The sequence below is a fragment of the Amycolatopsis sp. NPDC043885 genome (assembly GCF_056435685.1).
This window is the reverse complement of record NZ_JBWKEA010000001.1, coordinates 1,826,204-1,883,874: the sequence shown is the minus strand read 5'-3', so window position 1 is coordinate 1,883,874 and position 57,671 is coordinate 1,826,204. Positions and strand designations below refer to the sequence as shown.

General features: G+C 69.4%; 52 protein-coding genes (1 of these 52 cut by a window edge). 20 read left to right on the top strand and 32 right to left on the bottom strand.

Annotated elements, in window-relative coordinates; genetic code table 11:
* From AC069I_RS09440 to AC069I_RS09420, 5 genes are all read right to left on the bottom strand, one after another.
* A protein-coding gene (locus tag AC069I_RS09440; RefSeq protein WP_478265127.1) for a serine/threonine-protein kinase crosses the window boundary here: on the bottom strand, positions 1–1,626 show its 5' portion. It extends 213 nt beyond the left edge of the window; the window shows 1,626 of its 1,839 coding nt (coding positions 1–1,626); the start codon lies at positions 1,624–1,626; the stop codon falls past the left edge of the window.
* 9 nt (positions 1,627–1,635) lie between these two features.
* Entirely contained in the window at positions 1,636–3,492 is a 1,857-nt protein-coding gene (locus tag AC069I_RS09435) for a serine/threonine-protein kinase (RefSeq protein ID WP_478265126.1), read from the bottom strand.
* Positions 3,493–3,603: 111 nt separating this feature from the next.
* A complete protein-coding gene (locus AC069I_RS09430) occupies positions 3,604–4,479 on the bottom strand; it encodes a metal ABC transporter permease (RefSeq protein WP_478229284.1) in 876 nt (291 codons plus the stop codon).
* A 99-nt stretch (positions 4,480–4,578) separates the two neighbouring features.
* Positions 4,579–5,412 (bottom strand): metal ABC transporter ATP-binding protein, encoded by an 834-nt coding sequence (locus AC069I_RS09425; RefSeq protein ID WP_340685392.1) that lies wholly within the window; start codon positions 5,410–5,412, stop codon positions 4,579–4,581.
* A complete protein-coding gene (locus AC069I_RS09420) occupies positions 5,412–6,344 on the bottom strand; it encodes a metal ABC transporter solute-binding protein, Zn/Mn family (RefSeq protein WP_340685391.1) in 933 nt (310 codons plus the stop codon). The genes AC069I_RS09425 and AC069I_RS09420 overlap by 1 nt, the downstream gene beginning before the upstream one ends.
* Positions 6,345–6,544: 200 nt before the next feature.
* Between AC069I_RS09420 and AC069I_RS09415 the strand changes: the two genes are divergently transcribed.
* The 4 genes from AC069I_RS09415 to AC069I_RS09400 all read left to right on the top strand — a co-directional run bounded on the left by AC069I_RS09415 (position 6,545) and on the right by AC069I_RS09400 (position 10,306).
* Positions 6,545–7,645, top strand: a complete 1,101-nt coding sequence (locus AC069I_RS09415; RefSeq protein WP_478229283.1) for a LacI family DNA-binding transcriptional regulator — start codon at positions 6,545–6,547, stop codon at positions 7,643–7,645.
* Positions 7,646–7,696: 51 nt separating this feature from the next.
* On the top strand, positions 7,697–8,191 hold the full coding sequence (locus tag AC069I_RS09410; protein ID WP_340685390.1) for a beta-class carbonic anhydrase: 495 nt from the start codon (positions 7,697–7,699) through the stop codon (positions 8,189–8,191).
* A 188-nt stretch (positions 8,192–8,379) separates the two neighbouring features.
* The gene (locus AC069I_RS09405; protein ID WP_478229282.1) at positions 8,380–9,255 is read left to right on the top strand and encodes an HhH-GPD family protein; all 876 of its coding nucleotides are present in this window, start codon (positions 8,380–8,382) and stop codon (positions 9,253–9,255) included.
* Between the two features lie 88 nt (positions 9,256–9,343).
* The gene (locus AC069I_RS09400; RefSeq protein ID WP_478229281.1) at positions 9,344–10,306 is read left to right on the top strand and encodes a peptidoglycan recognition protein family protein; all 963 of its coding nucleotides are present in this window, start codon (positions 9,344–9,346) and stop codon (positions 10,304–10,306) included.
* Here the strand turns inward: AC069I_RS09400 and AC069I_RS09395 are convergent.
* On the bottom strand, positions 10,251–11,405 hold the full coding sequence (locus AC069I_RS09395; protein WP_478229280.1) for an MFS transporter: 1,155 nt from the start codon (positions 11,403–11,405) through the stop codon (positions 10,251–10,253). The genes AC069I_RS09400 and AC069I_RS09395 overlap by 56 nt on opposite strands.
* A 168-nt stretch (positions 11,406–11,573) precedes the next feature.
* On the opposite strand from AC069I_RS09395, the gene AC069I_RS09390 reads away from it, so the two are divergent.
* Complete coding sequence (locus AC069I_RS09390; protein WP_478229279.1) at positions 11,574–13,016, top strand: M1 family metallopeptidase; 1,443 nt, start codon at positions 11,574–11,576, stop codon at positions 13,014–13,016.
* Between the two features lie 205 nt (positions 13,017–13,221).
* Here the strand turns inward: AC069I_RS09390 and AC069I_RS09385 are convergent, their stop codons facing one another.
* The 3 genes from AC069I_RS09385 to AC069I_RS09375 are packed head-to-tail and all read right to left on the bottom strand — an operon-like array spanning position 13,222 to position 16,189.
* Positions 13,222–14,190: a LysR family transcriptional regulator gene (locus tag AC069I_RS09385; protein ID WP_478229278.1), complete on the bottom strand. Its 969-nt coding sequence runs from the start codon at positions 14,188–14,190 to the stop codon at positions 13,222–13,224.
* Positions 14,187–15,500: a purine-cytosine permease family protein gene (locus AC069I_RS09380; RefSeq protein ID WP_478229277.1), complete on the bottom strand. Its 1,314-nt coding sequence runs from the start codon at positions 15,498–15,500 to the stop codon at positions 14,187–14,189. Before AC069I_RS09380 ends, AC069I_RS09385 begins: the two co-directional genes overlap by 4 nt.
* Positions 15,501–15,502: 2 nt before the next feature.
* On the bottom strand, positions 15,503–16,189 hold the full coding sequence (locus AC069I_RS09375) for a tRNA-dependent cyclodipeptide synthase (protein ID WP_478229276.1): 687 nt from the start codon (positions 16,187–16,189) through the stop codon (positions 15,503–15,505).
* Between the two features lie 186 nt (positions 16,190–16,375).
* Between AC069I_RS09375 and AC069I_RS09370 the strand changes: the two genes are divergently transcribed.
* The 3 genes from AC069I_RS09370 to AC069I_RS09360 all read left to right on the top strand — a co-directional run bounded on the left by AC069I_RS09370 (position 16,376) and on the right by AC069I_RS09360 (position 18,192).
* Positions 16,376–17,302: a LysR family transcriptional regulator gene (locus AC069I_RS09370; RefSeq protein WP_478265125.1), complete on the top strand. Its 927-nt coding sequence runs from the start codon at positions 16,376–16,378 to the stop codon at positions 17,300–17,302.
* A 92-nt stretch (positions 17,303–17,394) separates the two neighbouring features.
* On the top strand, positions 17,395–17,745 hold the full coding sequence (locus AC069I_RS09365; protein WP_478229274.1) for a rhodanese-like domain-containing protein: 351 nt from the start codon (positions 17,395–17,397) through the stop codon (positions 17,743–17,745).
* 12 nt (positions 17,746–17,757) lie between these two features.
* The gene (locus tag AC069I_RS09360) at positions 17,758–18,192 is read left to right on the top strand and encodes a thioredoxin family protein (RefSeq protein ID WP_478229273.1); all 435 of its coding nucleotides are present in this window, start codon (positions 17,758–17,760) and stop codon (positions 18,190–18,192) included.
* Here the strand turns inward: AC069I_RS09360 and AC069I_RS09355 are convergent.
* Positions 18,174–18,971: an alpha/beta fold hydrolase gene (locus AC069I_RS09355; protein WP_478265124.1), complete on the bottom strand. Its 798-nt coding sequence runs from the start codon at positions 18,969–18,971 to the stop codon at positions 18,174–18,176. The two genes, AC069I_RS09360 and AC069I_RS09355, sit on opposite strands and share 19 nt — an antisense overlap.
* On the opposite strand from AC069I_RS09355, the gene AC069I_RS09350 reads away from it, so the two are divergent.
* Positions 18,970–20,409 (top strand): M1 family metallopeptidase, encoded by a 1,440-nt coding sequence (locus AC069I_RS09350; protein ID WP_478229271.1) that lies wholly within the window; start codon positions 18,970–18,972, stop codon positions 20,407–20,409. The genes AC069I_RS09355 and AC069I_RS09350 overlap by 2 nt on opposite strands.
* A 349-nt stretch (positions 20,410–20,758) precedes the next feature.
* Here AC069I_RS09350 and AC069I_RS09345 read toward each other — a convergent pair whose 3' ends face one another.
* Positions 20,759–21,949 (bottom strand): FAD-dependent monooxygenase, encoded by a 1,191-nt coding sequence (locus tag AC069I_RS09345; RefSeq protein ID WP_478229270.1) that lies wholly within the window; start codon positions 21,947–21,949, stop codon positions 20,759–20,761.
* A gap of 60 nt (positions 21,950–22,009) precedes the next feature.
* On the opposite strand from AC069I_RS09345, the gene AC069I_RS09340 reads away from it, so the two are divergent.
* Positions 22,010–22,318: an antibiotic biosynthesis monooxygenase family protein gene (locus AC069I_RS09340; protein WP_016337748.1), complete on the top strand. Its 309-nt coding sequence runs from the start codon at positions 22,010–22,012 to the stop codon at positions 22,316–22,318.
* On the top strand, positions 22,311–23,123 hold the full coding sequence (locus AC069I_RS09335) for an SIR2 family NAD-dependent protein deacylase (protein WP_478265123.1): 813 nt from the start codon (positions 22,311–22,313) through the stop codon (positions 23,121–23,123). The genes AC069I_RS09340 and AC069I_RS09335 overlap by 8 nt, the downstream gene beginning before the upstream one ends.
* Here AC069I_RS09335 and AC069I_RS09330 read toward each other — a convergent pair.
* Both AC069I_RS09330 and AC069I_RS09325 read right to left on the bottom strand, forming a co-directional pair.
* On the bottom strand, positions 23,116–23,952 hold the full coding sequence (locus tag AC069I_RS09330; protein WP_478265122.1) for a hypothetical protein: 837 nt from the start codon (positions 23,950–23,952) through the stop codon (positions 23,116–23,118). The two genes, AC069I_RS09335 and AC069I_RS09330, sit on opposite strands and share 8 nt — an antisense overlap.
* Positions 23,953–23,977: 25 nt before the next feature.
* Positions 23,978–24,994: an endonuclease/exonuclease/phosphatase family protein gene (locus AC069I_RS09325; RefSeq protein ID WP_478234156.1), complete on the bottom strand. Its 1,017-nt coding sequence runs from the start codon at positions 24,992–24,994 to the stop codon at positions 23,978–23,980.
* A 137-nt stretch (positions 24,995–25,131) separates the two neighbouring features.
* On the opposite strand from AC069I_RS09325, the gene AC069I_RS09320 reads away from it, so the two are divergent.
* Positions 25,132–26,109, top strand: coding sequence for an ATP-binding cassette domain-containing protein (locus AC069I_RS09320; protein ID WP_478229266.1), 978 nt, complete (start codon positions 25,132–25,134; stop codon positions 26,107–26,109).
* Positions 26,106–26,906, top strand: a complete 801-nt coding sequence (locus tag AC069I_RS09315) for an ABC transporter permease (protein WP_478229265.1) — start codon at positions 26,106–26,108, stop codon at positions 26,904–26,906. The genes AC069I_RS09320 and AC069I_RS09315 overlap by 4 nt, the downstream gene beginning before the upstream one ends.
* A 61-nt stretch (positions 26,907–26,967) precedes the next feature.
* On the opposite strand, the gene AC069I_RS09310 is transcribed toward AC069I_RS09315, so the two are convergent.
* A complete protein-coding gene (locus AC069I_RS09310; protein ID WP_478229264.1) occupies positions 26,968–30,153 on the bottom strand; it encodes an AfsR/SARP family transcriptional regulator in 3,186 nt (1,061 codons plus the stop codon).
* Between the two features lie 150 nt (positions 30,154–30,303).
* Here AC069I_RS09310 and AC069I_RS09305 point away from each other — a divergent pair, with 150 nt between their 5' ends.
* Complete coding sequence (locus AC069I_RS09305) at positions 30,304–31,719, top strand: M1 family metallopeptidase (RefSeq protein WP_478265121.1); 1,416 nt, start codon at positions 30,304–30,306, stop codon at positions 31,717–31,719.
* A gap of 26 nt (positions 31,720–31,745) precedes the next feature.
* Entirely contained in the window at positions 31,746–32,381 is a 636-nt protein-coding gene (gene pcp / locus AC069I_RS09300; RefSeq protein WP_063275546.1) for a pyroglutamyl-peptidase I, read from the top strand.
* On the opposite strand, the gene AC069I_RS09295 is transcribed toward pcp, so the two are convergent.
* On the bottom strand, positions 32,382–34,145 hold the full coding sequence (locus tag AC069I_RS09295) for an Hsp70 family protein (protein ID WP_478265120.1): 1,764 nt from the start codon (positions 34,143–34,145) through the stop codon (positions 32,382–32,384).
* A 279-nt stretch (positions 34,146–34,424) separates the two neighbouring features.
* The gene (locus AC069I_RS09290; protein WP_478229261.1) at positions 34,425–36,983 is read right to left on the bottom strand and encodes an ATP-dependent Clp protease ATP-binding subunit; all 2,559 of its coding nucleotides are present in this window, start codon (positions 36,981–36,983) and stop codon (positions 34,425–34,427) included.
* A 406-nt stretch (positions 36,984–37,389) separates the two neighbouring features.
* Here AC069I_RS09290 and AC069I_RS09285 point away from each other — a divergent pair, with 406 nt between their 5' ends.
* Positions 37,390–38,148: a (2Fe-2S)-binding protein gene (locus tag AC069I_RS09285; protein WP_478265173.1), complete on the top strand. Its 759-nt coding sequence runs from the start codon at positions 37,390–37,392 to the stop codon at positions 38,146–38,148.
* Here AC069I_RS09285 and AC069I_RS09280 read toward each other — a convergent pair.
* The gene (locus tag AC069I_RS09280) at positions 38,145–38,726 is read right to left on the bottom strand and encodes a TIGR03086 family metal-binding protein (RefSeq protein WP_478265119.1); all 582 of its coding nucleotides are present in this window, start codon (positions 38,724–38,726) and stop codon (positions 38,145–38,147) included. The genes AC069I_RS09285 and AC069I_RS09280 overlap by 4 nt on opposite strands.
* Before the next feature lie 78 nt (positions 38,727–38,804).
* On the opposite strand from AC069I_RS09280, the gene AC069I_RS09275 reads away from it, so the two are divergent.
* Positions 38,805–39,644: an AraC family transcriptional regulator gene (locus tag AC069I_RS09275; RefSeq protein ID WP_478265118.1), complete on the top strand. Its 840-nt coding sequence runs from the start codon at positions 38,805–38,807 to the stop codon at positions 39,642–39,644.
* A gap of 6 nt (positions 39,645–39,650) precedes the next feature.
* Here AC069I_RS09275 and AC069I_RS09270 read toward each other — a convergent pair whose 3' ends face one another.
* Positions 39,651–40,004 carry a histone-like nucleoid-structuring protein Lsr2 gene (locus AC069I_RS09270; RefSeq protein WP_005165380.1) on the bottom strand — a complete coding sequence of 118 codons (354 nt, stop codon included), beginning with the start codon at positions 40,002–40,004 and terminating at the stop codon, positions 39,651–39,653.
* Positions 40,005–40,155: 151 nt separating this feature from the next.
* Positions 40,156–41,667 carry a lysine--tRNA ligase gene (lysS, locus tag AC069I_RS09265; protein ID WP_478234163.1) on the bottom strand — a complete coding sequence of 504 codons (1,512 nt, stop codon included), beginning with the start codon at positions 41,665–41,667 and terminating at the stop codon, positions 40,156–40,158.
* Positions 41,668–41,763: 96 nt separating this feature from the next.
* Between lysS and AC069I_RS09260 the strand changes: the two genes are divergently transcribed.
* Both AC069I_RS09260 and AC069I_RS09255 read left to right on the top strand, forming a co-directional pair.
* Complete coding sequence (locus AC069I_RS09260; RefSeq protein WP_478229257.1) at positions 41,764–42,537, top strand: class I SAM-dependent methyltransferase; 774 nt, start codon at positions 41,764–41,766, stop codon at positions 42,535–42,537.
* Positions 42,534–43,301, top strand: a complete 768-nt coding sequence (locus AC069I_RS09255; protein ID WP_478265117.1) for a class I SAM-dependent methyltransferase — start codon at positions 42,534–42,536, stop codon at positions 43,299–43,301. Before AC069I_RS09260 ends, AC069I_RS09255 begins: the two co-directional genes overlap by 4 nt.
* A gap of 46 nt (positions 43,302–43,347) precedes the next feature.
* Here the strand turns inward: AC069I_RS09255 and AC069I_RS09250 are convergent, their stop codons facing one another.
* The 7 genes from AC069I_RS09250 to AC069I_RS09220 all read right to left on the bottom strand — a co-directional run bounded on the left by AC069I_RS09250 (position 43,348) and on the right by AC069I_RS09220 (position 50,446).
* Entirely contained in the window at positions 43,348–44,127 is a 780-nt protein-coding gene (locus AC069I_RS09250) for a type III pantothenate kinase (RefSeq protein ID WP_340685363.1), read from the bottom strand.
* Positions 44,128–44,131: 4 nt separating this feature from the next.
* A complete protein-coding gene (gene panD, locus AC069I_RS09245) occupies positions 44,132–44,626 on the bottom strand; it encodes an aspartate 1-decarboxylase (RefSeq protein WP_016337767.1) in 495 nt (164 codons plus the stop codon).
* 12 nt (positions 44,627–44,638) lie between these two features.
* Positions 44,639–45,547 (bottom strand): pantoate--beta-alanine ligase, encoded by a 909-nt coding sequence (panC, locus tag AC069I_RS09240; RefSeq protein ID WP_478265116.1) that lies wholly within the window; start codon positions 45,545–45,547, stop codon positions 44,639–44,641.
* Positions 45,544–46,470 carry a Rossmann-like and DUF2520 domain-containing protein gene (locus tag AC069I_RS09235; RefSeq protein WP_478229322.1) on the bottom strand — a complete coding sequence of 309 codons (927 nt, stop codon included), beginning with the start codon at positions 46,468–46,470 and terminating at the stop codon, positions 45,544–45,546. Before AC069I_RS09235 ends, panC begins: the two co-directional genes overlap by 4 nt.
* Before the next feature lie 135 nt (positions 46,471–46,605).
* Positions 46,606–47,775, bottom strand: a complete 1,170-nt coding sequence (locus AC069I_RS09230; protein ID WP_478265115.1) for a PrsW family intramembrane metalloprotease — start codon at positions 47,773–47,775, stop codon at positions 46,606–46,608.
* Between the two features lie 142 nt (positions 47,776–47,917).
* Complete coding sequence (locus AC069I_RS09225) at positions 47,918–49,915, bottom strand: DUF6779 domain-containing protein (RefSeq protein WP_478265114.1); 1,998 nt, start codon at positions 49,913–49,915, stop codon at positions 47,918–47,920.
* A gap of 69 nt (positions 49,916–49,984) precedes the next feature.
* Positions 49,985–50,446: a DUF3180 domain-containing protein gene (locus AC069I_RS09220; RefSeq protein WP_478229252.1), complete on the bottom strand. Its 462-nt coding sequence runs from the start codon at positions 50,444–50,446 to the stop codon at positions 49,985–49,987.
* Positions 50,447–50,506: 60 nt separating this feature from the next.
* Between AC069I_RS09220 and AC069I_RS09215 the strand changes: the two genes are divergently transcribed.
* Complete coding sequence (locus AC069I_RS09215; RefSeq protein WP_478265113.1) at positions 50,507–51,448, top strand: MerR family transcriptional regulator; 942 nt, start codon at positions 50,507–50,509, stop codon at positions 51,446–51,448.
* 102 nt (positions 51,449–51,550) lie between these two features.
* Here the strand turns inward: AC069I_RS09215 and folK are convergent, their stop codons facing one another.
* The 6 genes from folK to AC069I_RS09185 form a co-directional block, all read right to left on the bottom strand.
* Positions 51,551–52,042: a 2-amino-4-hydroxy-6-hydroxymethyldihydropteridine diphosphokinase gene (folK, locus tag AC069I_RS09210; protein ID WP_478229250.1), complete on the bottom strand. Its 492-nt coding sequence runs from the start codon at positions 52,040–52,042 to the stop codon at positions 51,551–51,553.
* Between the two features lie 109 nt (positions 52,043–52,151).
* Positions 52,152–52,565: a dihydroneopterin aldolase gene (gene folB / locus AC069I_RS09205; protein WP_478229249.1), complete on the bottom strand. Its 414-nt coding sequence runs from the start codon at positions 52,563–52,565 to the stop codon at positions 52,152–52,154.
* Positions 52,558–53,400 (bottom strand): dihydropteroate synthase, encoded by an 843-nt coding sequence (folP, locus tag AC069I_RS09200; RefSeq protein ID WP_478229248.1) that lies wholly within the window; start codon positions 53,398–53,400, stop codon positions 52,558–52,560. The genes folB and folP overlap by 8 nt, the downstream gene beginning before the upstream one ends.
* A complete protein-coding gene (folE, locus tag AC069I_RS09195; protein ID WP_478229247.1) occupies positions 53,397–54,011 on the bottom strand; it encodes a GTP cyclohydrolase I FolE in 615 nt (204 codons plus the stop codon). The genes folP and folE overlap by 4 nt, the downstream gene beginning before the upstream one ends.
* Positions 53,980–56,385 carry an ATP-dependent zinc metalloprotease FtsH gene (gene ftsH, locus AC069I_RS09190; protein WP_478229246.1) on the bottom strand — a complete coding sequence of 802 codons (2,406 nt, stop codon included), beginning with the start codon at positions 56,383–56,385 and terminating at the stop codon, positions 53,980–53,982. The genes folE and ftsH overlap by 32 nt, the downstream gene beginning before the upstream one ends.
* A 189-nt stretch (positions 56,386–56,574) precedes the next feature.
* Complete coding sequence (locus AC069I_RS09185) at positions 56,575–57,408, bottom strand: ESX secretion-associated protein EspG (protein WP_478229245.1); 834 nt, start codon at positions 57,406–57,408, stop codon at positions 56,575–56,577.
* Positions 57,409–57,671: the final 263 nt, after the last annotated feature.

Here is a 57,671-nt window from a genome sequence, read left to right as displayed (position 1 = left end):
GTCGACGTAGAGACTCCGCTGGACTTTGACGTCCAGGCTTTCGCCGTCGCCCATCCACCTGCAGTTCCGCAGGCTGATCAGGCGGACCGGTGCTCCGTTCATGTTCGCCGCGACCACGGCGGCATCCGGGAGGACGCAGGGGTCCAGCGGGAGCAAGCCCGCCGGATCGTCCGCACGATCGACCTCGTGGGTACGCAGGCGGGCGAGCACGACGGTGAGCGCGCTGTCGGCGACGGCGCATTCGTCACCCACGTCGGTGTCGTTGTAGAGCATCACGTAGAGCTCCGGGACACCGGTCACCGGGATGAGGGCGTGGCAGCCTCCGCTGAAGGAGGCGCGCAGCAGCGGCAGCCCTTCGGCGGTGCGGTTCGTCGCGCCGATACCACCGTTGACCACGGGTTCCCCGAGCCGGACGTCGAAGCGGAGGCCGTTGGAGCCACTGTAGGTGCACCTGTCCGGGGACAACGGGTTCGAGTCCGGCTCGAGTGTGCCGAGGTCCTCGGTGAACCGGCCGGCGAGCACCGTGCACGCGTCGACGCGGCGGAGCCGCTCCAAGGTCAACGCCTCCGCCACCGGTATGGTGGCGGGCCCGATGTCCTGTGGTGAAGTCGCGTCCTGGATGACGACGACCAGCGTTCCGATCAGCGCGGCCACCGCCGCCAGCGCCCCCGCGATCACCAGCCCGGTACGGCTTTTCCGTTCCGGCTCGGGCCGGGCCGGTGGCCGCCACGCCGGAATCGGCAAGGAGAGCGCCGCACGTACTTCGGCGTCCTGCCGCTGAATGCGGGCGTGCACGACGTCCGGCCAGGGCGCGATCCCCGGCGGCACGGGGCCGAAGAAGTCCAGGATCTGCTCGGGTGTGGGCCGTCGAGCCGGGTCCTTGGCGAGGCACCCTTCGACGAGCGGCCGGATTTCCGCCGACACGGCTGACAGATCAGGTTCGGCGTGGACCACGTTGTAGAGCGTCTGAGGCGCCGAAGTGCCACTGAAAGGTCCGCGTCCGGTGGACGCCATGACCAGGATGGCACCGAGCGAGAACACGTCGGAGGCTGTGCCGATGAGGCCGCTTCCGGCCTGTTCCGGCGACATGAACGCGGGTGAACCGATGATGCAGCCGGTGCCGGTGAGGTGCTGGGCCTCTTCGACGGCACGGGCGATGCCGAAGTCGATGACGCGGGGGCCGTCGGCGGCGAGGATGATGTTGCCGGGCTTGAGATCCCGGTGGATCAGCCCGGCACGGTGCAGCTCGGTGAGGGCCGCGGCCAGTCCGGAGGCGAGCGGGCGCACCGCTGCCATCGGGAGCGGGCCGAACTCGTCGACGGCTTCGCGCAGATCGGGACCGGTGACGAAAACCGAGGCGAGCCAAGGGGTTTCGGCTTCGGGATCGGCGTCCATGACGGCGGCGGTGTACGCGCCGGAGACCATGCGCGAGGTGGTGACCTCGCGGCGGAACCGTTCACGAAAGCGGGGATCGTGGGCGAACTGGGCATGGATCTGTTTGACGGCCACGAGCCGTCCGTCGGGTGCGAGCCCGAGAACGACCCGGCCCATGCCGCCTTCCCCGAGGGCGGCGATGATCCGGTGGGGCCCGACCTGCCGGGGTTCGCCGGGATTCAACGGCTTCACTGGTCTGTCCTAGGGTTTCGGGAGCGCGGGCAGAAGCGCCCTGACGAGCTCCTCGGCCTTGGCGCAGGCCTGCTGTATGGTCTTGGTGCCCTGGGGCTCGTACGTCACTTTGACGTTTTCGCCGACGTTCTCGCTCATCGCCCGGTGCTGCCAGGTCAGCACGCAGCCGCGGACACCCGCCGGCGGGTTTTCCTCCCGATACACCGTGGTGCCCCCGACCTCCACCGGCAGGAAGCCTCCTGCCTTGACCTGCTCCGGCCCGTGAGGCGGATATCCGTGCTCCACGAGCAGCTCGAAGGTGCCGTCGCCCTGGTGGACACAGTGGTGCAGGTCCTCGAGAGCGGTGGCCCGTACCGGGCCGATCGACCGGTCGACCTTGTCGGGCGGGAGCAGCGCGCAGGGATCCAGCCCGATCAGTGAGCCCGGCGGCAGGTCGCGTGCGTGACCGCCGGCGCGGATGCGCCGCACCGCCTCACCGAGCCCGGCCTTCGCCACCACGCACTCCTCGTCCGACGAGACCATGGCGCCGACCTTGGTGAAGAGCACGACGTTCTGGAGGCCGGCGACGGGCACGGCCGCCGAGCACGAACCACCGACGGCTTTGGTGTTCATCGGCAGCCCTTCCAGTTCCCCGGCCGGTACCCCGTCGAGCAGCCGTGGCCCGACGGCGAGGGTCAGCGCGTTGTAAAGACAGTCCAGCCGCCGTCCGGGCGACGTCGCGGCGAGGGTGCCGAGCACGGGCGCCGTCCAGCCAGCCAGTACTTCGCACAGGTCCACGCGGCGCAGGTTGTCCGGGCCGAGCGGGTCCGGGTTGACCGGCGTGGTCGGTGGCACCCCGGACTGCGGCGCCGACGCGACCGCGGGTGCCGCGTCCGGCCGGGTCAGCAGCTTGACCACCACCACCCCGGAGACGGCCAGCAGCACCACGGCCGCCGCGGCGAGCCCCGCGCGGAGGCGGCGCCGGGACCGCTTGGGCGGGACCGGGTTCAGCAGCCCCCACACCTCGGCCTGCTGCGTCTCGGTCAGCTGCGGCACCGGAGGAGGCCAGGGCGAGGAAGCCGGCGCGACGGGACCGAGCTGCCGCATGACCCATGGCGGGGTCGGCCGGTCCTCGGGATCCTTCGCCAGGCAGGGCTCGACGATCGTTCGCAGGTCCTCCGGCAGCCGGCTCAGGTCCGGCCGGGCGTGCACGACGTTGTAGAGGGTGTGCGGGGTGGACGATCCGGTGAACGGGCTCTGCCCGGTCGCCGCCATCACCAGCAACGCCCCGAAGGAGAACATGTCGCCTGCCGGAGTCGGCGGCTTCCCCTCCGCCTGCTCCGGCGACATGAACGCGGGTGAGCCGATGATCGATCCGGTGTGGGTGAGTTCCGAGTCGCCCTCGATCGCGCGCGCGATGCCGAAATCGATCACCCGTGGGCCGTCGGCGGCGAGGATGACGTTGCCCGGCTTGAGATCGCGGTGGACCAGACCGGCCCGGTGAATCTCCCCCAGCGCCAGCGCCAGCCCGGCGGCCAGGTACCGCAGCGACGGCGGAGGCAGCGGCCCGCCGGCGGCCACCGCCTCCGACAACGACGGGCCCGGTACGAACACCGACGCCAGCCAGGGTGTCGGGGCGTCCGGATCGGCGTCCATCACCGCGGCGGTGAAGGCGCCCGACACCATGCGCGAAGTGATGACCTCGCGGCGGAACCGCTCCCGGAATCCGGGGTCGTTGGCGAAGGCCGGACGCACCTGCTTGAGGGCGACCAGCCGCCCGTCGAACGAACGCCCCAGCAGTACCCGGCCCATTCCACCCTCGCCGAGCACGGCGAACACCCGGTAGCGACCCACCTGAGCGGATTCCCCGGCGTTCAATGCTTGCACCAAAAGCCCCCTTTTCAAGGGCGATGATACAAAAGGCGGGCGCGCGGAATATCCGGTTACGGCCGGATTGACCTCGTCGAATGAAATCGCCGCCGAAAGCGACTCGGGAAACTAGCGCAGAGCCGGCCGTGCCGTCGGCTCGACGCGGACCCGTGAGCTCCGGCCGCGCAGCCACGCGATGAGACGGCAGACGAGGTAGATCACGAACGAGATCGTCGTGACGAACGCGCTCACCGGCTTGCCCGGCGCCAGCGAAAGGACGATCCCGCCGAGCGCGGCGATCTCCGCGAACACGATCGACAGCACGGTCGCCTTCCACGGGCTCGCCGTGACCCGCGCGGCGGCGGCGGCCGGGGTCACCATCAGCGAGACCACCAGCAGGGCGCCGACGATCTGCACCCCGAGCGCGCTCGAAATCCCGACCAGCACCGCGAAGATCAGCGACAGCAGCCGCACCGGGACGCCGCGCGCCGTCGCTACCGCAGGGTCGACCGTGGCGAACAGCAGCGGCCGGTAGATCACCGCGAGCACCACCAGCACGACGACCGAGGCGCCGACGAGCAGGTTCAGGTTGGTCGAGTCGATGGTGATGATCTGCCCGACCAGAATGCCGAACTTGTTGGCGCTGCGGCCTTCGTAGAACGACAGCAGCAGGACGCCCATGCCGAGACCGAAGGCGAGGATCACGCCGATCACGGAGTCGCGTTCGGACTCGCGGCCGCCGAGGAGCCCGATCAGCAGGGCGGCGATGACGGCGCCCGCGAGGCCGCCGAGTTCGACGCCGACTCCCAGCAGCAGCGCGCCCGCCGCGCCGGTGAAGGCCAGTTCGGCCGTGCCGTGCACGGCGAACGACATCCGCCGCATGACGACCAGCGGGCCGAGCACCCCGGCGACAAGGCCGAGAACGGCGGCCGCGAGCAGCGCCGTCTGAACGAAGTCGAGACCGAGGAGTTCACCGGTCAGGGCGAAGTCGAACATCTTGTCCACGGTGTCTATCCAAGAACCCGCGACCGGGATCGCGTCGCCAGGGCGGGTTCCGCGTGTGGTCCGGACCGCACGAATGACCTCACTTCGTCTACCACGGCGCTAACAAGCCTGTTCGTCGATGTGGTGGGGTTCGTCCTCGCACAGCGCGCTCTGCGCACCGGCGACGTGGATCTGCCCGCCGACCTTCAGCACCTCGATGCGGGTGCCGTACAGCTCGGACAGGGTCTCCGAGTTCATCACCTCGTCCGGCTTGCCGACCCGGAACTGGCCGTTCACCAGATACAGCACCCGGTCCACATAGGACAGGATCGGGTTGATCTCGTGGGTGACGAACAGGACGGCCGTCTCGGCGGAGCGCCGCCGCTCGTCGATCAGTTCGCTGACCGCGCGCTGGTGCGCGAGGTCGAGCGAGAGCAGCGGCTCGTCGCAGAGCAGGACTTCGGGGTCACCGACCAGGGACTGCGCGACACGGAGCCGCTGCTGCTCGCCACCGGAAAGCCGCCCCACCGGCTGCTTCGCGTACGCCTGCGCGCCGACGGACTCGATCGCCCGCGCGACGAGCTGACGCCGCTTCGAGATCCCGAAGAGACCGGTGCCCCACCGGTGCCCGTCCAGGCCGAGGCCGACCAGGTCCACGCCGCGCATCGTCAGGCCCTCGTCGAGGGCGCGCTGCTGCGGGATGTAGCCGATCCGCCGGTTCGTCCCGCCGGGGCGCCGCCCCGCGATCTCGACCGTGCCCTCGGGCAGCCCCTGCTGGCCGAGCAGCACCTTGAGCAGGCTGCTCTTCCCGGAGCCGTTCGGCCCGAGGATCGCGAGGAACTCGCCGGGTTCGACGTCGAGGTCGAGCCCGGACCAGAGGGTCCTGGGGCCGAACGCGAGGCTCGCCCCGCGGACACGGACCGCGGGGCGAGCCTCGGCGGGTACGGAGGTCACTACTTCAGTGCTCCGGCCAGCGCGTCCACTTCCTTGGTCATCCATGCAATGTAGTCCGTCACACCCTGGGGCAGCGTTTCGGTGACGTCGATGACCGCGATACCGGCGTTCTTGGCGTCGCCGACGACCTGCTGCGTGACCGGGGTGGTGGTCTGCGCGTTGTTGACCAGCGCCTTGACCTGCTTGCCGGAGATCAGCTGCTTGACCTCGTTGAGCGCGGCGGCGGGCACGTCCTGCTCCGCTTCCACGGCCTCGGCGAAGGCCGGCGGCGTCGCGTCGGTGACCTTCGCGCTGTCGAGCAGGTAGTGCGCGACAGGCTCGGTCGCGACGACCTTCGCGCCCGAGGCGCCCAGCCCCGAGACCTTCTTCAGGAGTTCCTGGGTCTTGCCCTTGAACGCGGTCGCGTTGGCGGTGAAGGCGTCCTTCGAGGCGGGCTGGATCTCGCCGAGCTTCGCGGCGACCTGGTCGGCGACCTTCTCGACGCCGGGCAGGCTGTACCAGACGTGCTCGTTCTCGTTGCCGGTCGCGGCGATGTCGACGGCGACCAGCTTCTGCGCGCCGGTGGCCTGGTCGGCGAGCTTGGAGAAGAAGTCGTCGTAGCCGCCGCCGTTGGACAGCGTCAGCTTCGCGTTCTTCGCGGCGACGGCGTCGCTCGCGGTGGTCTCGTAGGAGTGCGGGTCGGCCGAGGGGTCGTGGATGATCGAGGTGACCTCGACCTTGTCGCCGCCGACGGCGGTCACGACACTGCCCCAGACGTCGGTCGAGGCGACGACCTTGATCTTTTCGCCGCCGCCCGGGTTCGCGGCGGACGCGTTCTGCGAACCGGAGCCCGTCGACGCCTTGTCGCTCGACGCGCAGGCCGTCGCGCCGAGCGCGAGGACGGCCAGGGCCGACACGGCCGCGAAAACACTCTTGGTACGGCGGGAATTCATCTACTGCACTCCTGCGGATGCCCTGGCCAGGTGTCCCCAATGCCGGGTAATGGAAACCGTTGTCAGATTCAACTGTACCCCATCAGGATGACGACGCCTCCGGTCCAGGTCCGAGCTGTACCCAGGGTCACTCTGAATCGAGACCTGCCACACGTCGGGTGATGCTTCTGCAAAACGTTCTGAACCGTTACGGTTTGCGGATGGGCCGTCCTATCCGCACCAGGAGGCAGGCGACACTGGCGTCGTTGGCCGCAGAGCTCGGTGTGTCGAGGACCACCGTCTCGAACGCCTACAACCGACCGGACCAGTTGTCCCCTGAGCTGCGCCGTCGCGTCCTCGAGACCGCACGCCGCCTCGGCTACCCGGGCCCGGACCCGGTGGCCCGTTCACTGCGGACGCGCAAAGCCGGCGCTGTCGGTCTTTTGCTCACCGAGAACCTCTCCTACGCCTTCCGCGACCCCGCCGCCGTCGGCGTGCTCGAAGGGCTGGCGCTGGCCTGCGAGGACGCGGGCGTCGGCCTGCACCTGGTCCCGGCGAGCCCGGGCAGAGAGGACGTCGCGGCCGTGCACCGCGCCGGCGTCGACGGCTTCGTCGTCTACTCGGTGCCCGACGACGACCCGCATCTCGGTGCCGTGCTGGAACGCCCGGTGCCGACGGTGATCGTCGACCAGCCCCGGGTGGACGGGGTCGACCGGGTCGGCCCGGACGACGCGGCCGCGGTCACCGCCATGGCCGAACACCTCATCTCGCTGGGCCACCGGCAGATCGGCGTGCTGTGCATGCGGCTGGCCCGCGAGCGCAACGACGACTTCGTCTCCATCCAGCGGCAGAGCACCGCGCACTTCCACGTCCAGCGCATCCGGCTGGAGGCGCTGGCCGCCGCGTTCTCGGCGGCCGGGGTCGACTGGGCGACGGTGCCGGTGGTCGAGCGCTTCGACCACACCGTGGACGACGGCGCGTCGGCCGCACGCCAGCTGCTCGACGCGTATCCGCAGGTCACGGCCGTGATCTGTACCTCGGACATCCTCGCTCTCGGCGCTCTGGCCGAGGCGGAACGCCGGGGCCTGCGCGTACCGCAGGACCTGACGGTCACCGGGTTCGACGGCATCACCGAGGCCGAGCGCTCCGGCCTCACCACGGTCCACCAGCCGGTGCTCGAGAAGGGCAAGGCGGCGGGCAAGCTGCTGCTCAGCTCGGCCGACCGGGTCGGGCCGAAGGTGATCACCCTGCAGACGGAACTACGGGTCGGCCGCACGTCGGCGCCGCCACGAACGGCGGAAGAACGCTGGTTCGGGCCGTGATCTGCGCCCGCACACGTTGCTCTCCCCCGGCGTGTCGGTTCCAATGAGCGTGTGACCTCAATCGACGTACTGCTCAAGCGCAACCAGGAGCTGGGCGATGTCACTCCTGGTGACCGGTCGTCTCCGAGGCCATCACTCCAGGTGGCGATTCTGACCTGCATGGACGCCCGTATCCGGGTGTTCGAGATCTTCGGCCTGATCCAGGGCGAGTCCCACATCCTGCGTAACGCGGGCGGGGTCGTCACCGACGACATGATCCGCTCGCTCGCGCTCAGCCAGCGGAAGCTCGGCACGCGCGAGGTGCTGATCGTGCAGCACACCGACTGTGGCCTCTCCATGGTCACCGAAGACGATTTCAAGGACGAACTCGAAGCCGCCAGCGGGCTGCGCCCGACATGGTCGGTCGAGGCGTTCCGGGAGGTCGAGGACAGCGTGCGCCGGTCGGTGCAGCGCGTCCGGCGCAGCGACTTCCTGCCGCACACCGACAACGTGCGCGGGTTCGTCTACGACGTGAAGCTGGGGCAGCTGCATGAGGTCGCGCACTGACGGAAACCCGCCGAAGGGGCGCCGATCCCGCTGAACGTCACGTTGAGCAAGGAGACGCCCCTTCATCGTGTTTCCGTGGGCCTCCGGCCCAAAAGAGGATGCGCGACGGGTGAAGTCTCCGTCGGGCGCGGAGCGCCCTTGGGGAGACGCCTTTGGGCCCGATGGGTCGCACCTTTAAGCTTGGCTCGGTGGGCGTCGACGCGGATGTGCTGACCGAGTGGTTCGACGAAGTGGGGCGCGACCTCCCTTGGCGTGAGCCGGAATGCACCGCGTGGGGTGTGCTCGTCAGCGAGATCATGTTGCAGCAGACACCGGTCGCGCGGGTCCAGCCGATCTGGCTCGACTGGATGGCGCGCTGGCCGGTGCCGTCGGCGCTGGCGGCGTCGTCGCAGGGCGAGGTCGTGCGCGCCTGGGGCAAACTCGGCTACCCGCGGCGCGCGTTGCGGCTGCACGCCGCGGCGGCCGTCATCGCCGCCGAACACGGTGACGTCGTTCCGTCCGATGTGGACACTCTGCTCGCGTTGCCTGGCATCGGCGCGTACACCGCGCGCGCCGTCGCGGCCTTCGCCTACGGCAAACGGGCACCGGTGGTGGACACGAACGTCCGGCGCGTGGTGGCCAGGGCCGTGCACGGCGCCGGTGACGCCGGGCCGCCGTCGAATACCCGCGACATGGCCGACGTCGAAGCGCTGCTGCCGCCGGACGACGCGCCCGCCGCGAAACTCTCGGCCGCGCTGATGGAACTCGGCGCGCTCGTCTGCACCGCGCGTTCGCCGCGATGCGCGGACTGCCCGATCTACGACGACTGCGCGTGGCAGCACGCGGGAAGGCCCGCATACGCCGGGCCCGCGAAGCAGGTCCAGAAGTTCGCCGGCACCGACCGCCAAGTGCGCGGGCTGCTGCTCGACGTCCTGCGTGGCAGCGAAGGCCCGGTCGAGAAGGCGCGGCTCGATCTCGTCTGGCACGAATCCGGGCAGCGCGACCGCTGTCTCGACTCCCTGCTGGCGGACGGGCTGCTCGAACAGACCGGGGACGGCCTGTTCGCACTCCCTGGCGAACACTAACGCATTACGACAAAAGTTGGTCAATGGTTGTCATAGGCGCGATGGCGGGTTAGTTTTCCGGCCAACGCGCATGATGGGAGTTTCGCCCGTGGCCGACTTCGACCGACGTACCGCGCTCAAGGGCGGCCTGACGGTAAGCGCCGTCGGGCTACTGGGGACAGCAACGATTTCCGCCGCCGACGCGGCGTCCGGGGTGACAGAACCGAAGATCTACGGCACCGCGGCGTGGAGCGCGCGGCCGCCGAACGGCGCGATCGAGGTGCAGAACCACAAGCCGACGTACATCGTCGTGCACCACACGGTCGAGCCGGGGAACGTCACCGACTACACGCTCGAACACGCCTTCTGGGCGTCGCGCTCCATCCAGAATTTCCATATGGACACCCGTGGCTGGATCGACACCGGCCAGCAGTTCACGAACAGCCGCGGCGGGCACATCACCGAAGGCCGGCATCGCAGCCTGGAGATCCTGCGCGGCGGTACCCAGCACGTGCTGGGCGCGAACGTGGGCAACAACAACAGCACCTGCATCGGGATCGAGAACGAAGGCCTCTACAGCGAAGAGGACGTCACGCCGGCGCTCTGGGACTCGCTGGTGAAGCTGGTCGCGTACATCGCTTCGCAGTACGGGATCTCGCCGGAGTTCATCAAGGGACACCGGGACTTCAACTCGACCGAATGCCCGGGAACCGTGTTGTACAACCGGCTTCCGGAGCTGCGCACCGAGGTCGGCAAGCTGCTGGGATCCGCGTCGCCGAAGGTGGAGCTGCCGGAGTGGCCGCTGCTCAAACCCGGCGACAGCGGGCCGCGGGTACGGATGGCACAGGAACTCCTGCGGGCACGCGGTTTCGCCGTACCCGCCGACGGACTCTTCGGACAGTCCACAAAGGACGCCGTCGCCGCGGTGGCGGCCCGGCACGGGCTGGAACGCGACGCCTGCGGCGCGACCGCGGCGACCGACGAGACCGGCTTCCTCGGCTCCGACGTCTGGCCGCTCATCGTCGGGTCCGGCACCGATCTCCGGGCGCTGAAAGCACGACTCGCCGGCTGAACAGCAGCGGCGACAGGATCACCAAGGCGGCGCACCAAGGGAGCAGACCCGTTCCCAGCGGCAGCAGCAGTCCGCCGATGAGCGCGCCCCCGGCGACGGCGCCGTTCCAGGCCGCGATCGTGAGCGACTGGGCGGCGTCGGCCGTGGGGCCCGCCAGCAAGGCGGTGACGGCCTGGAAAGCGGTCGGCGCGCCGCCGAACCCCAGGCCCCACAGGCCGGCGGCCGCGAGCACCAGACCGTGGACACCGTCGCTGATCCCCAGCAGGACGATGGCGGCGGCGGTCACGGCGGTGCAGGACAGCAGCACGGCGCGCGGACGGCTGTCGAGGGCGGAGCCGACCGCGGCCATCCCGCCCACCGCGGCGCAGCCGAACACCAGCAACGCCGCGCCCAGCAACGTTTCCGCCTCCAGACCGGCGAGCACCGGACCGACGTAGGTGTAGGCCACGTTGTGCCCCAACGAGAACAGCGCCACCGTCGCGAGCATGGGACGCATCCCGGGCAGCCGTGACGCGGCCAGCGGCCGGGTGGGGCCCGCCGGATCCGCGAGCACGGCGGGCACCGCGACGAGCACCCAAACCAGCAACGGCACGGTGATCAGCGCCATCGCGGCGAACGCCCAGCGCCAGTCGGCGAGTTCGCCGAGCGCGGTACCGGCGGGCACGCCCAGCGCGAAGCCGATCGGTGTGCCGGACATGGCCACCGCCAGCGCCCGCCCGGTGAGCCGCGGCGGGGCGAGACGCATCGCGTAGCCGGCCACGAGTGACCACATCACCCCGGTCAGCGCCCCGGAAACAACCCGCGCGGCCAGGATCAGCGGGTACGACGAGGCCACGGCGATCACCAGGTTGGTGACCAGGAAGCCCGCGATCAGCGCCAGCAGCAGGCGTTTGCGCGGCACCCGGAGGGTCGCGCCGGTGAGCGGGACGGCGGTGAGCGCGGTCGTGATCGCGTAGACCGTCACCAGCTGCCCGGTGGCCGACGGGGAAACGCCCAGATCCTCGGACATGCCCAGCAGCAGCCCGGCGGGCAGCACTTCGGTGAGGCAGCCGAGGAAGACCGTCGTCGTCAGCGCGAGCAGCGCCGGGAGAGGCAGCATGCCTCGACGATCTCCTCTCCCTCGCGGCGCGCGATAGTCCCTGGCGGGTATGCCGAGGGGTTATCGGCCGGGGATAACCCGGCGGCATGACCGGCTGGCAGTGCCGCGCGCGGCGCGCACGTACGCACGATGACCGGACATCCTCCCCTTGAGAGAGAAGGCTCGTTCATGACCGTGCGGCTTCGGTGGCAGGAGCCACTGTGCACCGCGTTGCTCGCCACCACGATGATCGGCACCTGCCCGGCTTCGGCGGCGGCCCAGCCGGCACCCGGCAGCGACGGATACGTGCACGTCTCGCCCGACGGGACCGTCCTCGGACCCGATCCTTACTACCCGAAGGACGGCAACGGCGGTTACGACGTCGGCAAGTACTCACTCGCGCTGCGTTACGCGCCGTACTCGATGCTGCTGAGCGGCAGGGCGACGATCACCGCGACGGCGACTCAGGACCTGAGCCGGTTCGACCTCGACCTGCGCGGGCTCACCGTCCGGTCGGTCACCGTCGACGGGTTGGCCGCCACGTTCCGGCGGGCGGGTGAACACGAGCTGGTGATCACCCCGCGGACCCCGGTGGCCGACGGCAGGACATTCACCGTGGTGGTCGATTACGACGGCCGCCCGGAACCGATTCCCACCGCGCGGGGCCGGGTCGGCTGGCTCGCCGCTTACGGCGATTCGGCCGTGGCCACCGGGCAGCCGCGTTCGGCGATGACCTGGTTCCCCGTCAACGGCACCGAAGCCGACAAGGCGGCGCTGCAGGTCTCCGTCACCGTCCAAGACGAATTCTCCGTACTGGGCAACGGTTTCCAGGTCTCCGACGTGCCCGCGGGCCCGGGACGGCACACTGTCACCTGGTCGGAGGAAACCGCCCTCGCGCCGAGCACGGCGATGCTCGGCATCGGGCGCTGGGAGGTCGAGCGGATCGCTCTTCCCGGTGGACGGACGGCGGTCAACGCCTACCACCCGTGCGCCGTGGACAAGCGGCAGATCGGCGGGCGGCTGCCCGAGGTCCTGGAATTCCTCACCGGGAAGTTCGGCGACTACCCGCAATCGGCGGCGGGCGGGCTGTTCCTCGACCGCTCCCTCGGCTACACGCACGGAGCGCAGACCCGGCCGGTGTACGGCCGCACCGCCACCATCGCCGATCTGGTGTACGCCGTCGCGTACCAATGGTGGGGAGCCGGAGTGAGCGGCAAGATGTGGCGCGACGCGCTGATGCCCGAGTCCGTCGCGCGGTACGCCGTCTGGTTGTGGGACGAGACCAAGAACGGTGCCGACCTGGACCGTCGCTACCGGGAGATGGTGGCCGCGGTGCGCGACGACCCGGCTTTCTGGGCGCCCAAGCTCACCGATCCGGGCAAGGGCACCGAATTCGCGCCGACGACCAAGGCGGTGCTGATGGTGCACGCGCTGCGCCGTCACATCGGCGACGAAGCGTTCTTCCAGATCATGGCGGGCTTCCCGATGATCAACCCGCAGGGAAATCAGAACTGGCACGACTTCGAGCTCTACGTCTCCGCGATGACCCAGCGCGACCTCGGCGAGTTCAACCAGGCCTGGCTGGACGGGACGGTGCGGCCGCCGGACGAACTCCTCTTTCCCGGGACGTAGGGCCTCGTACGAACCGTCCGCGTCTTTGGTACCTCCGTGGATTCCGGGCGGGCGATGACACTGGCACCTGACGTCAAGGCTCGTGAGTCTCCGTACCGATGCGGCGAGTTCGCGTGATTGACCGGACGACACGCGTGTCGTCCGGTCAATCACGCGAAACCGCCGTCCGCGCACCGGCAGTACGTACCTAAGCCGTCCTTACCACTCACGAGTCCAGGTACTCGGCGTAGACGGGTGCCATCCTCGCTTCGGCCCAGTACGCTTCGACCACGGCGGAGATCAGCTCCTCCCGCCGCCCCGCCACGAAGGTCTCCTTGTTCCACGCGAGAATGTGCCTGCGCGGCAACACATCCCCGCGCAGCGGCCGGGGCACGATGCCGTGGTTCCCCGGATCGCAGATCGGTTGCGACAGCCCGACCGCGCCCGCCTTGACCACCAACAGCGCCACCTGCTGCGAAGTCACCTGATGGGTGAACGACGGGCTGAAGCCGTGCCGCGCGCAGGTGTCGGCGAAGTACTTGGTGAACGTGGCCGCCGACGAATCGGACACCATCACCCACGATTCGTCCCGCAGGTCGCGCAGGTCGACGACCTTCTCGCGCGCCAGCGGATGGAACTCCGGCAGCAGGACGAAGGTCGGCTCGGTCACCACCACCGCGGTGTCCACGTTCGCGGGGAGTTCGAGCTCGTATCCCGGATAGTCCTTGACCAGCCCCAATTCCGCGCGCCGCTGGGCCAGCAGTGGCAGCAGCCGTTCGGGGTGGTCGTCGTGCACGACCTGCACTTCGGAGACCTCGGGCCACAATCCCGTCACCAGTGAGGGCAGATGCGCCACCAGCGCGCTGGCCACCGCCACCACCCGGACCACGTCGGGCGGGCCGCTGGGGCAGCCGCGCTGCTCGATGTCTTCGAGCAGTTTGTCCAGCTGTGGCAACAAAGCGGCGGTGCGGCGCAAGAGCAGTTCGCCCATCGGCGTCGGGGTCACACCGCCCTCGCACCGGTCGAACAACCGGTAGCCCAGCATGTTCTCCAGCCGTTTGAGTTGCGCGGAAACCGCGGGCTGGGTGACACCGAGAGCGATCGCGGCCCGGGAAAGGCTTCCCGTGTCCGCGATCGCCCTGATCACCCGCAGGTGGTGGACATCCAGCTGTACGACGTCGAACTCCTTTGTCACGAACGGGTTTTCGACCCGCCGGAAGAAGTCATGGCCGTGGAGGACACCGCGGCCGCGGTCCGTCTGCCGAGAAGAATATACAGGAGAAAAGCACCAAGAACGGAGTTCACGGTGGGGATTCCCCACGGCAGCCAGGCCCCCACCGCCGCTCCGGACGCCCAGCAGATCAGCGCGGAAGGAACCCAGGACGGGCAGGTGGACGGCAGCTCCCCGGACGCGCGGGTGGCGTCCAGCTCCGGTTTCCAGCGCCGGACCACGTAGTACTCGGCGATCACCACCCCGGCCACCGGTGGCGTGAGCACGCCGACCCAGGTCAGGAAGGTGGTGAAGTGGTCGAGGACGCCGATCGCGGAGAGCACCGTGCCGAGACCGCCGAGCAGCAGGGTCGCGGTGGTGCGGTCCAGCCGCCGGGACAGCAGCACCTGCACGGTGTTCACCAGCCCGAGCGAGGACGAATACAGGTTCCAGTCGTTGATCTTCAGGATCGCGGTGACCAGGATCAGCGTGCCGAGCACACCGGACGACGAGGTGATGATCCCGACCACGTCGGCGCTTTTCGCCGCGTGCGCGAGCAGGACCCCGATCAGGCCGATGAGGTACTGGCCGAGGGTGACGCTGACCAGGGTCTGCTTCACCACGTCGGACGCGGTCCGGTTGAACCGGGTCATGTCCGGCGTCATGATCGCGCCCATGATGAACGCGCCCGCCACCAGCGTGGTGCCCTGTGCCAGCGACATGGACGGTCCCGGCGGCGGCTCGGCCAGCAGTGCCGGCAGGGAATGGTCGCCGAGCGCCGAGATGATCGAAAACCCCGCCAGCGCGAGGAAAGCGGGCACCGTCAGATACGCCGTCCAGGCCATCGCGTGGAAGCCGAACACGACGATCGCGGTGACCAGCGCGCCGCCCGCGAGCGCCCACACCCACACCGGCGGGCCGCCCATCAGGGCGTGGAGGCCGTGGGCGAACACGTCGTTCTGCACCCCGAACCAGCCTGCCAGGCTCAAGGTCATCAGGAGACCGACCAGCGAGGACCCGCCGGTGCCGAATCCGGTCCAGCGCGCGAGCACCGACGTCGAAAGCCCCTCGCGGGTGCCGGCGATGCCCATCAGGATGGTGATGACCTCCAGCAATACCGAACCGATCGTGATGGCCAGTACCGCTTCCCAGAACGTCATGCCGAAGCCGAGCACCGCGCCGAGCAGGAACTGGTGGAACGAGGACACCTGACCGAACCGCTGCAACGCGACGGAAATCCAGGAGTAGCGGCGGTCGGCGGGCACCCGGCGAAGGGAGAAGTCGTCGTGTTCCACGGTCACTCCACTCGTTCCGGGACGGCTTGTTCGAGGACGACGAAACCTTGGCCGGGCAGCGGCCGCCACGAGAGTTCGCCGCGGTAGAGCCGTTCGAGGAAGGCGACCCGCTGGTGATAGGCGAACACGGAGCTTTCGACCCCGGCCACCGCGACGGTGCCGACGAACATCGGCAACTCGGCGAGGAAGTACCGGACCGCGCTGCGCAACTGGTCGCGCGTGGGATGTTCGCCCTCGGGCAGCCGCCGGTCCAGCACCCAGCCCGTGGCGCCGAGGCACTGCTCGGCGAACTCCGGATCGGTGGCGAACCGGTGGTGTGCCTCGGAAAGCAGGGCGAGGTACGCGCTGTCGGCTTCGAGCGCCGCGGAATCCAGGATCAAAGTGCGTGGATCCGGCGAACAGACCTGCTCCAGCGCGCGGACGATCTTGTTCCGCGTGTAATTTCCTTGCCGCTGCGCCTTCTGCGCGGCGCGGACCGGGTCGTAGCCGAGCGCTTCGAGGGTGAACGCGGACGGGCCGTCGGGGACGAAGAAATGGAAACCGTGAAAGGCCGACATGGCCCAGCGGGCGAGATCGGCGATACGGTCCACGGTGAAATGGCTGTTGAACGGGCTGACACCCAGGCAAACGTGTTCGGCTCGCGCCAGCGGATCAGCGCAATGCTCCGTGAGCGGCAGTGGTCGCGGCAAGACGGCTCCTGATTCGCGTGATATGCGGGGCGTCGACCGAACGTAGCCACGGCCGGATGGCACGGGTATTGCCACCGAATGTTGTCACCGGGTTATGAGAAATCGGGTGTCTCGACTTTCGGAGGTGCCGGGCGCGAACGGGTCGCGGTATACGAAGTCATGGAGATTCAGGTTCGGCATCTTCGCGTGATCTGTGAGATAGCCGCCTCCGGCAGCCTCAACCGTGCCGCGGCCGGACTGGGACTCGGCCAGCCCGCGCTCAGCCACCAGCTGCGCCGGATCGAGCGGATGGTCGGCAGCCCGTTGTTCCACCGCGACCAGCACGGGGTGCGGCCCACCGAACTCGGCGCCCTGATCCTGCGGCGGGCGCGGGCGATCGTGCTCACCTTCGACGAACTGGAGCACGACTTCCACCGTCAGGAACCGGAGACGGGCGAATCGATCAGGATCGGCTGGAACGACAGCGCCATCACGGGTTCGCTGCTCGGCGGACTGCGCGACCTGCGCCCGGGCGAGCCGTTCCGCACACGCGCGGACACCTCGCGCACGCGGCTGCTCGCGCAGGTCGCGAACCGGGGCATCGACCTCGCGCTGATCATGATCTGCGGCGGGCGCGGCCTCCCGGTGCCGCCGGAAGTGCGGACCCTGACCCTGGTGGAGGAGCCGTCGTTCGTGGCGGTCCCCGCGGAACACCCGCTCGCCGCCGAAGAGGAGATCGAGCTCGCCGAGCTGGCCGGGGAGGACTGGATCGTGTCGAGTGGCGGCGACGGCTGCCGGGTGGTGTTCCGCGAAATGTGTCTCGCGCACGGTTTCGACCCCCGGATCACCCACGACGCCGACCTCGACACCACGCGCGAGGATCTGGTCAGCGGCGGATACGGCGTCGGGCTGATCCAGCCGACCCGGCCGTCGGCGGACGGGCTGGCCATCCGGCCGCTCGTGGGCGCGCCGATGTGCGTGCGGCATGTGCTGGCCTGGCGGGAGGACGGCCGGTGCGCGCCCGGCGTCCCGGAACTCGCCGCTTCGGCGAGGGCCGGATATTGGCGGCTCGCCGGGCGGACGGCGCCGTACCGAGCCTGGTTGCACCGCCACGGCAGGCCGGCCGCCGGATAACCCTTCGGCATGCCGAGGCGGCACTAGAGCGTGTCCCACGAGGCGCCCGACGATGGGAATCGTCAATCACGGTCGCCGAAAGAAGGGGCACCATGCTGCCGTTGATCACCCGTACGGAACTGCTCTCCCGGATGGAGTCCGGATCGGTGGTCGTGGTGGACACGATGCCGGTCGCCTATTTCGCGAAGGAACATCTTCCGGAAGCACGCAACATTCCGGGTTTCCCGTACGAACGGGCCGCCGAATTCACCGACCGCCTGGCACCGATGGTGCTTCCGGACAAGGCCGCCGCGATCGTCGTCTATTGCGCGAACACGCCGTGCCGCAACAGTGAATTCGTCGGGCGGCGGCTGCTGGAGCTCGGGTACACGAACGTCCGCAAATACCGCGAAGGCATCGAAGACTGGGTCGCGAACGGGTTGCCGACCTGGTCTTCGTCCTGAAAGGAGATCGTCTTGTCCAAGTGCAAACGGTTCGTCTGCGTGCTGGCCGGTGTGCTGGCGCTCATCACCGGCTTCGGCAGCGGCGTGGCTTCGGCCGCGCCGGCGGCCGAGAACGTGATGACGGTGACTTCGGCCAACTACGCCGAGGTCATGAACATCTCGCGGCAGAAGCTGGTCATCATGGACTTCGGCGCCACCTGGTGCCCGCCGTGCCGCCAGATGAAGCCCGTGATCGAACGGCTCGCCGGTGAATACGGCGGCCGGTTCCTCCTGGGCGAGGTCGACGTCGACCAGAGCCGGGACCTGTCCAGCCGGTACAACATCCGCTACCTCCCGACGCTGGTCGGTGTCCGGAACGCCGCCGAGCTGCCGTCCTCGCGGAACATCGGCTACCCGGGCGAAGCACGGCTGCGCGCCTGGATCGACGCTCAGCTCGCGAAGGGCTGACCGAGGACGTCGGAGAGAAAAGCTTCGACGGCACCGAGGTAGGTCTCCGGTGCTTCGTCGTGCACCACGTGCCCGGCGCCTTGGACGACGATGTGCCGTCCGAGGCCGCCGGGCACGCGTGCGGCCAGCTCGGCCTGCTGGCCGTGCGGCATCGCGGTGCGTTCGCCTTCGATCGCGAGCAGCGGGCATTTCACGCGTTCGACGAACTCCCAGAAGTCGCGCCTGCCCCATTCGGCCGCGATCTCGTACAGGTCCGGGAGGGACGCGATCAGGTGGTAGCCGTCGTCGCGTTCCTCGACGCATTCGATGAAGTAGTCGCCGGTGTCGCCGAAAAATTCGCGAACGTGGGCCAGTGACCGGAACGGGACCGGCCACGATTCGAAGTACCCGCGCCAGGTGTCCACGGTCCGGCCGCGCTGGTCCGGCGCGAAGTCCTCGCAGACCACGGCGCGGACGAGCTCGGGATGGGTGGCCGCGGTGACCCACGCGTGCAGGCCGCCCATCGAATGTCCGATCAGGACCGCGGGTTCGTCGAAGGTCCGCAGCACCGCGGCGACGTCGTCGGCGAACCGCTCGGTGCGCCAGGGCCCGCCACGCGGTCCGCGTCCGTGACCTCGCGCGTCGAGGCCGTGGACACGCCCGTACGGCTGGAGCCTTCGCGCGACCCGCCACCACGTCGTCGCCCTGCCCATCAGCCCGTGCAGAAGGACGATCGGCGGCCCGTCACCGCCGAAAGTGACCAACCCGTCGCGCTGGATCACCACTAAGCTCCCCTCCATGCGCAGCCGTGTCCCCGCCGCCGGTCTGGTACTGGGGGCCGTCTGCGCCCTGATTATCGGCTGCACCGCCGATCCGCCTCCGGCCGCGCCCCCGCCGCCGCCGATGAACCCGGCTCCTGGCGCTTCCGGCGCGGGCGACCCGTACTACCCGATGGACGGGAACGGTGGTTACGACGCGACCGAATACCAGGTGGGTATCACGTACGACCCCGCGAAAGGGCGTCTCGACGGCGACACCACGGTGATCGCGAACGCGACACAGGACCTCGATCGATACAACTTGGACTTACGCGGCCTGACCGTGCAATCCGTCGAAGTGGACGGGAAACCGGCGAAGTTCGCGCGCGAGGGCGAATTCGAACTGGTGGTGACGCCCGCCGAGCCGATCCGGAACGGGACCCCCTTCCGCACGAAGGTCGTCTACGGCGGCGACCCGTCGGCGACACCCAAGGCGGGCGGCAGCGAGAACGGCTGGCAGAAGTCGAAGGACGGCGGCGCGTTCATCGTCGGCGAGCCGCATTCGGCGTCGTTCTGGTATCCCGTCAACGAGACCCCGCGCGACAAGGCGATGTTCACCCTCACCGCGCGTGTGCCGGACGGCTGGACCGTCATCTCGAACGGGCGCGAGATCCAGAAGTCCTCGACGAACGGCTGGACCACGGCGTCCTGGCAGGAGCGCACGCCCGTGGCGTCCTATCTGACCACGGTGGCGATCGACAAGTTCACCGTCGACCGGATGGCGCTTCCGGACGGGACCCCGGTGGTCAACGCGTACGCGCCGGGCGCCGAGGACCGGCGCGACACCGGCAGGCGGCTGCCGGAGATCATCGCTTTCCTGAGCTCGAAGTTCGGGCCGTACCCGGTGGACGCGGCGGGCGGCATCTATCTCGACGAGGACATCCATTTCTCGCTGGAGACCCAGACCAGGCCGACCTACGCGAAATGGGCCGACCTGATCACCGTGGTGCACGAAACCGCGCATCAGTGGTTCGGCGATTCGGTGACCCTGAGATCGTGGTCCGACATCTGCCTCAACGAATGCCTCGCGTCGTACGCGCAATGGCTGTGGCAGGAGTCGCGGGACAACGAGAACCTGGACGACCGCTACCGCGCCGCCCTCGAGATCATGCGCGGCAGCCAGGATTTCTGGACACCGAAACTGGTCGACATGGGCGCCGGGCAGGAGTTCCACGGCGTCTACGACAAGGGGATCCTGGCCATCCACGCGCTGCGGCGGAAGATCGGCGAAGGAGCGTTCGGGCGCCTGCTGAAGGAATGGCCTGCCGCGTACCGGAACGCCAACGCCTCCTGGGCGGATTTCGAGGCGTTCACGATCAGGCTTTCGGAGCAGAACCTGCGGCCGTTCTTCGACGCTTGGTTCCACGGCACGACGATCCCGCCGGACGCCGAGCTGCTGCCGGGCACCCTGCGAGGCTGAAACTCCCGCATTTAGTCCTCTGAATGCAGAGTGCCAGGCCAACGCGGCTGTCCGTGAAGGGCCCCTTCCCTACCCTCAAGGTAGTGAAGGAGGCCTTCACGGCGAGCCGACCTCGCATTGAGTGTCCGTAAGGACCCATTCGGGCGGCGAAATGCCTGATTGATGCCTGTATACGCAGTTCGGTGCGGGGGTCGTGAGTGGTAATGAGGGTTAGAACGCTCATTACCACTCACGACCCCCGCGCAAAGAGGACACCGTCACCGGGCCGGCGTCCCTTATGGACGGTCAAAAGCGCGCCAGGCTACCTACCGCGAGGCCACCACCCCCGCATTTAGTCCTCTGAATGCGGTCAGGCGCCGGGGTAGTCCGGCAGGTCGATGCCGTTCACCACATCCCGCATCTTCCGCGAAGCCAGCGCGGCGAACGGCTTGAGCCGCATCACCCGCATCATCACGTAGCGCATCCGCAGCGCGGTACGCGACTTCGCGAAGATCGACTCCGCGTTCTCCCGCCCCATCTCCTGCGTCTTCTCGACGAACTCGCGCATGACCGCCTCGTAGCGTTTGAGCCCGGTGTCGAGACCGGCGGCGAGCTCCCCGGCGAGGACGTACGCGCCGACGAACGCCAGGCTCGTGCCCTGCCCGGAAAGCGGCGAGGGACAGAAAGCGGCGTCACCCAGCAGCCCGACGCGGCCGCGCGACCAGGACTCCATGATCACCTGGGCGCACGAATCGAAGTAGAAGTCGGACGCCTCGTCCATCCGGTCCAGCAGCCAGGGCGCCTCCCACTCCATCCCGGCCGCGAGCTCGCGCACCAGCGCCTTCTGCGCCTCGACGTCGCGATAGTCGTAGTCGATCTTCTCCGAGGCGAACCCGAAGTAGGCCATCGCCTCGTCGCCGTCGCGGACGGCTCGGATCCCGGCGGACCGGCCGACGTCGTCGTAGCCGACGGCCCAGTTCCGCAGGCCCAGCCGGTTCGGCACGGTGAAGAACGCCAGGTACGAGCCCAGATGCCGGACGAACCGGGACTCTTCGCCGAAGGCCAGCGCCCGCACTCCCGAATGCAGCCCGTCCGCCCCGATGACCATGTCGTACGTCCGCCGGGCACCGACGGCGAAGGTGACGTCGACACCGTCGGCCCGCTCGTCCAGCGCGGTGATCCGGTCACCGAAGACGTACTCCGTCGTCTCCTTGGTCGCCTCGTAGAGCACTTCGGTCAGGTCGCCGCGGAGGATCTCGATCTCGGCGACGACGCCGTCACCGTCGAAGTCGTCGGCGCGGATCGTGGCCTTCGTGCGGTTCTCCCGGTCGACGAGCGTCTCGCCCTTCGTGTCCGTGCAGGCGGCGCGGATACGTTCGTCCAGGCCCATCCGGCGCGCGACCTCCTTGGCCGTTCCGCGCAGGTCGACGGCCTGGCCGCCGGGGCGCAGCGAAGGCGCGCGCTCCACGACGGTCACCTGGAAGCCGTACCGGGCGAGCCAGAAGGCCAGCGCCGGCCCGGCGACGCTCGCCCCGGAGATGAGGATCTTGGTGTCGGCCACCTTGGGAAGGTCCCACGCATCACATCGCGGCGCAAAAGAGTTTCGTCGTAGGCTGGCGGCATGGCTGTCGTGAAGATCAACGCGATCGAGGTCCCCGAAGGCGCAGGCCCCGAGCTGGAGAAGCGGTTCGCCGCGCGGCTGCACGCCGTCGACAACCAGCCCGGCTTCCTCGGCTTCGAGCTGCTCCGCCCGGTCTCCGGCGAGTCGCGCTACTTCGTCTACACCAAGTGGGAGTCCGAAGAGGCGTATCAGGCGTGGGCGTCCGGCCCGGCGCGTGAGGCGCACGCGGGCGAGCGCGCGAAGCCGGTTTCCACCGGCGCGAACCTGCTGGAATTCGAGGTCGTCCAGGCTTCGAAGCCGGGTGAGTGAGCTCGAACGAGCCGCGGAACTGATCGACGGCGCCGGCGCGCTGCTCGTCTGCGCCGGTGCCGGGATGGGTGTCGACTCCGGCCTGCCCGATTTCCGGGGCGACGAAGGTTTCTGGAAGGCGTATCCGCCGTACGAACGGCTGGGCATCAGCTTCGTCGAGCTCGCCGACCCGCGGCATTTCGCCGAAGACCCCGAGCTGGCCTGGGGTTTCTACGGGCACCGGCTCGCGCTGTACCGCGCCACCGTCCCGCACGACGGGTTCCGTCTCCTGCGGTCCTGGGGAGCGCGCAAACCGGGTGGCACGCGCGCGTTCACGTCCAATGTGGACGGACAGTTCCAGAAGGCGGGCTACCCCCACGTCGCCGAGGCGCACGGGTCCATCCACCATCTGCAGTGCCTCGCCAGGTGCACCAAGGAGATCTGGCCCGCGGACGACGTCGCGGTGCCGGTCGGCGAAGACAGCATGCGCGCGCTCGAACCACTGCCGTCCTGTCCGCGCTGTGGCGGCCTCGCCCGGCCCAACATCCTGATGTTCGGCGACTACGACTGGCTCGGTCAGCGCAGCCAGGCCCAGCTCGACGAGCTGAACGCGTGGCGTCGCGCGCATCGCGACCTGGTGGTGGTGGAACTGGGCGCCGGACAGGCCGTGCCGACGGTGCGGCGGTACTCGGAGCTGGCCAGCGCCGCGACCGGCGCGCTGGTCCGGATCAACCCGCGCGAGCCACAGGTCCGGCACGGCCGCGGGGTTTCCCTGGCGAGCAACGGCCTGGAAACACTCGAAGCGCTGGACGCCCTGCTCAGCTAGGGCGGATCCACAGGTCTCGGCCGCCCTTCAGCATCACCCGCCCGTCGTCAAGGGTCACCGCGGCGATGAGCCGGTCGGCGGGGCAGCCGAGCTCACCCCGCTGCCAGCCTCCCTCCGCGACCCACACCACCAGGCACGACCGGTTCGAGGTCTGGGCCCGGTTCCACTCCACGCGGTCGCCGAACAACACCGCTTCGCCCGCCTTGTCGACCGTCCCGCCGAGGATCCGGCCATCCCCGAGGGAAACGATCTCCCAGGCGCCGGGCTCGCCGGCCACGACCAGCGCCCCGGCCGCGGAACCCCCGGCCAGCAGCCATTTCCCGCCCGTCCGGAGCACCGTGGAAAGCCAGAGGTCGCTTCCCCGCACGTGAACCGGCGACACCGTCCAGGTCGCGCCCGCGTCGCCGGAGGCCCACACCCGTACGTCGCCGCCGAGGGCACCGGCCACGAGCACCCGATCGCCGTCGGCCGCGATCGCCGCCGGCGCCCAATGCCCCGGCCTGTCTTGCGGCAACACGATCTCCCGCACGCTGCGACCTTCGTCCCCGGACACCCACGCGATCGGTTCCGACCGGCTCTCACCGGGGAGCTCCCGGAAGCCGATGCCGATCACGTTCCCGCCCGCGCGGGCCAGCGCGACCCCGGTCCTGCCGGGCCCCGGCCGGAACAGCCGCTGGACTTCGGCGACCGGGTCCTGGAGGCCGACGGACCGTGCCTCACCGGGCCGGGCGGCGAAGCCCAGCGCGCTCTTCGCCTCGGCCGGCGGCAACTGCCCCGGGACGCACGCCGCGACCAGCGAAAGCGCGAGCACTCCCCAGAGCTTCTTCATGAGCGGGAAGCCTGCCAGCGGAAGGTCACTTTCCGGGCAGCACGACCTCCGCGTAGACGGCGTCGTGATCGCTGCCCGGCGTTTCCAGCACCTTGAAGTCCGCGATGGCCGTCCGCTTGTCCGCCAGCACGTGGTCGATCGGCACCGGCGGCACCAGCCCGTTCGTCCAGGTCCCCTCCAACGCCTTCCCCAGCTGATCGGCCGCGTCCACGTATCCCCTGGTCAGCAGCTCACGAAAGAGCGCGTGGTCCAGGCCGGCGTTGAAGTCGCCCGCCAGGATCCGGATGTCGTGCTCGGCGTCGGCGTAGGGCAGGTCCTTGGCCTCGTCGACCCATGCGTGCCGGTCCCACATCGGCGCCGCCGGATGGACCGCGACGACCTCGATCCGGACGCCGTCGCCGAGGTCCACGCTCGCGCTGGGCTGCTTGTAGTCCGAATCACCGCTCAGCCTCAGCGGCGTGAGCGGATACCGCGACACCAGCCCGGAACCCGACGCCCACTCGGCCGGGTGCAGCACGTGGTAGGGCAGGACCTGGAACAACCCGGCCCGTTCGAGCCCGGCGATCGCCTCGGGCGTCATCTCGGTCAGGCTCAGGACGTCGACCCGGTGCTCCTTCACGTAGCCGACGATCCGGTCCGGATCGGCCTGTCCGCCGAGCATGTTCGACGCCAGCACGCGCACGTGCTTCCCGTCGAGCGCCTTCTGCTCGTTCGCGAACGCTCGCGGAAGCACCAGAGATCCGATCGTGCAGGTCAGCACCAGCGCGACCACCCCGGTCCACCAGCGGCGGAGCCCCAGCGCGAGGACACCGAGCACCAGCGTCGCGATCCCGGCGTACGGCGTGAGCGCGAGCGCCGCGATCGTGTACGTGTTGCCGTCGTAGCCCACCAGCCGCAACGCCGTCAGCACCGCGAACGGCACGACCGCCGCGACGAGCAGCCCGCTGACCAGCTTCCGCCCGGCACCGTGGGGCACCACGCGTTCTTCGATCACCATGCCGTCGAGTATGCCGATCAAGGACGTCGTGGCGGCCGTCTCCACAACACCTTCACAACCTCCTCACACCGCGTCTACCAGCCCTTATCAGGTCCTGTCAGCCGCTGCCAGCGCGCTGTGCGCGGTCTGCCAGGCGCTGGGTGCACCTTTGTCCGCGGGGCGAGATCCACAGGAGGAAAGCGATGACTCACGCGATCAGGGCCGAGGGCCTGGTCAAACACTATGGGGAGACGAAGGCGCTCGACGGGGTCGATCTGGAGGTCCCCGCGGGCAAGGTGGTCGGGGTGCTGGGGCCGAACGGCGCGGGGAAGACGACCGCCGTCCGGATCCTGGCCACCTTGATCCGGCCGGACCGCGGCCACGCGAGTGTCTTCGGGTACGACGTCGTCAAGAACCCGATGGCGGTCCGGAGCATGATCGGGCTGACCGGGCAGTACGCGTCGGTCGACGAGGACCTTTCCGGTACGGAGAACCTCGTCCTGATCGGCAGGCTCCTGGAGTTCTCGAGGGCGGACGCGAAGAAGCGCGCGGCCGAACTGCTGGAGCGGTTCGAGCTGACCGACGCCGCGGGCCGCGCGATCAAGACCTACTCGGGCGGGATGCGGCGGCGGCTCGACCTCGCCGCGAGCCTGGTCGGCCGTCCCAAGGTGCTGTACCTGGACGAGCCGACCACCGGGCTCGACCCGCACGCCCGCAACGAGGTCTGGGCCGTGGTCCGGACGCTGGTCGCCGACGGCACGACGGTGCTGCTCACCACGCAGTACCTGGAGGAGGCCGACCAGCTGGCCGACACGATCACCGTGTTCGACCACGGGCACGTCGTGGCGAACGGCCGGGCCGACGAGCTCAAGCGCCGGACCGGTGGCCAGACGTTGCAGGTGCGGCCGTCCGCGCTCGCCGACCTCGACGCCGTCGAGCGCATCCTGGCCGGGCTCACCGGCGCCCGGCCGCACCGGGACGACGACACCGGGCTGCTCACCGCGCCCGTCGCCGACCCGGTCCTGCTGTCCACTTTGGTCCGCAAACTGGACGAGGCCGGGATCACCGCGGACGAGCTGGCGCTGCGGCTGCCCAGCCTCGACGAGGTGTTCCTCGCGCTCACCGGCAGGAAGACCGATGAGTCCACAAAGGACACTACTCCGGAAGGGAGCCTGGTATGACGACCATCGCGGTACCCGCGCCACCACGGCGCGTTTCCCCGTCGAGCAGCGTGCGGCACGGGCTTTCCCTTGCCTGGCGCGGCGTACTGAAGATCCGCAAGAACCCGGAGCAGCTGGCCGACGTCACGCTCGCGCCGATCATCTTCCTGGTCATGTTCGTCTACCTGTTCGGTGGCGCGATCATGGGCAGCACCGAGGGCTACCTCCAGATGATCGTGCCCGGCATCATGGTGTTCAACATCCTGCAGGCCAGCATGACCGTCGGCGTCCAGCTGAACACCGACGTCACCAAGGGCGTGTTCGACCGGTTCCGGGCCATGCCGATCGCGCGGTCCGCGCCGCTGATCGGCGCCGTACTGGCCGACATCGTGCGGTACCTGGTGTGCCTGGTCGTGCTGATGGTCGTCGCGACGATCATGGGCTACCGGATCCAGACCGGGCCCGCCGAGTTCGCGCTGGCGATCGTGCTCGTCATCGCGTTCGCGCTGGCGTTCTGCTGGGCGTCGGTGTTCGTCGGGATGCTGGTGAAGAGCCCCGGCGCGGTGCAGGGCCTGATGTTCGTGGTGCTGATGCCGCTGACCTTCGGCAGCAACGTGTTCGTGCAGACGAACACCATGCCCGGCTGGCTGAAGGCCTGGGCCGACATCAGCCCGGTGACGCAGATGTCCGACGTCCTGCGCGGGCTGATGAACGGCGGGCCGGTCGCCGGGCCGCTGACCGGGGCGCTGATCTGGATGGCGGCCGCGCTGGCGGTCTTCTTCCCGCTCGCCACGTGGGCTTACCGGAAGCGCGTCTGACGGGGGTCAGGGGGAACGCGCGTGAAGGGCTCCTCGCCTCTGCCGGGCGAGGAGCCCTTCTTCACGCGCTCGTTTCCTGACAGATCCAGGCGACCAGGTCCGGACGCGACAGACCGGCGTCCTGGACGAGGAGCTCTTCGTAACGCTCCTCGCCGAAATGCTCGCGAAGGTCGTCGATGAGCTGCCGGATACCGGGTTCCCCGAGGTCCAGCCTGCCGCGCAGCAGCTTCGCCGCGCCGAGCAGCCGGACGGCCGTCTCGGGCTTCCCCTGCCGGAACCGGATCAGGCCGCAGACCTCCACGATCCGGCCCAGGTCGGCCATGTCGCCGCGTTCCGCGGTGGATTTCACGACGATCGCGGCACCGCGCGCGGCCTCGGCCGGCTCTCCGGCGGCCAGCGCGATCTCGGTGTCGATGTACCCGCCGAATTCGTCGCCGAAGAGGCCCGGCATCGGCACCGTCGCCATCCGCTCCCGGAACCGGGCGCCGACCGCGCGCGCCTCGTCGATCCGTCCGGCGCGACTGAGCAGATCGGCCTTGCCCACCAGCACCATCACCGCGAGCTGGTCGTTGCCCGTGTCGATCGCGTAGCGCTCCGCGTCGCGCATCTCGCGCATCGCCGTCTCGAGGTCCCCGGCCCGCGCGTACTCCGTCGCGAGCCGCCAGCGCTGCTGGATCACATCGTCCTGCGATCCCAGCTCGAGCGCGAGGGCGAGACCTCGCCGGTACAGCGCGATCGCGGCCTCGTGATCACCCGACATCGAGATGTCGCTCGCCTTCATGCCCACGGCCATCGCGGTGCCCCAGCGGTCGCCCACGGCTGTGAACCCTTCGTACGCCTTGTCCCTGGCCCTGTCCGCGCCCTCGGGGTCTCCGTCGTCGACGAGAAGGAAACTCCGCGCCCACGACCCCGCCGACCTGGCCCACGGATCCGGGCTCGCCAGCGCCCGCTCGACCTCACGGTGCGCCAGTTCCTTGTTCTGGCTGAAGAAGGCCAGCATGGGCAGGCCGATCGCCAGCCCGGCGAACCGGGTGTGCGCGTTCGTCCGCACACAGTCGTCGATGAGTTCCCGCACGGCCTCGGGATCGCCGACGCCCGGCACCATGCCGGTGATCGCACGCATCGCCCGGAACGCGGCCGCGAAGTCGTCCTCCAGGCGTTCTCCGAAGGTGAGCACTTCGTCGACGAAGGCCTCGCCCCGGTCGCTGTCCCCCTTGACCAGCCAGTACCAGAAGGTGCCGCCGAACAGCCGAGTCGCCATTTCCGCGTCGCCGGCGTCGATGGCTTGCCGGAGCGCCGTCACGATGTTGCCGTGCTCCGCGTCGTACCGTGAGATGGCGACGAGCTGATCCGCCGTCCGCAGCATCGGCTCCAGCCGTTCGACGAGCTGGGCGTAATAGCGGTGATAGGCCTTCGTGAGCTGCTCTCGCTCTTGGGCTTCGTCGAGCCGTTCCGCGGCGTACGCCCGGATGGTCTCCAGCATGCGGTACCGCGGCTCGCCGTGGTCTCCGGCGATGGCGTCCACAATGGACTTCTCGACGAGCGAGCCGAGGACGTACAGGACGTCTTCGGCGGGCAGGCCGTCACCGGCGCAGACGCTTTCGACCGCTTCGACCTCGGCGCCTGCCCCGAAGACCGACAGCCGCCTGGCGAGCACGCGTTCGGCGTCGTCGAGCAGGTCCCAGCTCCACTCGACGACGGCACGCAGCGTGCGCTGCCTCGGCAACGCGGTCCGGCTGCCGGAGGTCAGCAGGCGGAACCGGTCGTCGAGCCGCCGCGAGATCTGCCCGACGGTCATCGACCGCAGCCGCGCGGCGGCCAGTTCCAGCGCCAGCGGCATCCCGTCCAGCCTGCGGCAGATCTGCGCGACCTCGTCCACAGTGGACTCGTCGAGCACGAAGTCCGGGCGGACGGCCACCGCCCGGTCGACGAACAGCCGGATCGCGCCCGCCTCGGCGGCTTGGGAAACGGTCGGCGTGCCTTCCGGGACGGACAGCGGGCCGAGCGGGCACAGCGTCTCGCCGTCGATGGCCAGCGCCTCACGGCTCGTCGCGAGGATGCGCAGAGCCGGCACGCGGCGCAACAGGGTGTTCGCCAGCTCCGCGGCCGCGTCGACCAGATGCTCGCAGTTGTCCAGCACCAACACCGATTCACCGGCGCCGAGCGTCTCCACGGCCCTGGCCAGCGCGTCCACCGGGCGGCGCATCGGATCGCCGCCGTGCGAAAGACCGAGATCCCACAGCTCCAGCGCGGCGAAGACCGCGCCGGGCAGGTCACCCGGGTCGCGAACGCCGGCGAGCGGCACGAACCAGACGCGTCCGCGTGCGTGCGCCGGATGCCGCGTCGCGACCTCGGTGGCCAGCCGCGTCTTCCCGGCGCCGCCCGGCCCGACGAGCGTCACCAGCCGCGCACCCGCGAGAAGCTCGGCGACCAGCTTCAACTCGTCGTCACGGCCGACGAAACTGGTGAGCCGGACCGGGAGATGATCGGTGGCCGCGGGCGGCGGGCCGAGCTCACCGCGCAACGCGGCGAGATGGATCTCCCGGAGTTCGGCCGACGGGTCGACGCCGAGCTGATCGGCCAGCGCCGCCCGGACCTCCTCGTAGACGGCGAGGGCGTCGGACTGGCGATCGGCCGCGCACAGTGCCCGGATCCACAGCCCGGCAAGCCGCTCACGCAACGGGTGCCGCGTGGCGGCCTCCTTGAGATCCGCGAGCACGCGGTCGTGCCCGCCCAGCCGGATCTCCGCCTCGAAACGATCTTCGGCGGCTTCCAGGCGCAGGTCCTCCAGCCGGGTCGCCGGCGCCTGCGCGAACGGGGCATCGAGCACGTCGGACAGCGCCTGACCACGCCAGAGGCCGAGCGCCTCGGCGAGAACCGCGGCCGCACCGGCGTCCCGTCCCGCCGACAGTTCCGCGCGGCCCTCCGCGGCCAGCCGTTCGAAACGGAACACGTCGATGTCCTCGCGGGCGACGTCCAGGCGGTAGCCGCCGGGGCCGGAGTCGAGGGCGACGTCGTCGGCACGCAGGACCTTGCGCAGCCGCGAGACCAGGGACTGCAGCGCGTTCGCCGCGTCGGCGGGCGGCTCCGCACCCCAGAGACCGTCGATGAGGGCCGCCGCCGGGACGGCGCGGCCGGGCTCCAGCGCGAGCCTGGCCAAGAGCATGCGGAGGCGGGCACCGCCGATGTCGACCGGGGTGCCGTCTCCGGCCTCCGCTCCGACCGGGCCCAGCAGCGTCACACGCACGACCCCCAGCTTTCCAGAAGCCGCAAACGGATAGCCCCATAGGCGACGGAAGTGGGGATTATCCGGGCACGAAGGATCTTTCCGGGCGGACGGCCGAGGTCACGGCGCTACGTTCGTGACCGAGTCGCAGCCGATCGACTGGGAGCGTGAATGAGGTACCGGAGTACGGCCGTCATCGCCGCCGTTCTGGCCGCGAGTGTCCTCGGCGGCGGGACCGCTCTCGCCGGCACCGGGCGACCCGGCGCCGACGGCGCGGGCGACAGCTACTACCCGCAGGACGGCAACGGCGGCTACGACGTCGCCGACTACAACCTGAAGATCGGCTACGAGCCCGCCACCAGGCAGCTCGCCGGCCTGCAGACGATCACCGGCCGGGCCACCCAGGCGCTGAGCTCGTTCAACCTCGACCTGCACGGGCTGACCGTCGACTCGGTCAAGATCGACGGGCGGAAGGCGGCCTTCACCCGGACCGGTGACCACGAACTCGTGATCACCCCGGCGCGTCCGCTGCGGAATCACGAGCGGTTCACCGCCGAGGTCGCCTACCACGGTGTCCCGCAGCCGATCGAAGATCCGGCGCTGGGCGAGAACGGCTGGCAGTACGCGAAATCCGGCGGCGCGTTCGTCGCGGGCGAGCCGAAATCCGCGACCACCTGGTACCCGGTCAACGACACCCCGCGCGACAAGGCGACCTTCCACCTCGCCGTTACCGTGCCCTCGGAGTGGGGCGTCATCTCGAACGGCCGCGAGCGCGGGAAGTTCGCTTCGGGGAAGAACACCACGTACGTCTGGGCAGAAGAGACCCCGGCCGTGCCGTACATGACGACGGTCGCGATCGACAAATGGGAGTTCGAGCGGACGAAGCTGTCCGACGGCACCCCGGTCGTCAACGCCTACGCCCCCGGCACCCCCGCGTCGACCAAGCAGGCCGAGGCGCGGCTGCCGGAGATCATCGACTTCCTGGCGTCGAAGTTCGGTCGCTACCCGGTGGACGCGGCGGGCGGCATCTTCCTCGCCGAGCCGATCGGGTTCTCGCTGGAGACCCTGAGCAGGCCGATCTACTCGGGTGCGGCGGGCAACATCCCGACGATCGTGCACGAGAACGCCCACCAGTGGTGGGGCGACTCGGTCGCCGTCGACAAGTGGAAGGACGTCTGCCTCAACGAATGCTTCGCCTCGTACGCGGAATGGCTGTGGTCGGAGGCGAAGTCGGGCCAGGACCTCAAGGCGCGTTACCTGACCGCCGTGCAGAAGGCGACGGACCGCTTCTGGGCCGGGAAGCTGTATGACATGGGGCCCGGCAACGAGTTCACGTACGTCTACTCGAAGGGCCCGGTGGCGCTGCACGCGCTGAAGAACTACATCGGCGCGGCGTCGTTCGACCGCGTCCTGAAGACGTGGCCCGCCCTCCACCGCGACGGCAACGCGAGCCTGCCGGAGTTCCGGAAATTCGCCGAACGCGTCGCGCACAAGGACCTCCAGGGCTTCTTCGACGCGTGGTTCTACGGCGACACCAAACCGGCGCCCGAGTTCCTCTACCCGGGGGACCTCAAGCCGGCCGCCTGACCGTCGTCACACGTTAGGGTGAGGGCATGACGTCCGTGCTCCTCACCGGTTTCGAACCGTTCGGCGGTGAGCGGGTGAACCCGTCGTGGCAGGCGGTTTCCCTGCTCACCGGACGGCGGCACGACACCGTCGCCGTCGAACTGCCGTGCGTGTTCTCGCGTTCGCTGGTCACCTTGCGCGACGCGATCGACGAATACCGGCCGGAACTGGTGATCTGCGTCGGGCAGGCGGGCGGACGCCCCGACGTCACCCCGGAACGGGTCGCGATCAACCTGATCGACGCCCGCATCCCGGACAACGCGGGCTCACAGCCCGTCGACGTCCCGGTGATCCCCGGTGGGCCCAACGCGTACTTCACCACGCTGCCGGTGAAGGCGTGCGTCACGGGGATCAAGGACGCGGGACTTCCGGCGTCGGTCTCGCACACCGCCGGGACCTACGTGTGCAACCAGGTCTTCTACGGGCTGATGCACTTGCTGGACAACGACTTTCCCGGGGTGCGCGGCGGTTTCGTGCACGTGCCGTACACGCCGGAGCAGGCCGCGCGGACGACCGCGCCGAGCCTGGCCGTGCACCGCGCCGCCGAGGCGCTGGAGATCATCGTGGAGACCGCGCTGTCGGTGACCGAGGATCTTTCGACCCCGGCGGGCACCCTGCACTGATCAGGGCTTGAGCTGTGCCGTGAAGAACTCGACCATCTCCGCGGTCGTCCGCGCGGAGCCGTCGCTGCGGGTCGAGACGAGCATCGCGCTCAACGGCGCGTCTTCGGTCCCGAAGAGCACGATGCCGCTTCGCGCGCCCACACCCGCCAAGTAGCGCCCCCGGAGACCGTCTGCCGCCCAGGTGCCCTCGGCGGGCTTGCCCTTGGTCATCCGCTGCCGGACGCCGTCCTCCAGGCCGGTCATCGCGATGCCCTGGTAGTAGTTGATCGCGTTCGACCCCTTGCCGTCCTTGAACACGCAGGTGACCGCCGACGCCGCGCCCACCGTGGCGGCCGCGTCCGGCGCGTCCCGGCAGTCGTCCCGCCGCGGGATGACGGCGGCGATCCGGCGGAGACAGTCCGTGAACCCCTGCGCGTCCTTGTCCCCCGGCTGAGCACAGCTGACCGGTTTCGCCGGCGCCGGTCCAGCGACCGGCTCGTCTCCGCCGCCGCCGCTGAGCAGGACGATCGTCGTCACGATCGCCGCGAGAGCGAGCACGATGACGCCGTAGGCCGTGGGCTTCCGCCAGTTCCGGCCCGGTGGGGGCGCGGGCGGTGTCCAGCGCGGCGGCTGCGGGCGCCGCGGCGGCTGTTGCTGCACGGGCTGCTGCCGCACTGGCGGCGCGACCGGCGCGAAGGCGGGCACGGTCAGCTGGGAATCCTCGCCACCGGCCGGCACGTGGAGCAGCCCGAACGCGACCGCCGTCTCCGGCTGGTCCTGCGTCGTCGGCGCGATCCTGAGCTGATTCGCCAGCAGGCTCGCCAGCAACGGCATCCGGCTCGGCCCGCCGACGAGGTAGACGCCACCGAGGCGGTCCGGGGACAGCCCGGCACGGCGGATCGTGGTGGCCAGCAGCTCGGCGCTGCGGAGGAAACTCGGCCGGACGAGCGCCTCGAGCTCCGTCCGCGTCACCCGCACGTCGCCGAACGGCTCCGGCATCGGTATCTCGGTCTGCTGGTGGCGGGACAGGCTTTCCTTGGCGTCACGGACGTCCTGCAGCAACGACCGGCGCGTCCGGCGGTCGCTGACCGACTGCGGGCGCAGGATCCGTTGCCAGCGCGCGGGTTCGGAATGCGAAACCTCGCGGCCGATGTGCACCAGCAGCGCCTGGTCGATGTCGAGACTGCCGAGATCGGGCAGACCGTCCTCGGCCAGCACGGCGAACCCCTGTGCGCTGACACCGACCACCGCGCAGTCGAAGGTGCCCGCCCCGAGGTCGTACACCGCGATCGGACCGGGCGGCCGGTGACCGTTGCCGAGTGAGGCGTAATGCGCGGCGGCGGCGACCGGCTCGGGAATGAGCGTCGTCGTACCGAAACCGGCCTTGAGCGCGGCGTCGCGGAGGATCTGCTTGCGATCCGGGCCCCAGCCCGCGGGATGCGAGATGCGCACCTGCGCGGGCGGACGCTGGAGGAGCAGCTCGGCCTCTTCGCCGACCCGGCGCAGGACCGCGGCGAAGGCGTCGGCGATGGGGAGCGAGACGTCACCGAGCTGGAGGGCACCCTCGTCGATGCGCCGCTTCGGATTCGCCTCGAACCGGCTCGGATCCAGCCGGGCCCGGCGTTCGGCGTCACGACCGACGAAGACCGTGCCGTCCTTGTCTGCGTAGATCGCGGACGACATCGTCACCGACCCGTCGATCTCGACGACCTGCGTCCCCCTGCCGTGGATCGAAAGCACCCCCACCGTGCTGGAGGTACCGAAATCGATCGCCAGAACGTCCACCTGACCCCCTCCCGGACCCGAGGGCATCGTCTCACGCCCCTTGATCACGCGAGTTCCGCCTCTGATCACGCGAGTTACGTGCCTGATCACGCGAGTTCGCCCTCCACGCACGCAGGCGCTCGGTCCGGAAGGTCGAACTCACGTGCTTGGACACGTAACTCGCGTGCTTGGACACGTAACTCACGTGATCAGAGGCGTAACTCGCGTGATTGGAGGGCGAACACGCGAAAGTGCCCGCCGCGGCGAACCCGCGACGGGCACTTCCGGAACCGAGAGGACTTACTCGCCCTCGGTTTCACCGTTCTCTTCGGTCGAGCCGGCACCGATGCTCACCGGCGGGGCGTCCGGGACCGACGAGGGCCGGGCTTCGCCGCGGAAGACGAAGTGCGCCTTGTCGTCCTTCTCGCCCTCTTCGTCGTTCCAGCCTTCGACGTCGACCAGGATGATCTGGCCGGGCTGGACCTCGCCGAACAGGATCTTCTCCGACAGCTGGTCCTCGATCTCGCGCTGGATCGTGCGGCGCAGCGGCCGCGCGCCCAGCACCGGGTCGAAGCCGCGCTTGGCGAGCAGCGACTTGGCCTTGGGCGTGAGCTCGAGCTCCATGTCCTTGGCCTTGAGCTGCGTCTCGACCCGGGCGATCATCAGATCGACCATCTGGATGATCTGTTCCTTGGTCAGCTGGTGGAAGACGATGATGTCGTCGATCCGGTTCAGGAACTCGGGCCGGAAATGCTTCTTCATTTCCTCGTTGACCTTTTGCTTCATCTTCTCGTACCGGTTGGTGCTGTCACCGCCGGACGAGAACCCGAGCGACACGGACTTGGAGATGTCCGAGGTACCCAGGTTCGAGGTGAAGATGAGCACGGTGTTCTTGAAGTCGACCGTACGACCCTGACCGTCGGTGAGACGGCCGTCTTCGAGGACCTGCAGGAGCGTGTTGTAGATCTCCTGGTGGGCCTTCTCGATCTCGTCGAACAGCACCACCGAGAACGGCTTGCGCCGCACCTTCTCGGTCAGCTGGCCGCCCTCTTCGTAGCCGACGTAGCCCGGAGGGGCACCGAAGAGCCGCGAAGCGGTGTAGCGGTCGTGGAACTCGCCCATGTCGATCTGGATGAGCGCGTCGTCCTCGCCGAACAGGAACGCCGCGAGCGCCTTGGACAGCTCGGTCTTACCGACACCGGACGGGCCGGCGAAGATGAACGAGCCGGAGGGGCGCTTCGGGTCCTTCAGGCCGGCACGGGTGCGGCGGATCGCCTGGGAGACGGCCTTGACCGCGTCCTCCTGGCCGATGATCCGCTTGTGCAGCTCGTCCTCCATGCGGAGCAGACGCGTGGTCTCCTCCTCGGTGAGCTTGAACACCGGGATGCCGGTCCAGTTGGCGAGGACCTCGGCGATCTGCTCCTCGTCGACCTCGGCGACGACGTCGAGGTCGCCGTCCTTCCACTGCTTCTCCCGCTCGCCCTTCTGGCCGAGGAGGGTCTTCTCCTCGTCGCGGAGGCGGGCGGCGCGCTCGAAGTCCTGCGCGTCTATCGCGGACTCCTTGTCCCTGCGCACGTCGGCGATCTTCTCGTCGAACTCGCGCAGGTCCGGCGGCGCGGTCATGCGGCGGATGCGCATCCGGGCGCCTGCCTCGTCGATCAGGTCGATCGCCTTGTCCGGGAGGAAGCGGTCGTTGATGTAGCGGTCCGCGAGGGTCGCCGCCTGCACCAGGGCGCCGTCGGTGATCGAGACGCGGTGGTGCGCCTCGTACCGGTCACGGAGACCCTTCAGGATCTCGATCGTGTGCTCGAGCGACGGCTCGCCGACCTGGATCGGCTGGAAGCGGCGCTCCAGCGCGGCGTCCTTCTCGATGTACTTGCGGTACTCCTCGAGCGTGGTCGCGCCGATCGTCTGCAGCTCACCACGGGCCAGCATCGGCTTCAGGATCGACGCGGCGTCGATCGCGCCCTCGGCGGCACCCGCGCCGACGAGCGTGTGCAGCTCGTCGATGAACAGGATGATGTCGCCGCGGGTCTTGATCTCCTTGAGCACCTTCTTGAGGCGCTCTTCGAAGTCACCGCGGTACCGGGAACCGGCGACCAGCGAGCCGAGGTCGAGGGTGTAGAGCTGCTTGTCCTTCAGCGTCTCGGGGACCTCGCCCTTGACGATGTTCTGCGCGAGCCCTTCGACGACGGCGGTCTTGCCGACGCCGGGCTCACCGATCAGGACCGGGTTGTTCTTGGTGCGCCGCGACAGCACCTGCATGACCCGCTCAATCTCTTTGCCCCGGCCGATGACCGGGTCGAGCTTGCCTTCGCGGGCCTGCACGGTCAGGTTGCGGCCGAACTGGTCGAGCACCAGCGACGACGACGGGGTGCCTTCACCGCGTCCGGAACCGGTCTCGGCCGACTCCTTGCCACCCTGGTAGCCCGACAGCAGCTGCAGGACCTGCTGACGCACCCGGTTGAGGTCCGCGCCGAGCTTGACGAGCACCTGCGCGGCGACGCCCTCACCCTCGCGGATCAGCCCGAGCAGGATGTGCTCGGTGCCGATGTAGTTGTGGCCGAGCTGCAGCGCTTCGCGCAGGGACAGCTCAAGCACCTTCTTGGCCCGCGGGGTGAAGGGGATGTGCCCGCTCGGGGCCTGCTGCCCCTGGCCGATGATCTCCTCGACCTGCTGGCGGACGCCCTCCAGCGCGATGCCCAGCGATTCCAGCGCCTTGGCGGCGACACCTTCACCCTCGTGGATCAGACCCAGGAGGATGTGCTCGGTGCCGATGTAGTTGTGGTTGAGCATCCTGGCCTCTTCTTGGGCCAGGACGACCACCCGCCTCGCGCGGTCGGTGAACCTCTCAAACATGTGCACTCCCTCGACTGCTGCGACGGCGGCCCGTTTCCATCGTGCTTTCACCGCGATGGATTCAGCACCGTGAGACCACTCTAGTAGCCATGTGGTCGCGCTGGCGTACCACTACGGCTGATTGCGGCCCGTTCGCGCCCCGGCCGTTCTCCGGCCGTGCGCTCTTTCATCTTCCGGTTGCCCTGCACCTTTACGTCAAGCCCAACGTGCGAAAGCGCGCCCGGATTCCGCCGGACGAGGGTTGTCCGCTGAGCGCGAACACGGGCCTGCCCGGTGAATGGGCACCCGTCCGGAGTAGCCACGGATCGTATGTAAGGTTAGCCGTACCTAAGGACGGGAGGGCGGCGTGTCATATCCTCGGACGCTGGCGTCACCCGAAGGCGGACTGCGGGCCTCACTCTCCAGGATGCCCGAGGACGCCCGGCTCCGCGCGGGCGTCCCGGCGGGCGAGCCGGACTGGGTCCTCTGCGGCGACCTGCTCGGCGAACCGGCCCGGCTCGTGCGGTGGCGGGAGCGGCTCGCCTGCTGGCTGGCCGAGACGTATCGGGACGCCCCTGTGATCCCCGAACGGACCCCGGCGAGCTGGATCCTGTCCTGGTACCTGCACGTTCCGGCCCTCGCCGGCGCGATGCTGCTCCACCACGGACGCCGCGTCCCGTCGCTGGCGCCGTCCGCGCTGGCGTTCCATATCGGCGCCGGACGGCCGCACCCGGACTCCGTCGCCGTCCTCGGTGACGGCTTCCACTGCCTGCCGACCGACCCGGGCTCGGCGCATCCGAGTGCCGTCGTGGTCCCGGACGAGCGGGCACTGGCGACGGTGCTGCGGGGCAGGTTCGTCGCCCACGCGAGCCGGTTCATCGACGTCTACGGCCCGCTGACGAGGCTCGGGCGACGGCAGTTGTGGGCGGCGGCCACGGACGCGCTCGACAACGCGCTGTGGTCGGCGGGACGGCTGGGCGGGACCCCGGAAGCCGAGGGCGCCGGCGTCGCGGACGCCGCCTTGGTCCTCGAAGCCCGGTTCCCGCCACTGACATCGCCGTCGAAGCTGACGCTGACCACGGGAGCCGACGGACGCCGCGAGTGGGCGAGAACCCGCGAAAGCTGCTGCTTCAACTATCTGCTTCCCGCGGAATCGGAATGCGGCGGCTGCCCGAGAGTTCGTTAAGGCGTCCAGCCGGGATCACGTCCCGTCACGCCCAAGGCGCGCTCGAACGCCGTCGCGTCATCCGCGACGGTCACTTCTTCGCCGTACACCTTCATCGCGCGCGCCTGGTCACCGATCTCCAGTGCGATGGCGTACACGGCGTCGGCGACTTCGGGGAGAACGGTGAACTCCGCGCCGGTCGCCCTGGCGAGGTCCCAGCCGTGGAAGACGAACTCGTCCAGCACCATGTACCCCGCCATCGACGCGGGCATCGGGTTGCCGCCGAAAGTGGTCTGCCCCCGCCATGCCTCCGGCGCCCCGAAGACGTCCACGAGCCGCGCGGTCTGCTTTTCGATGCCGTCGAGCCATCCGTCGCCGACGAGATCCGCCTCGGCCTCGCCGGAGGACACCTCGGGCGGTGGCGCCTTGCGCCCGGCGGCTTCGAGCCAGGGGCCCCAGTAGAGAAGGTGGTTCAGCAACGCGCGGACGTCGTATTCGGCGCACGGGGTTCGCGCGGAGAGGTCGGACTCGCCGATCCCGCGCAGGATTCCGGCGAATTCCGCCGCGGCGGGAGCGATCAGGGCAGCGTGTTCGGACATGAGGGCATGAGTTCACGGAACCCGGCGCGCTGTCTTGAAGAAACGCGACAGGGTCAGGCCGTGGCCTAGATTGTTCCGGTGAGCAGGCACCGGATCCCGGCCGGGATCGTCACCATGCGGGAGGCGAAGTTCAGCCTGGTCCGGCATCGCCCCGCGCCGGAGCTGCGCCCGTTCGTCGACCACCACTGGGTGCTGCGCTGGGACCTGAGCGGCCGTCCGCCCCATGAACAGGTGGTTCTGCCCAATCTCGCGGTGAACGTCACGTTCTTCCGCGACGCGGCGGGCGCGTTCGGCCCGGGGAAACGACCTTTCCGCTACACCGTCGCGGGCACGGACCACGGTATCGGCGTGCGATTCCGGCCGGGGGCTTTCCGGGCATTCCTCACCGGTCCGGTCTCGATGATCTCCGGCGGTTCCGTTCCACTCACCGACCTCTTCCCCGGTGCCGGATCGGTGACGGAATCGGTACGGAATGCGACGGACGACTTCGAAATGGTCCGCCGGTGCGAGGAACTGCTCCTCGCGAAAGATCCCGTGCTCACCGCCGCGGCCAGGACGGCCGTCGAAGCGGCCGAAACAATCGCGGCAGATCCGGCCATTACCAGAGTCGGCGAGCTGTCAAGCCGGACGGGCCTGTCTCGCCGGAGCCTGCAACGCCTGTTCGCCGAACATGTCGGCGCCGCCCCCAAATGGGCGATTCAGGTATACCGCTTGAACGAAGCGGCGGCACGGATCGCAGCCGAGGAACGGCCGGACTACGCGGAACTGGCGACCACGCTGGGCTATAGCGACCAAGCGCACTTCATCCGGGATTTCCGCTCCGTGACCGGATGGGCGCCCACCGAGTACGCCCGCTTGAACCGTGTACAAGAACAAGAAAGCCGCCGGGAACGGATTCCCGGCGGCGTGCGAGTCTGAAAGACCTCAGTTCTTCTTGTGGTAGGCCTCCACGACCTCGGACGGGATACGTCCGCGGTCGGAAACCTGGAAGCCGTTCTTGCGGGCCCAGGCGCGAATGGCCTGGTTCTGCTCGCGGTCCACGGTGGCGGGACGGGCGGCGGCCTTCACACCGGCGACCGGACGAATGGCGGTGCGCTTACGGCCACCCGCACGACGGGCGTGCTCCACATACTGGGCCAGCGCGTCACGAAGCTCTTCCGCGTTTTCCGCGGAAAGGTCGATCTGGTAGCTCACACCGTCCAAACCGAACTCGACGGTCTCTTCCGCCTCAGTGCCGTCGAGGTCGTCGACGAGCGAGACGAGCACCTTCTGTGCCATCTGTTTCCTCCTGCTGGGGGCTTACACGAATGATCTGGTACGGGGCATGCCCCGGACAGAAGACTTTGTCTAGCGACATTAATACCCGCTACCGAGACATAACGCAAATCTTGTTTACGAGAACGATCGAGGTATCTGTCACGCGGACGGGTTATTCAGGTCGGACGAGCGGGAACAGGATGGTCTCCCGGATACCAAGGCCGGTCAGCGCCATCAGCAACCGGTCGATCCCCATTCCGACACCACCGCTCGGCGGCATTCCGTACTCCAGCGCACGGAGGAAATCCTCATCCAGGTTCATGGCCTCACTATCGCCCTGCGCACCCAGCCGGGCCTGTTCCACCAGCCGCTGACGCTCCACGACGGGATCGACCAGCTCGGAGTATCCGGTGGCCAGTTCGAATCCGCGCACGTACAGATCCCACTTCTCGGCGACCCCCGGCTTGCTGCGATGTTGCCTGGTCAGCGGGGATGTCTCGACCGGAAAATCACGGACAAAAGTAGGTTCGTGGAGATGATCGCCGACGAGATGTTCCCAAAGTTCTTCGACGAGTTTGCCGTGGCCTAACTTTGGGTCGAGCTCCAGCTCTCGCGCTTCGGCATAGGAACGCAGCTTGTCCGCCGATGTCTCGGGAGTGACCTCTTCCGACAACGCCTCGGACAACGACTCGTACATTCCGAGTGTGGTCCACTCGCCGGACAGGTCGTACTCCGAACCGTCGGCGAGAGTGACCACCTGAGTACCGAGAACGTTCTGCGCCGCCTCCTGGATGAGCTGGCGCGTCATCACCGCGTTGGAGTCATAGGTCGCATACGCTTCGTAGTACTCGAGCATGGCGAACTCGGGCGAGTGCGACGAGTCGCTGCCCTCGTTCCGGAAGTTCCGGTTGATCTCGAAGACCTTCTCGATACCGCCGACCACACAACGCTTGAGGTACAGCTCCGGCGCGATCCTCAAGTAGAGGTCGAGGTCGAAGGCATTCGAATGCGTTACGAATGGCCTGGCCGCCGCGCCGCCGTGCAGCGTTTGCAGCATCGGGGTCTCGACCTCGAGGAATCCTCGGCCGTGAAACGAGTCACGCAGGGAACGCAGCACACCGGCGCGGGTGCGGACCACGTCCCGAGCCTTGGGACGCACGATCAGATCGACATAACGCTGCCGGATCCGCGTTTCCTCGGCCAGGTCTTTGTGCGCCACGGGCAACGGGCGCAATGCTTTCGACGTGATGCGCCAGGAGTCGGCCATCACGGAAAGCTCACCGCGCTTGGAGGTGATGACCTCGCCGGAGACGAATACGTGATCACCGAGATCGACGTCGGACTTCCACGACGCGAGCGCGTCCTCGCCCACCTTCGCGAGGCTGAGCATCGCCTGCAACTCGGTACCGTCGCCTTCACGAAGACTCGCGAAACACAGTTTGCCGGTATTGCGCATGAACATGACCCGGCCGGTGACGCCGACGATCTCACCGGTGGCGGTGTCGGCAGGAAGACCGGAATGCTTCTCGCGCACTTCGGCCAGCGAGTGCGTCCGGGGCACCTCTACCGGATACGGATCGATACCCTCCGCGATTATCCGGTCGCGCTTGTCCCGGCGCACCCGCATCTGTTCCGGCAGGTCTTCGTCGGGGCTCACGCCCTCGGATGCGGGGATTTCAGTCATGGCGCACAGCGTACGAACCCGCCGCTTCCCTACGCCAACCGGATTACCTTTTCCGACTCCGGACCGGCTGGTTTTCTGTCCTTTAACCTTGAGCGCGTGAACTCATCCAGTCCCGGCATCGAACCCGAACTGCACGCGCGCCGCGCCGCTTCGTTCGGCGCGAGGGCCGCCGCCTATGCCGCGCATCGGCCCGACTATCCGGAAAAGGCACTGGCCTGGGGGCTCGCCGGCGCCCGGCACGCGCCGGAACGGGTACTGGACCTCGCGGCCGGCACCGGCAAGGTCAGCGAAGGGCTGCTCGCGCTGGGTGTCGAGGTCACCGCGGTGGAGCCGGACGACCAGATGCTCGCGGAACTGAAGAAGGCGCTCCCCTCCGTGACCCCGCTCATCGGGACGGCCGAGGAGATCCCGCTGCCCGGCGGTTCCGTGGACGCCGTGGTCGTCGGCCAGGCCGTCCACTGGTTCGACCTCGACCGGGCGTATCCGGAGATGGCCAGGGTGCTGAAACCGGGAGGTGTCGTGGCCGCGCTGTGGAACCACGACGACGAGTCGGCGGGCTGGCTCGCCGAGTTGAACACGTTGATCAAGACCTCGATGAGCAGGCGCTGGCTGAGCGACTACGAATCGTTGCCGGAACACGAGGCCTTCGAGCCGTTCGAGAAGAAGACGTTCGGCCACAAACAGCCGAGGACCGCGGAGACCCTGGTGGCGACTCTCGCCACCCATTCGCACATGCTGGTGGCCCCGGCGGAGGAACGCGAAGCCAAACTTCGCACGGCGCGGGAATTCCTCGACCGGAACCCGGAAACCGCCTCGGGGGAATTCGACCTGCCGATCACCACCACCGTCTTCCGGGCGCGTAAGCGATGACCGACTGGAAGGCGGCGTTCACCGCGACGTTCGGCGCTCCCGCGTCGGCGGTGTCCGCGCGGATCTGGGCCGAGGTGTACGGCGACGAGTACCCCGCCGAGCTGGACACCTACAGCTTCGTGACCCGGACGGACCTGCGCCGTATCGCGGCCGAAGCGCGACTCGAACCGGGCGGGCGGCTCGCCGACATCGGCTGCGGGCGCGGCGGTCCCGGGCTGTGGGTCGCCGCGCGGACCTACGCGACGCTCACCGGCGTCGACATCGCGGAGACGGCGCTGGCGTCGGCGCGGCGTCGCGCGGAGGCGATGGACATCGAAGCGACCGAGTTCCTGGTCGGCGATTTCCAGGACACGGGACTGGACGACGCGTCGTTCGAGGCGGTGATGAGCGTCGACGCGCTGCTGTTCGCGCCCGACAAGCGGCGTGCCTGCGCGGAGTTCGCGCGGATCCTCGTGCCTGGCGGGCGCCTGCTCGTCACGACCTGGGACTTCGACGGGCAACCGGTGAACCGGCCGCCCCAGGTGGCCGACCACCGGCCACTACTGGAAGCGGCGGGATTCGACGTCCTCTCCTACGAGGAGACGCCCGGCTGGCGGGCGCGGCAGCGGCGGACCGTGGAGCTGTCGCTCGAACGGCTGGAGGAACTGGCCGCGGAATCGGGGCAGGAACCGGCGCGGCTGCGGGCGAGCCTCGAGCAGACGCTGCGGAACCAGGACCTGATGACGCGGCGGGTCCTGATGATCGCTTCCCACCGCCGCGTTTAGTCCTCTGAATGCTGTAGTTGCACACGCAAGGACCGCATTCAGAGGACTAAACGCGGTGGTTGCGGTCGTAGACCAGCCGCAGGCCCAGCAACGTCAGGTCCGGGACGTGCTCGGTGATCGTCTCGGACTCGCCGAGCACCAGGGGCGCGAGGCCGCCCGTCGCGATCACCGCGACCGGATCCGCCCCGCCGGGCGAGAGCTCGCGTTTGATCCGCTTCACCAGGCCGTCGACCTGGCCGGCGAAACCGTAGAGGATGCCGGATTGCAGGCATTCCACGGTATTCTTCCCGATCACCGACCGCGGCGGCACCAGCTCCACCTTGCGCAGCGCCGCGGCCCGCGCGGCCAGCGCGTCGACCGAGATCTCGATGCCGGGCGCGAAGGCGCCACCGAGGAACTCGCCCTTGGCGGAGATGGCGTCCACATTGGTCGAAGTCCCGAAATCCACCACCACGCAAGCGGTGTCCGGGTGCAGATGGTGCGCGGCGAGGGTGTTCACCAGCCTGTCCGCGCCCACCTCCTTGGGGTTGTCGACCAGGAGTGGCACGCCGGTGCGCACCCCCGGCTCGACGACGATCTTCGGCACTTTGGCGTAGTACCGCGAAAGCATGACGCGCAGCTCCCGCAGCACGGCGGGAACCGTGGACAGCGCGCTGATCCCGGTGATCGCGTCCGCGTGTGAGCCGAGGAGGCCGCGCATGGTCAACGCGAGTTCGTCGGCGGTCATTCGCGCGTCGGTGCGCATGCGCCAGTCACCGATCAGCTCTCGGCCGTCGTACAGCCCGAGCACGATGTTGGTGTTGCCGACGTCGACCGTGAGCAGCAAGGGCTCAGCTTTCGGCGTGCAGCAGCGCGTCGAGACGGCGGGCGTCGGCGGTTTCGGCGACCGGGAAGGTCATCGTGTCGTCGTCGGCCAGCGTCACGGTGCCGCTCAGCAGACCGGAGCCCTCCGGCGCGTGCCCGGGGTTGGCGCCCTTCTCGACGATCCGGTTGTCCGCGTCGACGAAGACGACCCGCGGCCGGAACGCGGCCGCCTCGGCGTTCTCCATCTGCGCGTACGAAATGAGGATCACCAGATCGCCGGGGTGCACCAGATGCGCCGCGGCACCGTTGATGCCGAGCACCCCGCTGCCGCGTTCGCCCGCGATCACGTACGTTTCGAGCCGCGCGCCGTTCGTGACGTCCACAATGGACACCTGTTCGCCCGGCAGCAGATCCGCCGCGTCCATCAGGTCCTCGTCGACGGTCACCGAGCCGACGTAGTGGAGGTCGGCCTGGGTGACCGTCGCCCGGTGGATCTTCGATTTCAGCATCGTGCGGTACATCGTGGACTCTCCCTATTCCCCTGCGTCCAGCGCGTGTTCCGGATGGTCCGCGGCGGCGCCGAGCACCACCGGGACGTTGTCGATCAGCCGGGTACTCCCCACCCTGGCCGCGATCAGCAACCGCGCCTCACCGTCCACGGGCGCGGGCCCGAGGTCGGTTCCCCTCAATTCCAGATAATCGACCTCGACCGCGGGCCGCGCGGCGAGGGTCTGCCTGGCGGTCGCCAGCACGGCTTCCGCGCCGTCGCGTCCGACGAAGGCACCCGCCGTGAGTGCCGCCGACAACACGATCGCGTCCTCGCGCTGTTCCGGAGTCAGGTAGACGTTGCGCGAGGACAACGCCAGCCCGTCGCGTTCCCGGACCGTCGGCACCCCGATGACGCGGGTGTCGAAGTTCAGGTCACGCACCATCTTCCTGATCAGCACCAGCTGCTGGTAGTCCTTCTCCCCGAAGAAGGCGTAGTCCGGCCGCACGATGTTGAACAGTTTCGCCACCACGGTCAGCACGCCGGCGAAATGCCCCGGCCGCACCGCGCCTTCCAGCTCGTCGCCGAGCGCGCCGGGATGCACCGTGATGGTGGCACCGTCGGGATACAGATCCGACGCCTTGGGCAGGAAGCCCAGCTCGACTCCGTCCTCCTTCAGCACCTCGAGGTCCTTGTCCAGCGGACGCGGGTACGCCTCGAAGTCCTCGCCCTCCCCGAACTGCAGGGGGTTCACGAAGATCGACGTCGCGACGACCGTGTTCGGCAGCCGCTTCGCCCGGCGGATCAGCTCGCGGTGCCCCGCGTGCAGGGCGCCCATCGTGGGCACGAGCGCGACCTTGCGGCCGACGCCGTGCAGGGCACGCGTCACCTGGCTGACCTGCTCGGGCGGCTGGAAGGTGTGCAGCGTGCCTCGGGCGAATTTCGGTGTGGTCACTGGTTTTGCTGCCCTTCGGCGGGATCTGCTGGATCACTGAGGAGTTCGGTGAGCTCGGCGGCGGCCGAAGCGTCCAGGAGCCCGGCGGCGTCGCCACGCGCCAGCGTGCGCTTGGCCAGCGCGCGGTAGCTCGGGGCGATGTCGGGGCCACGTTCGGCCAGCACCGCGAGATGCTTGCGCACGGTGCCGAGATCACCACGGGCCACCGGCCCGGTGAGCGCCCGGTCCCCGTGTCGCAGAACATTATCCAACGCCGCCGACAACAACGGAGCCACCAGGCGTTCGGGCTGGGCGATTCCCGCCTCCCGCAACAGTTCCGCGCAGTCGGCGACCAGTGTCATCAGGTGGTTCGCGCCGTGTGCCAACGCCGCGTGATAGAGCGCCCGCGCCTCGTCAGGGACCCGGACGGGCTCCGCGCCCATCTCCACGGTCAGCGCCTCGCCGACGTTCCACGCCGCTTCGTCACCTTCTGTCGCCGTGACGCCGATACTGCAGGTGGCCAGCCTGTCGAGGTCTTCGGCGCGGCCGGTGAAGGTCATCACGGGGTGCAGCGCCAGCGGCAGCGCCCCGGCCTCGGCGGCGGGCGCGAGGACGTCGATACCGTGCGCGCCGGAGGTGTGCACGACGATCTGCCCCGGCCGGAGGGATCCGGTGGCGACGAAACCGCGCACCATCCCGGCGAGCGCGTCGTCCGGAAGGGCAAGCAGAACCAGGTCGGCACGGCGGGCGACCTCGTCAGGCGGCAGGAGGGGCACGTCGGGGAGCAGTTGCTCCGCCCGGCGCACCGAGGCGTCGGAAAGGCCCGAAGCGGCGACGACCGTGTGCCCGGCCCGGGTGAGCGCGGCGCCGACGACGCTGCCGACGCGCCCCGCGGAAACGACGCCGACGGCCAGGCGAGCGGGCCTCATCATGGCGTGCGCCAGTGGACGCTCATGGTCGAAAACTCCTCAACTCGTTCCAGTCCCGCTCTGCGGTCGCGGGTACCAGACGACGGCGCGAGGGTAACCCTCCGGCCCGCGTCTGAACCGGCCCCCGTGACCAGCTTCACCTGACAGTGGTCACCCGCGCGGCGCGCCGTCGGCCAGCCGCACGGCCTCGGCCCGCGACGTCTTGAGCACCTGGAGCAGCTCACGTTGCCGCTGTTTCGCGTCTTCGGTGAGCTTGCGTCCGCGCCGCAGGAACGCGAGCTCGGTCACGCTGGCCTGGTAGCGGCTGACGGCCTTCGCGGCCTCCCGCCCCGACTGCTTCCGCGCCTGTTTCCGCCACGACCGGCGTCCGGAGAGGCTGGCCAGCAGCGCGACCTCCGACGGGGCGATCCAGCGTGCGTCGACCATCATGGGCAGCGCCGCCGCGACGATCCGCTGCTCACGGCGTCGCTGCATGACCACCACCGAGAAGACCCCGATGAACAGCGGCACCATGATCAGGAAGTAGACGTTCAGGAAGGTCTTCGCGCCGCCGAGCAGCGCGGCACCGTTCCACAGCGCGTGAAGCAGCACCGCGACGATGTAACCGCCGATCGGCGCCAGGATCCGCAGCGAGCGCACCTTGCTGCTCGCGGCGACACCGAGCCCGATCCCGGTCATCACGGCGAACAGCGGATGGGTGAACGGCGAGAGCACACCGCGCAGGAAGAACGCCGCGAGCACACCGGCGCTCGTGCCGTCGCCGAAGCCGTGCTCGGCGAAGGCGCGGCCGAAGTAATAGATGTTCTCGGTGAAGGCGAAGCCCGCCGCGGTGAACCCGGCGTAGACGATGCCGTCCACGACGCCGTCGAACTCGATCGGGCGGCGCCACCACAACAGCAGGATGAAAGCGGCCTTCGCGGCCTCCTCGACCAGCGGCGCGGAGACCAGTCCGCTGATCTTGCCGCCGACGCCGGTGCCGAGCAGCAGGTCACCGACGGCCTCGGCACCGCTGTTGAGCAGCAGCGCGATGATCGTCGCGACACACGCGCCCCAGACGAAGGCCAGCAGCAGAAGCTTCGGCGGCTCCGGTTCCCAGCGGTCGACCCACAGGAACGCGGTGACCACCACGGCGACCGGGACCAGCGCCGCGAGCACGCCGATCCCCACCGCGAGCGGGCCGACCTTTTCGGTCACCGTGCCGAAGACGAACAGTCCGCACAGCGCGACGGCGATCAGCCCGAGCACCGGCAGCAGCACGGTGATCGACCGAGACCGGCGGGTCCGGCCGGAACCGGGCGCCGGGGAGGAAGGCTCGCTCACAGCGGGTCACCCTACCGTCGGTACGGGACACGAGCGGGACGTGGAGCTGAAGTTCGACACAGTACCGGCCACACGTGTGAACCCGTCCGGCCGAAGACCTGGCCCTGCCGACGCCGATCGCTGGTTCACCTGTCGGACGCGGTCAGTCTTCGGCGCGCCGCCTGCGCCGCGGAGTGGATTCGTTCGCGCCGTTGGCGGCGAGCAGATCCATCACCGACCGGCCGGAGGCGTGGGAACCCGCGGCGGAGTTCTCCGGACGGCTGTGCGAGGACCCGTTGCGGGACGACTCCTCGTCGTCCGGCTTCGCCCGCCTGCCGCCGTGACGGCCACCTGTGGACTCGGTGCTCTGCCAGGCCGGGGGCTCCCCGTCCGGACGACGGCGACGACCGCCACCGGTGGGCTCGGGGACGTTCGGGGCCGGGGTGAGCGAAACCGAGGAGTCTTCCGCCGCGCGACGACGGCGTCCGCCGCCGCCGTTCTGCGCCAGGCGGATCTCTTCGGGCAGCGTCGGGTTGACCGCGGGCGGCTCCTCGGCGGGCGGCGAGCTGTGCCGCGACGGCGCCTCGGCCGCCGGACGGCGCACCGGTTCGGGCTCCGGCTTCCGCACGGGCTCGGCCCGGCGAGGCGGCTCGGACACGGCCGGGATCGACGGCGGCGTCGGCGGCTCCGGCTCACGGCGCGGCTCCGGCCTCGGCTCGGGCCGGGGCAGGGAGACCGAGGGCTGGGGCTTCGGCGGCGGCGTGGGACGCGGCCGGCCCTGGAAGTCGTCCTTCCTGGGGAACGCCGCGCTCAGGTCGGAGACCGGGCGCTCCTGCGTCCACGACGGCTTCCACTCGCCGGTGGCCTCCATCGGCTCCGGCGCGGCGGGCTTGTTCGCGGGCGGCGGCGTGCCGCCGGCCGGACTGGACCGCTCGACCGGCTTCATACCGGGGCGGGTCAGGCCGAGCTCGCGGTTCGGGCGGGGACGGTCCGGCTCGACCTTCTTGACCGGCTTCGCCTGCGCGGGGGGCTTCACCGGCGGCGTCTGCTTGCGGGTCTGCTCCTCGGGCCGCGTCGCGGGAGGACGCTGCACGGTGCCGGCGTCGAGCCGCTGCTGCAGCGAAGACTGCTGCGGGCGGCGGGGCGGTTCGTTGCGCTGGGGTTCCGGGCGCTGGGGCTGCCGGGCGACGGTGGGCATCGACGGCTGCGAGACCTCCGCGCGCGACACACCCGGCATGGACGGGCGGGACACCTCGGCCGGGGTCACCGGCGGCGGGGTCTTGCGCTGGGGGTCGACCCTCGGCATCGGCCGGGAGACCTCGGCGGGCGACATCCCGGGGTTCGACATCTCGAGCCGCTCGCGACGGGCGGCTTCGGCGGCGAGTGCTTCGGCCGCCTTCGAGGCGCGGGCGTCCGCCTTGCGCATACTGCGGCGAGTCGACTCGTCGACCGGCTTCGGCCGCTGGACCTGATTGCTCTGGCCGTAGCCGTTGGTGCCGTTGACCTGGCCGTTCGCCGGTTTGCGGCGAGCGGCGGGCGGTGTCCCGGCCCGCGCGGAGGCGGGCTCGAGGACGCGGTCGATCATCTCGGTCGGGCGGTCGCGCTCACGCTCGTCGACGTCGATCGTGGTGCTTTTGGCCGCCATGAGCTGGGGTTTTCCGTTGCCGTTCTCGGACCCGGCGCTCATCAGCTGCTTGTTGTCGAGGGACCGCATCCGGGTGGCTTGCGCGGTGAGCGCGACGCGTTCGAGGAGGACCTCGCCGCCGAAGAGCGACTGGAGGCTTTCACGCAGAGCGCTCACCTCGGCTCTGAGCGCTTCGAGCTCTTCCTGGGAGCGGCTCTCGGCGGCCTGCCTGGTCTCCGCCTCGATTTCGAGCTCGAACTCGCGACGGGCGGCGATCTCGCGTTCCAGCTCCAGCTCGTAGACGGCCTGCGCCTCGGCGACGGCGTCCTCGCTCTGTGACACGTGCTTGCGGTAGCGGACCGCCAGGAACGCACCGATCAAGGCGGCCCACAGCGCCGCGACGATACCCAGACGCAAGTAGCGGAGGTCGTCGGAAAGCACCAATGCGAGAGTCGCGCCGACGGCGAGAACCAAGCCGACGACAAGCCACGGCCTACCCGCAAGGCGGCCGCGCGAGTCGTCACCCACCCCGGTCATGCCCAACACCGTACCTTCTAGTAATCCGAACGAGACCTAGTCGGTACTTCGAGCGGTGGCTCCCGAGCGTTAACCGGTCGGCGCGGGATCGCTGTCCCGATCACCGCCCTCGGGGGTCCGGCAGCAGTGTTCGAGCCATAAAGCCGCAGCTACCAGCGCCGCCGAGCTGACGATCCCGACCGTCGCCGAGCGGAGATCACCGCTCGCCGCGAGGAGTTCGTCACGTCGCGGAAAAAGATACGCGAAAGCCGCGAGCCAGACGCCCGTCATGGCGGATCCGGCGAGCGAAGAGGCCTTGGCGAGGGCCACCGATCGGGCGACGGAGATCGCGGCGAGCACGCGGCCCTCCTTGATCCGCGACCGGATGATGAAGGCGAGCACGAACTCGCAGAGCGCGAGGACGAGCAGCGTGACTCCGGCGAAGAGCGGAAGCGCGGGGATGGATCCGTAGGCGACCTGGAAGACCAGATAGGCCAGGACCAGACCCAGGAGGCCGGCCACCGCCAGCTCACGTGGCCGGGTGAAGTGCATGGTCCAACGCTACCTGGCAGGCTTGACTCTCCACCAACTGGAGAGTCGACGATGAAGCATATGGGCACCGCAGCGGTTTTCACCATCGGGGAGCTGGCCAAACGGACCGGCCTGCCGGTGAAGACCATCCGCTTCTACTCCGACGAGGGGCTCCTGCCCCCGACCGACCGCACCAGCTCCGGCTACCGGCTCTACGACGCCACCGCGATGGCGCGCCTCGAGCTGGTCCGGACGCTGCGGGAGCTCGGGCTCGGCCTCGCCGACGTGGAGCGGGCGCTGACCAGGGAAGCGACCATCGGGGACCTCGCGGTCCAGCACGTCGCCGCCCTGGACGAGCAGATCCGGCGGCTGAAGCTGCGCCGGGCGGTCCTGCGAGCGGTGGCCAAACGGGATTCACCACTGGAGGAGGTCGAACTGATGAACAAACTCGCGTCGATGTCGGACGAAGACCGCAAACGTTTGCTCGACCAGTTCTGGGCGGACATGGTCGAAGGGCTCGAACTGGATCCGGAGTTCTACGAGCGGATGCGCTCGGCGAAACCGGAACTGCCCGACGACCCGACGCCCGAGCAGCTGGAGGCCTGGATCGAGTTCGCCGAACTCGTGCAGGACGAGGAGTTCCGCGCGTCCATCCGGCGGATGAGCGAGTGGCACTCGCAGCTCCGGAAGCAGGACGGAGCGGACTTCGGCGCGAAGCAGCAGGAGCTGTGGATGGCGTGGAGCGCGAAGGCGACCGAAGCGCTCGAAGCCGGCCTCGCGCCCGACTCGGCCGAGGGCCGGGAGCTGGCGGAGACGATCTTCACGCAGTCTTCGCGGAACGGCCAGGACCCGGCCGACCCCGCCTGGCGGAAGCGGCTGACCGACGGGATGGCGATCAGCTCCGACCCGCGCGCCGAGCGGTACTGGATGCTGCTGGGGAGGATCAACGGCTGGCCGTCGTTCCCCTCGCAGATGGCGCAGGCCGAGTGGATCATCGCCGCCCTGCGCTCCGCGCTGGGGTAGCAAGGGACCTTTGCTACCACCCGCGGCTCGCCGCGCACTTAGTCCTCCGCATGCGGTGGTTCGTGGCGCGAACTACCGCATTCAGAGGACGAAATGCGGGGGTCAGGCGAGGGGCAGGGACGTGAGCCGGACGGAATCGCGGTCCGCAGGGGGGCGGGCGGCGAGGAGGTCGGCGACCGGACCGTGGCCGGGGAGCACCGCATCGGGCTCGATCTCCAGCCAGGGGATCAGCACGCTCGCGCGCTCCGGCGTGCCGGGATGAGGAAGCAGCAACCGGGGGTCATCGGAGCGCACCCCGTCCACGGTCACTATGTCGACATCCAGCGTGCGCGGGCCCCACCGGCGTTCGCGCACGCGCTCCGCCGCCTGCTCGGCGTCCTGCCCGGTGCGCAGCCAGTCCCAGTGATCCCGCGCCGGGTCGTCGACCAGGACCACGGCGTTGAGGAAGTCCGGCTGGTCCTCGACGCCCCACGCCTTCGTCTCGTAGACCGACGACACCGCGACGACCGCGGGCCGGACCGCGTCGACGGCGGCCTGAAGGAACGCGAGCCGATCCCCGAGGTTGGAACCGAGCGAGAGCAGCGCGCGGCTCATCGCTCCCGCCGTCTCTGTGAGTGCGCGCAGCGCACGATCGGAGACTTCACCGCGCGCGCCCTCTTTCGCGGCCGCCGGGCCGCCCGAAAACGCGTTGCCGGGGCGCCGGTCATGTCGGCCGCCGGGGTGACTCCGGGCCGCGCCCCGTCTGCGCGTTTTCGTCAGCGCGCGCAGAAAACACCGTGACGGCGACGTCGTCGAAGTTCAGCGGGATCGGCGCGGACGGCTTGTGCACTGTCACCTCGACGGCGGTCAGCCGCTCGTCGCGCAGCACCTCGTCGGCGATCTTCCCGGCGACACTCTCGATGAGGTCGTACGGCTCGCCCGCCACGATCCCGGCCGCGAGTTCCGCGAGTTCGCCGTAGTGCAGCGTCTTGGTCAGGTCGTCGGACGCGGCGGCCGGGCCGAGGTCCAGCCACACCACGATGTCGACGACGAACTCCTGCCCGTCCCGCTTCTCGTGGTCGAAGACCCCGTGCCTGCCGAAGACCCGCAATCCGGTCAACGTGATCCGGTCAGACAACAGGACTCCCCTTCCGCCAAGCCGCCGCGACGGTCACCGCGTCGATACTCGCGCCGACCTCGTGCACCCGCACACCCCAGGCGCCGGCCGCCGCGGCGAGCGCGGACACGGCCGCGGTCGCGTTCTCGCGGCCGTCCGGCGGAGCGGGTTTTCCGTCCTTTCCGGACAAAAGGCGCCCGAGGAACCGTTTGCGCGACGCGCCGACGAGAACCGGGAAACCCAATGACAGGAAGGAATCCAGGCCGTTCAACAAGGCCCAGTCGTGTTCGGCGTTCTTCGCGAACCCGAGCCCAGGGTCGAGCACGATCGCGCCGCCGTCGACACCCGCGGCGAGCGCTTCGTCCACTCGGGACAGCAGTTCGGCGCGCACGTCCACGACGACGTCCTCATAGGACGCCAGCGCGTTCATGTCCTTGCTGTGCCCACGCCAGTGCATCAGGACATACGGGACACCGGTCTCGGCGGCGACCTTCGCCATGTTCGGATCGGCCAGCCCGCCGGAGACGTCGTTGATGACGGACGCGCCGGCCTCGACCGCGGCGAGGGCGACCTCGGCCCGCGTGGTGTCCACGGACATCGCGATCCCGTCGGCGGCGAGCGCGCGAATCACCGGCATGATCCGGGAAATCTCGGTCTCGGCGTCCACCCGGGACGCTCCCGGCCGCGTCGACTCCCCGCCGACGTCGATCAGATCCGCGCCGCGCGCCCACATCTCGCGCGCGTGCTCCAGCGCCTGCTCGACCCCGAGATAGCGGCCACCGTCCGAAAAGGAATCGGGGGTGACGTTCAGAATCCCCATCACCGCGCACCGTCCGGGCCGGGGCAGGGCGGTCATCGACGGCCCTTGATCAGATCCAGCGCCTCCGCCCGCGAGGACGCCGAAGTCTGCAACAGACCGCGCACGGCCGACGTCGTCGTCCGGGCTCCGGGCTTGCGGATGCCACGCATGGCCATGCAGAGATGTTCGGCCTCGACCACGACGATCGCGCCGCGGGGCGCGAGTTTGCGCATGAGCGCGTCGGCGACCTGGGAAGTGATGCGTTCCTGGACCTGGGGACGCTTGGCGTAGAGATCGACAAGGCGAGCCAGTTTGGACAGGCCGGTGACCTTGCCGTGCTCATTGGGGATGTAGCCGACATGGGCGACGCCATGGAATGACAACAAGTGGTGTTCACAGGTGCTGAACATCGGGATGTCCGTCACGAGCACGAGTTCTTCGTGTGCCTCGTCGAACGTGCGGTCCAGGACGTGGTCCGGTTCGGTGTAGAGCCCGGCGAACATTTCCCGGTAAGCGCGAGCGACCCGGGCCGGGGTCTCCAAGAGACCGTCCCGGTCCGGGTCCTCTCCACAGGCGAGCAGGAGTTCGCGTACGGCCTTCTCGGCCCGGTCCTGGTCGAAGACCGGGCTTGCGCCGTTACCGCTTGGTGTCGTCCTGTCCGTCGTCACGCCGTTGCTGTCCTTCGTCCTGCTGACCGCCGGGCTGGTCAGGGAACCAGCCTTCACGCGGGCGGTCTTCGGCGGGACGCCAGGGCTGGTTCGGCTGGCCGCCCGGCTGCGTGGCCGGGGTCCATCCGGGAGGAGCCCCGTAGTTCGGCGGGCCGCCTACGGGCCCACCCTGGTAACCGCCTGCCGGTCCGCCCGGCTGCTGCCCACCATATGCCTGGGGCCAGTGACCGGTGCCGTTCGGCCCACCGTTGGGGCGACCACCGTTGGGGTAGGCGCCCGGCGGCGGAGGAGCGTAGGGGTTGGCGTTCGGGTCCGGCGGCGCGTACGGCGGGCCACCGGGAAGGTCGCCGCCGCCCTGCGCGGTGCCGACCGGGGTCGGCGCCGGCTGCAGCACCGGCTGCTCCTTCTTCTCCTCCGGCGGGGGCCACGGCTCGCCGCGCTCCATGGCCAGCTCGCCGGGGGTCTTGATCGGCGGCTTGTCGGACGGCTTCCGGTCGCCGAACTCGTTGAAGATGGTGATGTGCGGGCGCTTCTCGACGGTCGCGAAGATCCGCTCGAGGTCCTTGCGGGTCAGCGTCTCCTTCTCGAGGAGCTCGATGACCAGCTCGTCCAGCACGTCGCGGTAGGTGCTCAGCACGTGCCACGCCTCGGTGTGCGCGGTCTCGATGAGCTTGCGCACCTCCTCGTCGATCTCGTGCGCGACTTCCAGGGAGTAGTCCGCCTGGCGGCCCGCCGAGCGGCCGAGGAACGGGTCGCCCTGTTCCTGGCCGTACTTGACCGCGCCGAGCCGGGCGCTCATACCGTATTCGGTGACCATCGCGCGGGCGATCTTCGTCGCCTGCTCGATGTCGGAGGAGGCACCGGTGGTGGGCTCGTGGAAGACGAGTTCCTCCGCCGTCCGGCCGCCCATCGCGAAGACCAGGCGCCCGATCATCTCCGAGCGGGTCATCAACTCCTTGTCGTCCTCCGGGACGAGCAGGGCGTGACCGCCGGTGCGCCCGCGCGGCAGGATCGTCAGCTTGTAGACCGGTTCGATATCCGGCATCGCCCACGCGGCGAGCGCGTGCCCGCCCTCGTGGTAGGCCGTGATCTTCTTCTCCTTCTCGGAGATGATCCGGCTCTTGCGGGCGGGGCCGCCGACGACGCGGTCGACGGACTCCTCCAGCGCGGCGTCGGTGATCACGTGCCCGTTCTGGCGGGCGGTGAGCAGCGCTGCCTCGTTGAGCACGTTCGCCAGGTCCGCGCCGGACATGCCGACGGTCCGCTTGGCGAGGCTGCCCAGGTCGGTGCCCTGCGCGATCGGCTTGCCCTTGGCGTGCACCTCGAGGATCGCCTTGCGGCCGCGCATATCCGGCGCGGACACCGGGATCTGGCGGTCGAAGCGGCCGGGACGCAGGAGCGCCGGGTCGAGGATGTCGGGACGGTTGGTCGCGGCGATCAGGATGATGCCGCCGCGCGCGTCGAAGCCGTCCATCTCGACGAGGAGCTGGTTCAGCGTCTGCTCGCGTTCGTCATGGCCGCCGCCGAGGCCGGCGCCGCGCTGGCGGCCGACCGCGTCGATCTCATCGACGAAGATGATGCAGGGCGCGTTCTGCTTGGCCTGCTCGAACAGGTCGCGGACTCGCGAGGCGCCGACACCGACGAACATCTCGACGAAGTCGGAACCGGAGATCGTGTAGAACGGCACGCCCGCCTCGCCGGCGACGGCTCGGGCGAGCAGCGTCTTACCGGTACCGGGCGGCCCGTAGAGCAGGACGCCCTTGGGGATCTTCGCGCCGAGCGCCTGGTAGCGCGCCGGGTTCTGCAGGAAGTCCTTGATCTCGTACAGCTCTTCGACGGCCTCGTCGGCGCCCGCGACGTCCCCGAAGGTCGTCTTGGGCATGTCCTTGTTGAGCTGCTTGGCCTTCGACTTGCCGAAGTTGAGGACGCGGTTCCCGCCGCCCTGGGCGTTGTTCATCATCCACATCAGCAGGCCCAGCACCAGCGCCAGCGGGATGGCGAAGATCAGGATCTGGGTGAGGACGTTCTGCTGGGTGACCTTGGTGGTGAACTTGACCGGGTTGTCACCGCTCTTGAGGCCGATGAGCTGGCCGTAGATGGTGCCCGCGACGTTCGCCGGGTACTGCGCGATGATCTGGTCGACCTGCTGGCCGTCGACCTCGATCTTCTTGTTCAGCAGCAGCTTGATCTGCTGCTCCTTGTCCTCTTGCGAGGCTTCCTTGACGTTGTTCGCGGTGATCTGCTGGTTCGCGATCGAGATCGGCACCTGGGTGTAGCCACGATCACTGTCGAAGATCGTGTTGTATGCGAGAAACGCCAGTACCGCCGCGAGAATCCAGAGCACTGGGTTCTTGAGCACGCTCTTCCGGTTCATACGACTCGGCCCTGGTGGCCTCGACCCTTCCTGGTTGGGCGGCTCCTGTGATACCCGCCATCACGATCTTGACGACCCATGGTGCTCCGACACCCGCCCCTCAGGATACCGCCCGCCTGGACGGATGAGGGTGGTGAGCCTCTCGGACGTAAACGGCGGACGTCGCGCGAGGGTTCCCGGAGCGGGACCCTACCGTGTGTCGACCGCCACACCGGCGGCCATTTCGCCCAGCCGCATTCGGAGTGTCTTGACGTCGGCAGGCGAGACGGTGACCCACTCGCGTCCGTCGGGACCGGCCTGTGACGTGCTGAGATAGCGGCCGCTGGCGGTGTCGAACCAGCCGAGGACCCGGGACCGCTGCTTGGCGCCCACGTGGGACCGGCTGTTCGCTGCGAGCTGACCGCCGCGCAGCCTCGGCTGGCCGGTGAGCTTGCCGAACGCCTCGCGCGGGTCCGCGGTGATGCGTTCACTGAGCGAGACACGCGGCTTGTCCTTGCGGCGGGGCTTCGCCGCTTCGGGCTCCTCGGCCTGCTTCGTCGGGTTGATGGCGGCGCGAATCGGCTCGGTGCGGCGGGCGTCGTCGATCGGCAGCGTGACGGACGCCTCCGAGCCGCGCTGCCCGGGGGGCAGCAGGTCGACGACCGCCGTCGGGAGCCCGTCGGCGGGTGCCTCACGCAGCCAGATCCCGGACTGGTCCTGGATCGCGATCACCGCGTCGCGGCCGTCGGTGGCGCCGAGCACGGCGATGGTCGGGGCCTGGAATTCGGGGATGTGCAGGGCGTCGATGGTCAGCGAACCGCGGGCGAGGAGATACAGCCAGTCCTCGATCCTCCGCTCCAGCCTTCCCCGGCCGTCGCGGATTCCGCGGGCCTGGAGTTCGTTGTCGACGCGCTGGCGCAGCGCCCGGCGCTCGAGCTCGGTCGCGCCGTGCGACCGGACGCGCAGCGGGTACGGCAGGTCGCCGAGCTCGGCGGACTCCCAGAGGAAGTCGAACGCCATCGGTGTGAAGTGTTCCTGGTGCATGTGCTCCGTGCCCTCCCGGCACCTCGGCTTCATGGGCCTCGGGACGCCCAGAGGTTCACGATAGCGAAGGGGTACGACGGTCGGCGGCCGGATCGGCCGATCATCGACGACCGGCACACGGCCGCGGCTCCGGAACCCGGTTCCCGGCAAAGTCGGATGGCTGCGGTGGTCGTGGGGGGGGGGTTGGGGTTTCCCCCCCACCCCCCCCCCCCACCCCCCCCACCCGCCCACCCCCACAACCCTTTCCGGGAGGGTTTCTTGGC

Coding starts and splice junctions, on each gene's coding strand:
- AC069I_RS09420 (WP_340685391.1), bottom strand. CDS start 6,344: ATGAATTCCCGCCGTACCAAGAGTGTTTTCGCGGCCGTGTCGGCCCTG.
- AC069I_RS09415 (WP_478229283.1), top strand. CDS start 6,545: ATGGGCCGTCCTATCCGCACCAGGAGGCAGGCGACACTGGCGTCGTTG.
- AC069I_RS09395 (WP_478229280.1), bottom strand. CDS start 11,405: ATGCTGCCTCTCCCGGCGCTGCTCGCGCTGACGACGACGGTCTTCCTC.
- AC069I_RS09390 (WP_478229279.1), top strand. CDS start 11,574: ATGACCGTGCGGCTTCGGTGGCAGGAGCCACTGTGCACCGCGTTGCTC.
- AC069I_RS09365 (WP_478229274.1), top strand. CDS start 17,395: ATGCTGCCGTTGATCACCCGTACGGAACTGCTCTCCCGGATGGAGTCC.
- AC069I_RS09350 (WP_478229271.1), top strand. CDS start 18,970: ATGCGCAGCCGTGTCCCCGCCGCCGGTCTGGTACTGGGGGCCGTCTGC.
- AC069I_RS09355 (WP_478265124.1), bottom strand. CDS start 18,971: ATGGAGGGGAGCTTAGTGGTGATCCAGCGCGACGGGTTGGTCACTTTC.
- AC069I_RS09340 (WP_016337748.1), top strand. CDS start 22,010: ATGGCTGTCGTGAAGATCAACGCGATCGAGGTCCCCGAAGGCGCAGGC.
- AC069I_RS09330 (WP_478265122.1), bottom strand. CDS start 23,952: ATGAAGAAGCTCTGGGGAGTGCTCGCGCTTTCGCTGGTCGCGGCGTGC.
- AC069I_RS09320 (WP_478229266.1), top strand. CDS start 25,132: ATGACTCACGCGATCAGGGCCGAGGGCCTGGTCAAACACTATGGGGAG.
- AC069I_RS09315 (WP_478229265.1), top strand. CDS start 26,106: ATGACGACCATCGCGGTACCCGCGCCACCACGGCGCGTTTCCCCGTCG.
- AC069I_RS09305 (WP_478265121.1), top strand. CDS start 30,304: ATGAGGTACCGGAGTACGGCCGTCATCGCCGCCGTTCTGGCCGCGAGT.
- pcp (WP_063275546.1), top strand. CDS start 31,746: ATGACGTCCGTGCTCCTCACCGGTTTCGAACCGTTCGGCGGTGAGCGG.
- AC069I_RS09290 (WP_478229261.1), bottom strand. CDS start 36,983: ATGTTTGAGAGGTTCACCGACCGCGCGAGGCGGGTGGTCGTCCTGGCC.
- AC069I_RS09285 (WP_478265173.1), top strand. CDS start 37,390: ATGCCCGAGGACGCCCGGCTCCGCGCGGGCGTCCCGGCGGGCGAGCCG.
- AC069I_RS09280 (WP_478265119.1), bottom strand. CDS start 38,726: ATGTCCGAACACGCTGCCCTGATCGCTCCCGCCGCGGCGGAATTCGCC.
- AC069I_RS09270 (WP_005165380.1), bottom strand. CDS start 40,004: ATGGCACAGAAGGTGCTCGTCTCGCTCGTCGACGACCTCGACGGCACT.
- lysS (WP_478234163.1), bottom strand. CDS start 41,667: ATGACTGAAATCCCCGCATCCGAGGGCGTGAGCCCCGACGAAGACCTG.
- AC069I_RS09255 (WP_478265117.1), top strand. CDS start 42,534: ATGACCGACTGGAAGGCGGCGTTCACCGCGACGTTCGGCGCTCCCGCG.
- panD (WP_016337767.1), bottom strand. CDS start 44,626: ATGTACCGCACGATGCTGAAATCGAAGATCCACCGGGCGACGGTCACC.
- AC069I_RS09225 (WP_478265114.1), bottom strand. CDS start 49,915: ATGACCGGGGTGGGTGACGACTCGCGCGGCCGCCTTGCGGGTAGGCCG.
- AC069I_RS09220 (WP_478229252.1), bottom strand. CDS start 50,446: ATGCACTTCACCCGGCCACGTGAGCTGGCGGTGGCCGGCCTCCTGGGT.
- AC069I_RS09215 (WP_478265113.1), top strand. CDS start 50,507: ATGGGCACCGCAGCGGTTTTCACCATCGGGGAGCTGGCCAAACGGACC.
- folK (WP_478229250.1), bottom strand. CDS start 52,042: ATGAGCCGCGCGCTGCTCTCGCTCGGTTCCAACCTCGGGGATCGGCTC.
- folP (WP_478229248.1), bottom strand. CDS start 53,400: ATGACCGCCCTGCCCCGGCCCGGACGGTGCGCGGTGATGGGGATTCTG.
- ftsH (WP_478229246.1), bottom strand. CDS start 56,385: ATGAACCGGAAGAGCGTGCTCAAGAACCCAGTGCTCTGGATTCTCGCG.
- AC069I_RS09185 (WP_478229245.1), bottom strand. CDS start 57,408: ATGCACCAGGAACACTTCACACCGATGGCGTTCGACTTCCTCTGGGAG.